Source organism: Nocardioides ganghwensis, assembly GCF_014779655.1.
Taxonomy (GTDB): domain Bacteria; phylum Actinomycetota; class Actinomycetes; order Propionibacteriales; family Nocardioidaceae; genus Nocardioides; species Nocardioides ganghwensis.
Window position 1 is genome coordinate 113,856 of record NZ_JACXYX010000014.1, and the last position, 56,555, is coordinate 170,410.

The window sequence follows — 56,555 nt, forward strand, 5'->3', positions numbered from 1 at the left end:
GATGGAGTGGGGAGACGCCGAGCTGCCCCGCACCGACGAGGGCGCCCTGCTCGAGGTCGAGGACCTCCACTACTCCTACGACGCCGACGCGCCCCTGCTGCGCGGCGTCGACTTCGACGTACGCCCCGGGCGCACCGTCGCGCTCGTCGGTGCGACCGCGTCGGGCAAGAGCACCCTGACCAGCCTGCTGACCCGCCTGGTCGACCCCGACTCCGGCACGGTCCGCGTCGACGGTCGCGACGTGACCCGGCTGCGCAAGGGCGAGCTCTCGAGGAGCGTCTCGCTGGTGCCGCAGACCGCCTTCATGTTCGACGACACCGTGCGCGACAACGTCACGCTGGGGGCCGACGTCTCCGACGAGGAGGTGTGGGCGGCCCTGCGCACCGCCCAGGCCGACGGCTTCGTCGCGGCCCTGCCCGGCGGCCTCGACTCGCTGCTCGGCGAGCGCGGCACGTCCCTCTCCGGCGGTCAGCGACAGCGGCTCTCCCTGGCCCGCGCGCTGGTCCGGCGGCCCCGGCTGCTGATCCTCGACGACGCCACGTCCGCCGTGGACCCGGAGGTCGAGGCGCGCATCCTGGCCTCGCTGCGCGACGACGTCGACGGGTCCGCCGCGTCGCTGGTGGTCGTGGCCTACCGCAAGGCCACGATCTCGCTGGCCGACGAGGTGGTTCACCTCGACGACGGCCGGATCGTGGGCCGTGGCACCCACGCCGAGCTGCTGGCCACCAGTCCCGCCTACGCCCAGCTCGTCAACGCCTACGAGGTCGACGCAGCGACGCCTGTCGCCGACGCAGAGGGGACGAAGCGATGAGCACGACCGCTCCCACCTCCGGCACCAAGATGGACTCCGGCGAGGAGATCGGCGCCTGGGCCACCATCCGCCTCGGCATGAAGTACTCCCCGGAGCTGCGCGACGGCCTCGGCTGGACCCTCGTCCTGGCGGTCGTCGCCTCCTGCGGGCAGATCGTGGTGCCGATCGCGGTCCAGCAGACCCTCGACAAGGGGCTCAACGGTCCGGGCGGACCTCGCTTCGACTACGTCGCCTGGATGGGGGTGCTGGCCGCCCTAGCCATCGTGGTCACCAGCGTCGCGTCCTACGCCATGACGAGCCGGCTCTTCACCACCTCCGAGCACGGTCTCGCCACGCTGCGCACCAAGGCCTTCCGCCACGTGCACGACCTGCCGCTGCTCACGCAGAACACCGAGCGTCGCGGAGCCCTGGTCTCGCGCGTCACCTCCGACGTCGACCAGGTGAGCCAGTTCCTGGTGTTCGGTGGCCTGATCTTCGTGGTGAGCATCGGGCAGATGCTGGTCGCGACCGTGCTGATGCTGGTCTACAGCTGGGAGCTCGCCCTGGTCGTCTGGCTCTGCTTCGCCCCGCTCTTCCTGTCGATCCGCTGGTTCCAGAAGAAGCTCTCGGCCGCCTACACCGTCGTACGCCAGCAGGTGGGCGTGCTGCTGGGCGCCATCTCCGAGCCCGTGGTCGGCGCCGCCGTGGTCCGCACCTACGGCGTCGAGGACCGCACCCAGCACCGCATCGACACCGCGATCTCCGACTGGCAGAACGCCTACACCCACGCCCAGACCTACACCGTCACGTCGTTCTCGCTCGGCGGCCTCTCGGCCGGCCTGGCCAACGCCGGCGTCATCATCGTCGGCATCCTGCTCGGCTTCACCTCCGACATGACCCCGGGACGGGTGCTGGCCTTCGCGTTCCTCGTCACGCTGTTCGTGGGTCCGGTGCAGATGGGCACCCAGATCCTCACCGACGCCCAGAACGCCATCGCGAGCTGGCGGCGCGTCCTCGGCATCCTCGAGACGCCCGCCGACCTGATCGACCCCGGCCCCGAGGGCGAGACGCTGCCCCGCGGCCCCATCGACGTGCGCTTCGACCGGGTGACCTTCGCCTACCCCGCCGGCCCGCCCGTGCTGCGCGACATCGACCTCACCATCGAGGCCGGCACCCGGGTGGCGATCGTCGGGGAGACCGGGTCCGGCAAGTCCACCTTCGCCAAGCTGCTCACCCGCCTCATGGACCCCACCGCGGGATCGGTGCTGCTCGACGGCATCGACGTACGCCGCATCGACGCACGCTCGCTGCGGCGCAGCGTGGTGCTGGTGCCGCAGGAGGGGTTCCTCTTCGACGACACGATCACGGCCAACGTGCGCTACGGCAGGCTCGAGGCGACCGAGGACGAGATCCGCGCCTCGGCGGTCGAGCTCGGCATCGACGACTGGCTGGCCGGCCTCCCACGCGGGCTGCACACCCAGGTCGGCCAGCGCGGTGAGTCGCTCTCGGCCGGTGAGCGCCAGCTCGTCGCGCTGCTGCGCGCCCATCTCGCCGACCCGGACCTGCTGGTGCTCGACGAGGCGACGAGCGCGGTCGACCCGGCGCTGGAGATGCAGATCGGTCGCGCGCTCGAGCGACTCATGCAGTCGCGCACGTCGGTGACCATCGCCCACCGGCTCTCGACGGCGGAGAGTGCCGACGAGGTGATCGTGGTCGACAAGGGCCGGGTCGTGCAGCGTGGCCCGCACCACGAGCTGGTCGGGCAGGCGGGCACCGTCTACGCAGGTCTCCACGCGAGCTGGGTGGCCCAGCACTCACGCGCCTGAGGCGCTGCCGACCCTCCGGTCAGGAGGCGAGGAGCTGGCTGATGAGCAGGTCGGCGTCGAAGGCGTCCGACTCGGCGCCGGGGGCCACCACCGCGGCGGTGCGGGTGATGAAGTCGCTGACGTCGCCGGCGCGGGCCATCAGGACCAGGTGTCCGTCGGGGGAGCTGAGCTCGATGGCGACCATGGCACGACCGCTCAGGCCGATGGCGGGGGAGACGTGCACGTCGCCGTCGCCGGCGGGGGCCTCGGTGCCGCGGATGAGCAGGTCCCGACCGAAGGTCCAGACCAGGTCGCCGTCGGAGGTCACGAACGTCATCGCGACCGCGAAGGGGTCGGAGCCGGCGTAGCTGAGGACGGTGTCGATCTCGTGGCGGATCCCGCGGTCGTCCATGCACTCGACGGTGATGTCCAATGCCACGTCGGACAGGGTGTGCCCGCTTCCGGACAGATTCATCGAGAGCTCCTTCTCCTCGCCCGGGGCACTGGGTCCCCGAGTTGCGTTGCTCATGAGACGGCATCGGGGGTCGAGCGTGATGCGGAACGGCAAAAATTCACCCGAACCGGTCCAGACCGGATCTTGAGGCCGACTCATGTCGAACTTGACGGTATCCCGCGGTTTCGCCTGTCACGAACTCGCCGGTGCGAGCTCGCTGGTGCGGCCCGATAGGTTCTTTCCATGACGGGGGCAGCCAAGCGCATCGGTCTCGAGATCCTGGGGTGGACCCTTCTGCTCCTCGGCGTGGCAGCGATCTTCCTCCCCGGGCCCGGCCTGCTGGGGATCTTCGCGGGTCTCGCGCTGCTCTCCCAGCAGTACGACTGGGCGGAGAAGCGGGTCGAGCCGGTCCGGCTGCGCGCGATGCTCGGTGCCGCCGAAGGAGTCGAGACCTGGCCGCGGATCATCGCCTCCTGCCTGGGGGCCGTGCTCCTGGCCGCGTGCGGTGTGCTCTGGATCATCAAGCCGCCCGCTCCCGGGTGGTGGCCGGTCTCGGAGGCGTGGTGGCTGCCCGGCGGAATCTGGACCGGCATCACCCAGGTCGCGTCGGCCTTCATCGCCGTCGGCCTCATCATCTACAGCTACCGCCGCTTCCACGGCCACCCGGAGAAGGCCGAGGAGCTGCGCCGCGAGATCAAGGGCGACCGCTCGGCCGGCGACCGCCGCGGCGTCGGCGCCGATTCCTGACCCGATTCCGGTTCGGGCCCGACCATGGGATACCGTTCTGCCGAGCTCGGGCGATTGGCGCAGTGGTAGCGCGCTTCGTTCACACCGAAGAGGTCACTGGTTCGAACCCAGTATCGCCCACCGAGATCCTGCAGGTGAGAGGCCGGTTTCCACGCGGGAGCCGGCCTCTTGTGCGATCCGACCGGCCCCGACTGCCGGGCCCGCGTAACGCAGGCCACACCGTCGCGTTGATCCTTCAGCCGCCCGACACCCACGGGCGCCTCGAAAGGAACGACCGTTGCGCAGACTCTCGACCCTCGTGCTCGCCCCACTCCTGGCGAGCGCCTCGCTGGCCGCCCCAGCGACCATCTCGACGGCTCCCGCCCAGGCCAGCCCGGCCGACGACTACGTCGGCCCCTACTTCGGCGACGGCAACCTGCCGCCCGGCTGCATCAAGGACATGAGCCGGGACAACCCGGACAACATCTGCTTCCACGGCAAGCTGGGGCTCAACGCCCTGGACTCCCCCCAGGTGGACGTCGCCATCCTCGTCCCGGCCTCGCCGACCGCCGAGCGGGACATGCGGATCATGCGCCAGGCGGTGAAGTCGTGGGAGGGCGGCATCGACTACCTCTCCGACGAGATGGGCCTGGACTGGCTCGAGGAGGGCGTCGACTTCCACGTCACCGTCGACGAGATCGACCTCACCGGCGACAACGGCGGCGAGCTGACGACGTACCCCCTGGTCGACCCCGAGATCGTGGTGATCGCCACCAACCCCGTCGGCGGCATCGGCATCGGGGTGGACCCGGTGTACCTCGGCGCGGAGCTGGGCATCGTCGACGAGGACGGCGTCCCCTGCACCAACATCGAGAACCCGTTCGACATGGAGGCCTGGGAGATGATCCCGGGCTTCAACTCCCACCACGAGACGCGTGGCGGCACCTACGTCGAGGACTGTGGCGGCCAGGGTGGCAACGTCTGCTTCTCGGTCAACGGCGCCATCGACCCCGTCCCCGGCAGGACCGACGTCTTCTCGCTCTACGACCTGGTGCTGCACGAGACCGGCCACTGCCTGACCCTGGGCCACGTCGGCGACGGCGCCGAGGGCGAGTGGGGCCCCGTCCCCACGACCGACATCATGGCCTACAGCGCCGACCCGGCCGGCCAGAACAAGTGCGTCTCGACGCTCAACGTCGAGGCCTTCGCCACCCGGATGAGCAACTACCTCGACGTCGACGGCGACGGCCAGGTGACCGAGGCGGACCGGCTCGAGCCCAACGACGTGTCAGGTGACGGAGCGAACCCCTTCCAGGTCCAGCACCCCGACGACCACCTCTACGCCTCCTCGACCGGCTCGGTGTGGGACTGCCCGCAACCCGACCTCGGTCTCGTCCCGGGCGACCCGGTGGACTTCTCACCTGAGCCGGCCGAGACGAGCACTCCGTCACTGACCGTCAGCACGCCGGCGCACGGGGCCGAGACGGCGGACGGTCAGGTGCAGGTCGCCGGCACCGTCGAGCGGCTGGCCACGGACGCCGAGCCGACGTCGACGAGCGTCGCGCACGACGACGGGCTCGGCGACTCGTTGAGCCCGGTCACGGACATCTCGCACCTCCAGGTCGAGGTCACCGACCTCGACGTGGTCGCCACGGTGAAGGTGGAGGAGCTGTGGCCCGACGGTGTCCCCGGAGCCGCGAAGTACGGCGTGAGCATCGACGGGCGCGAGATCGAGTCGACGGTGCCCGACCCGAGGACCCCGGGCGACGTGGTGACGTACGACCACTCCATGGAGACCTACCTGCCCAGCGACTGGTCGGAGTGGGACGCAGCGGCCGGCACGGTCACCTTCCGCATCCCCCGCAGCTACCTCGCCTCCGCGAAGGTCACTGCTCCGTACGACGTCTTCGCGCTGACGAGCTACCGCTCGCCGTCCCACATGTGGACCCTCGTGGCCGACGACCGGGCACCGGACAGGGGCGGCATCGGCGTCGCGGCACCTGCCGGAGCGCAGGGCGCGGCCGGCACCGGCTCGTCCACGGAGGGCGGCAGCGGCACCACGAGCGGCAGCAGCCTCCTCAACCCCGTCGTCCTGGAACGCCCCGGTGGCAACACCTTCATGGTCACCGACAGCACGCTCGGCGCCACCGGTGGACCGGGGCACACGTTCAGCCTGCCCGTCCCGGAGACCAGCACGGTCGAGCTGCTGATGTCGTGGCCGGACGCCAGCGACCTCGACATGAGGGTGACCGGTGCCGCGTCGGGATCGGCGGCCACCGCCGGACAGCCCGAGCGGCTCGTCCTCGAGGACGTGCAGGGGACCCTGGAGATCGCGGTCGACCCCTACCTCGTCGTCGGAGTGCCGTCGACGACGTACACGCTCCAGGCCACCATCGTGCCCAGCGGCCCGGTGGACGGTGAGACCCCGGTCGACACCGATGGCGACGGGGTCGCCGACGGCGACGACGCGTGCCCGGACGTGCCGGCGGCCGGGACCAGCGGCTGTCCGGTGCCCTCTGACGAGACGGTGACGGTCTACGTCGACGGCGTCGAGGTGGGCAGCCAGGACGTCGAGTCCAGCAACGGGCCGGACGCGTTCGCGATCGATGTCACGGTGCCCGCCGGGTCGCACGAGGTGAGGACCGTCTGGACCCAGGACGACGAGGTCCTGGCGACGGACGTGCGCACCGTCGTCCACACGGCACCCGGGACCGACCGCGACGGCGACGGTGTCGCCGACGCCGGCGACAACTGCGTCCGGCAGCCCAACCCCGGCCAGGCCGACCTGGACGGGGACGCACAGGGTGATGCGTGCGACAGCGACATCGACGGCGACGGGCACTCCAACGCCAAGGAGAGGCAGCACGGCACGGACCCCTTCGACGCGGCGTCGTACCCCCGCAAGAAGGGCGACACCGGCCTCGTCCGGTGACCAGGCTGGGCGGTGGGCCGATCCGTGGGGCCGGTCCACCGTCCGCACCAGCAGCTGCGACCCTCGTCAGGAGGCAGGTCCCGTGACGTCACAGTCCCTCAGCGGTCGGCGCTGGGCGGTCGCGGCTGCGCTCGCAGTGGCGGTGGCGCTGGTCTCGCTCGCCGCAGCGTCAGCGCGGTCGGACCAGCGCACGACGACTGCCGGCGCGCAGGCGTCCGACACGTCCGTCGACGCCCAGGCCCTGGTGCACGCCGAGGTGGCGTGCGACCTCACGGGCAAGGCCCGGCAGGCGACCGGAGCCACGGAGGTGAGGGAGCGGGTGCGCTACGCGGCAGCGGTGCTGCTGCTCGACCAGGCGATCATCGAGTCGGCGCGTGCCGCACGGGCCGACACCCGCCTGGTCGCCCTCGACGCCGCGCTGCAGGCGGCCCACACAGCCGGCCACGAAGGCGACCACGACACCTGGCAGCGCGCCCTGCGCTCGGCCGACGCCGAGTGCGGGGCCGTGCTCGGCTGAAGCACGACAGCTCACGCCGTCACGTGACCTGGCGGCCGCTGGGCCGTTGAGCGTGCATGCGGCGAGGACCGCCGCCCACACCCCCGGAGGATCCCCATGCGACGTCACCACCTCTCGCAGCGACAGGCGATTGCCGCGGCGCTGTCCGTGTTCGCGCTCGGCGCCACCGCGCTCAGCGTCCCCTCGCCGGCCCAGGGCACCGCACTACCGGTCACGGACGTGTTCGCGCCCAGACTGGTCACCGTCGACACCCCGACGCGGGCGGACAAGGCTCGCCTCCAGGGGCTGGGCCTCGACCTGACCGAGCACGCCGGCCACGACTACGTCGAGGTCGTGCTGCACACGCCCGCCGACGTGGACGCGCTGCGCGCCGCCGGCTTCACCTGGGACGTACGCATCGCCGACCTGCTGCGTCGTGAGGCCGAGATCAACCGGCTCGACGACCTCTTCGCCGCCACCCGGCTGCGCACCGCGCTGCCGTCCGGCCGCGACGCGTACCGGAGCCTGGCCGACTACAACGCCGAGATGAGGTCGCTCGCCGAGGCGAACCCGGGCCTGGTCAAGCTGCTCACCCTCCCCGAGAAGACGCTCGACGGGAGGACCGTCCTCGGCGTGGAGATCGCCAAGGACGTCACGGCACGCGACGGGCGTCCGACGTTCGCCATGTTCGGGCTCCACCACGCCCGCGAGTGGCCCTCGGGCGAGCACGCGATGGAGTTCGCGGTGGACCTCGTCAAGGGCGCGCGCTCGGGTGACCCGAGGATCAGCGGGCTCCTCGAGCGCGGCCGCATGGTGGTCGTGCCCGTGGTCAACCCCGACGGCTTCCACCTGTCCTTCACCGACGGCCAGCTCGTCGACCTGCGGGAGGTGGACGGCGGCGGCACCGCGACGATCCTGGGGACTCCCGGCAACGCCTACAAGCGCAAGAACTGCCGGGTGGTCGACGGGCAGGACACGCCTGACGGCACCTGCGCCGCGTTCAGCCTCACCAGCCCCGGCGGCTACCTCGTCGGCACCGACCTCAACCGCAACTACGGCGGCCTGTGGGGTGGTCCCGGCGCCTCCGACCTGTTCGCCGACCCGACCTACCGCGGCGCCGAGCCGTTCTCGGAGCCGGAGACGCGCAACGTGCGCGAGCTCATCTCCTCCCGGCAGGTCACGATGATGATCTCCAACCACACCTTCTCCAACCTGGTGCTGCGGCCCAACGGCGTGAACCCGACCACCATCGGACCCGACGGCCTGCCGGTCGGCGACGCTCCCGACGAGGAGGCGATGAAGCAGGTGGGCGCGAGGATGACCGCACAGAACGGCTACGCCAACATCCACGGCTGGGAGCTCTACGACACCACCGGCACCACGGAGGACTGGTCCTACAACGCCACCGGCGGCTACGGGTACACCTTCGAGATCGGCCCCGACGAGTTCCACCCGCCGTTCGCCCAGGTCGTCGACGAGTACCTCGGCGCCGGGGCGTACGCCGGCAAGGGCAACCGCGAGGCCTACCTCGTCGCCTTCGAGGAGGCGGTCAGCCGCGCCAGCCACGCCGTGATCTCGGGCAAGGCCCCGGCCGGCGCCACGCTGCGCCTGCGCAAGCAGTTCTCCACCCCGACGTGGAGCCCGGAGAACGACTTCACCGACTCGCTCGAGAGCACGATGGTGACCAGCGGCAAGACCTTCAGCTGGGACGTCAACCAGTCGACCCGTCCGGCGGTGCAGGCGCGGCTCGTCAAGCTCCTCGCCGAGGAGCCGACCCGCAGCGAGACCTGGAGCGGCACCGCCGCCCCGGCCTCGTCCGTGGACCACGAGCTCGTCGTGACCGAGACCGACCAGGAGATCCTGCAGGTCGACCTCGACTGGCCGACGCCGGACGACCTGGACCTCGAGGTCTACCGCGAGAACCCCGACGGCTCGCTCACCCAGGTGGGCAGCTCGGGCAACTTCGTCGGTGAGAAGGAGAAGACGACGATCAGTGCGCCCACCCCCGGCACGTACGTCCTCCGCGTCATCAACTTCGCATCCGTCAGCCCGACCTACACGCTGACCGCGGGCCTCTACGACGCGACCGAGCAGACGACCGCGCCGCTGGTCGAGGCGTGGACGCTCACGTGCGAGAAGGACGGCCGGGTCCTGGAGACCGTGCCGGTCGTCGTCGAGCGCGGCCAGCAGGTCAGCATCGACCTCAAGGAGTGCAGCCGCCTCTGGAACCGCTGAGCGCCTGTCCCTGACGCCTACGTCAGGGGCGAGGCCGGCCGTGCCGCCGGGGGCAGCTCGCCCTCGGCGGCAGCCGGCGCCGCGGCCGGGTCGGCGGGGAGCTGGGCCACCTGCTCGCGGCACCACACCGACACCGGCCGGGTGCCGTCCAGCACGCCGCGGCGGAACTCCTCCCACGGCTCCCACCGGGTCGCGCCGACCTCGTCCGGGTCGGGGCGTACGTCGCCCTCCGCCGTGCCGACGAAGACGGGGCACATCTCGTTCTCCACGACCCCGTCCTGCTCGGCGCGGTAGCGGAACCGCGGCAGCACCAGCCGCAGGTCTGCCACGGTCGTGCCGAGCTCCTGCTCGACCCGGCGGCGCACGGCGTCGGCCAGCGCCTCACCCGGACCGGGGTGGCCGCAGCAGCTGTTGGTCCACACCCCCGGGAAGGTCCGCTTGTGCAGGGCCCTCTGGGTGACGAGCACCCGGCCGGCGCCGTCGAAGAGGTAGCAGGAGAAGGCGAGGTGGAGCGGCGTGTCGCCGTGGTGCACCCCGGCCTTGTCGGCGGTGCCGACGGCGCTGCCGTCCTCGTCGAGCAGCACCACCAGCTCGTCCGGTGGGGGATCGTTCGGGCGGGTGTCGGTCATGCGGGCCTCCCCACGGGTCGGGCGAGCTGGTTGACGGCGGTGTCGAAGACCCACGGCAGCCGGGCCGCCGCGGGGACGAGCCTGCGACGCACGGGCCCGACCGCGGTGGCGCGCAGGAGCGCGTGGGTGAGGAGCTCGTGGCGCAGGCCGAGCCGGCGCGCCAGTCGGTCGTATCGCTCGGGGCGTCCGTCGGCGAGGCAGTCGACGGCGACGCGCGCCTGCGCCAGGCCCAGTGCGAGCCCCTCGCCGGTCAGGGCGTCCACGTAGCCACCGGCGTCCCCGACGAGCAGGACCCGGCCGGCCGACCGCGACCGGGCGCGCTGGCGCAGAGGTCCCGCGCCCATCACCCGGGTGCGGGTGCCGGTCAGGCGCTCCTGCAGCAGCGGGAAGTCGTCGAGGAGGTCGTCGAAGCGCGATCCGGCCTCGGCCAGCACCGCCACGCCGACGAGGTCGTCGTCGACCGGGGTCACGTAGGCCTCGGCACGTGGCGACCAGTGCACCTCGACGTACGACGTCCACGGCGCCTGCTGCACGTGGCAGCGCAGCCCGAAGCGGCGACGTGCGGTGACAGGGGCGTCGAGTCCCACGAGGCGTCGTACGGGGGAGTGCAGCCCGTCGGCGGCGACGAGGTGGCGCGCCGGCTCACCGTCGACGAGCAGGTGGTCCCCGGCGTCGACGACGGCGGCCACGGGCCGGGGGTCGACGGGGATGCCGGCGGTGGCGACCTGCTCCGCGAGTGCCTCGTGGAGCACGGTGCGGCGTACGCCCCGCCCGGGGCCGCGGGCGAAGCCGGCTGTCGCCTCCCGGCCGTCGCCGGAGCCGTCGAGGTAGCGGATCCCGGCCAGCTCTCGTCCTCGCGGGTGCACGCCGAGCGCGGCGAGCTCGGCCACGGCCCCCGGCATGAGTCCCTCGCCGCAGGCCTTGTCGATCGGCCCGGTCCGCGGCTCGCGCACCACGACCGACAGGCCCGCGCGGTGGGCGTGCAGCGCCACGGCGAGGCCGACCGGGCCGCCGCCGGCCACCACCACGTCACGCAGCTCGTCACGCACCCCGTCACGCACCGGCGGGCTCCTCGGTCGGAAGCGTGGCCAGCGCCGCGTCCTCGACCCGGATGCGTACGACGAGCAGCGCGGCGTTGAGGACCGTGAACACCAGCGCCGTGATCCAGGCGGCGTGCACCAGCGGGAGCGCAACGCCCTCGACGACGACCGCGACGTAGTTGGGGTGGCGCAGGAGGCGGTAGGGCCCGGAACGGACGGGCGGCATGCCGGGCACCACGATCACGCGGGTGTTCCAGCGCCTCCCGAGCGTGGCGATGCACCACCAGCGCAGGGCCTGCGAGGCGATGACGAGCGCGAGCATCGACCAGGCGAGCAGGGAGGGCACCTGCGGCTGCCGGATCCACGCCTCGGCGAGCGCGCCGACCAGCAGCGCCGTGTGCAGCACGACCATGAACGGGAAGTGGCCCAGGCCGTGCTCGACCCCGCCGCGCTCCATGCTCCAGCGTGCGTTGCGGGTGGACACCACGAGCTCGGCGACCCGCTCGAGTCCGACGAGCGCGACGAGGACGGTGAACGCCACCAGCCCGGTCACGACGCCGCCCGCAGGAGCACGAGCTCGGAGCAGAAGCCCGGACCCATCGCCATCAGCACGCCGTGGCTGCCCGGCGTCGGAGGCCGCTCGCGCAGCGTGTCCTCCAGGACGTGCAGCACCGACACCGAGGAGAGGTTGCCGACCCGGGCGAGCGACTCCCAGGTCAGCCGGACCGCTTCGCGCGGCACCTCCAGGGCCTCCTCGAGGGCCTCGATGACCTTGGGGCCGCCGGGGTGGCAGACCCACCAGCCGATGTCGGCGCGGGTCAGGTCGTGGTCGGCGAGGAACGCGTCGACGTCGCCGCGCACGAAGCGGCCCACCAGCGTCGGCACCTCGGCGTCGAGCACGATGCGCAGGCCGTTGCCGGTCACGTCGAAGCCCATCGTGCGCTCGCTGTCGGGGTAGAGCCGGCTGCGCGAGTCGAGGACCTCCACCGGTCCGGGACGCCCGGACGAGCCGGTCGCGACGACGGCTGCCGCGCCGTCGCCGAAGAGCCCGCTCGCGACCAGGTTGGGCACGGAGGCGTCGTCGCGCTGCACCGTCAGCGAGCACAGCTCCACCGCGACCAGCACCGCCGTGTGCCCGGGGTGGCCGAGGAGGTAGTCGTGCACCCGGGCGATGCCGGCCGCGCCCGCGACGCAGCCGAGCCCGACGAGCGGCATGCGGCGTACGTCCTCGCGCAGGCCGACCTGGGCGGCGATGCGGGCGTCGAGCGAGGGCACGGCCAGTCCGGTCACCGTGGCGGTGACCACCAGGTCGACGTCGGACGGGGTGAGGTCGGCGGCCTTGAGGGCGTCGACGAGCGCACGCGACCCCAGCTCCACGGCGTGCTCGATGAACAGGTCGTTGGCGTGCCCGAAGTCGCCCAGGCCGGCGTACTCCGCCAGGGGCAGGACGGTGTGGCGTCGCTCGACGCCCGCGTTGGCATGGAAGCGGCGCAGCATCGACCGGTCGAGGCTGCGCTCGGAGATGAACTCCGCGAACGCCTCGGTGATCTCGGCCTGCGGGTAGGAGTGCGACGGCAGTGCGCCTCGAACTGCGAGGATCCTCATGTCAGCCACCTCTGGTCTGGGTGTCGGGTGCGTGCTCGGGGCGGGTGGGGTCGGGCCATGCTGCGGATCAGTCCGCCGGCCAGGCGGGCGTCGATGCGGCCGTCGCCGAGGCCGAGCTCGACGAGGGCGTCGAAGGCGTGGCGGTCGCGTCCCGCCGCGCGGATGCCGGCGTCGACGATGCGGGGGGAGCGGGACAGGCGCGAGGCGGCCCACGTGTGGCGCAGGTGGGTCCCGAGCAGGTCACGGACGACCTTACGGTGCTGGGCCCCGGCGTCGCCCGGGCGGCCGGCGGCCACCGCGCGCGCCGCGGTGCGGCCGGCGGCGATGCCGGTCGCCACGGCGTAGTAGATGCCCTCGCCGGTCATCGGGTTGACCAGCCCTGCTGCGTCGCCGGCCAGCAGGACCGGCCCGTCCGGCTGGTCCCAGCGCCACGTGCTCAGCGGGAGGTGGTGGCCGCGCCAGTCACCGCCCGTACGGGCGGCGCCGGGGACGAGCTCCTCGAGCTGCTCGAGGAGGAGCCGGCGGCTCGGTGTTCCCGCCCCGCCGCGCTCGCCGGGCAGCAGCTCGCCGTAGCCGACGTTGGCCAGTCCGTCGCCGCGGTCGAAGGCCCAGGCGTACGACGGCTGGCGGCGGGTCCCGTAGCGGATGACCTGCCGGCCGGCCATCTCCGGCGTCGTGGGTGCGTAACCGCGGATCGCGATCGCGCGTGGCTCGCGTCGCCGGCCCAGCAGGGCGGTGCGTACGAGCGAGTGTGCCCCGTCGGCGCCCACGAGCACGTCCGCCGAGACCTGGCCGGAGACCACGGGGACGCCGGGAGGGCGCGGCGCGTGGAGGTTGGCCAGCGACGTGACCCGGTGGGTGCGCAGGACCGCGCCGGCCGCGACAGCGCGCTCGACGAGCCGGGCGTCGAGCACGGCGCGTGGCACCACGTGCACCTCGCGGCGCATCGGACCGCTGACGGTGACGTCACCGTGGGACAGCTCGAGGTCGCGCAGCGGGGTCCAGTCCGCGACGACGTCGGCGGCGCCGACCGGCGCGAGCGCGTCGAGCACGTGCGGGGCGATGCCGTCCCCGCACGACTTGTCGCGCGGGAACTCGCTGCGGTCGAGGAGCAGCACCCGCAGCCCCGGGTCCTCCGCGAGCGCCCCGAGCGCGGCCGACGACCCGGCCGGGCCGGCGCCGACGACGACCACGTCCCAGTGCTCGAGCGCGCGGCTCATCGGGCCACCACCAGCAGCAGGGCGTCGACCAGGGCGACGCCGACCGCCGCGACGAACGGTGCGCGTCCCCGGCCGGCGACGACCACGGTGCCGAGCCCGAGCACCACGACGGCGGCGCCGACGGTCACCGCGAGCGGCGGCGCGGCACCGAGCAGGACCACCGCCGACGCCGCGACCAGGACCACGGCCGCGACGGGCGCGATGCGGCGCGGCCCCAGCCGGTGCGGGAGCCCTCGGACTCCCGTGGCGGCGTCGTCGGCGAGGTCGGGCAGCACGTTGAGCAGGTGGGCACCGACGCCCAGGAGGGCGGCGCCGAGCGGCCACCACCACGGCGGGGCCTGGCCGTCGGCGAGGGTGACCACGGCGGTGAGGCCGCCGAAGGAGACGGCGTAGGGCAGCCACGACCAGACGGTCGCCTTGAGCCCGAGGTTGTAGGCCCACGCGGAGGCCACGCAGGCGAGGTGGACCAGCCCGGCGGCCGTGCCGAGCGCCAGCGACAGCCCGACGCAGGCCAGGACGGCCAGCGCGCACGCGGCGCGCACGACGGCGACGGGAGCGCCGTCGACGGCGAGCGGCTTGTCCGTACGCCCGGCCGCGCGGTCGCGGGCGCGGTCCACGAGGTCGTTGCTCCACCCCACGGTGAGCTGCCCCGCCAGCACCGCGGCCACCAGCAGGGCGGACGTCGCCGGAGGCAGGCCCTGGGCGAGCGCGAGCAGGCCGGCGAGGACGGTCACCGCCAGCGCGGGACCGGGGTGCGAGGCCGCCACGAGGGTGCGTACGACGGACGGCGCAGGGCGTGCGGCGAGCGCGGAGCCGGGACTGCTCATGTCGCGCCTCCCGGTCGCTCGGCCGGCTCCCGCACCCGGCGACCGACCGGGCGGGCCGTCGCGACGCCGAGGGTGGCGACGAACCACCCGGCGAGGACGTCGACGACGTAGTGCTCGCCGGTGTGGACGAGGGTGAGCGCCATCGCCAGGGCGTAGGCCACCAGGAGGACCCGCACGAGGTGCGACACCGAGGGCCAGAGGAACGCGGCCGCGAGGAAGGCGGCGCCGGCGTGCAGGGACGGCATCGCCGCGACCGGGTTGCTCCCGGCCTGGCCGAGCTCCACGAGCCGACCGATCGCGTCGAGCCCCATCGCCTCCCAGCCGACGTGCGAGATGCGGTCGACGGCGCCGATGGCGCCTCGCTCGGCGGCCAGCCACGGGGGAGCGGCGGGATAGGCGAGGTAGCCGGCGATCCCGACGAGCGACATGGTCAGGACCGCGGTGAGCCACTTGGCGAACCGCTCGCGCACGCGGAACCACACCACCGCCGTGATGAGCGGGATGGTGACGAAGTGGGTGACGTAGACCAGCGCCGCCAGGGCGTCGTACCACTGGGGCGAGCCGTCGATGAGGCGGGCCTGGAGCCAGACGCTGGGGACGGTCCCGAACAGCGCCTGGTCGCCGCGCGCGGGCCCGAGCACGTGGAGCCCGGCGCCGAGACGGTTGGTGTCGGACCCGTCGCCGAGGCCGAGCGGCGCGGTGATCCACTGCGCCACCCAGTAGGCGACCAGGATCGCGCTGAGCGGGGACCACGCGATGAGGAGCTGGGCGACGGGACCGTGCCGCGACGGCTGGTCGTCGGCGTCGGCGTCGGCCTGCGAGCGCGAGGTCGCCACGCTGGTCATGCGTGGCTCCGTCGGCGTGACAGCCGCTCGAGCAGCGCCTGGGTGCGGAACCGGTTGTAGCGCTGGATGGCGATGAAGGGCAGGTTGACCAGCACGCCGTAGGACACCAGCAGGGCGGCGGCCAGCGGCGGGTTCCAGAGGAGGAAGAGCGGGCTGCACCACAGCGCCCACCAGTGCGCGAGCTCGGCCCGTCGGGTCTCCCTCACGAAGACCCGGAGCCCTTCGGTGTCGGGGGCGGGGAGCTCGCGCTTGCTGACGCCGCCGTCGAAGAGCGCGCCCGCCTCGGGGAGCCGGTCCTTCCAGCGGTGGATGCGCAGCCTGCGGCGGTACCAGTGACCGCCGGCCTCGAAGCGGCGCGTCCGCAGCCCCCAGCCGTCGCGGGCCAGGCGGTCGTCGCCGAGGCGGTGGGCGGCGTAGCCCGTCGCCGCGTGGAAGACGCCCCACGCGAGGACGTCGACCACGATCGTGACGGTCTGCGGCATGACCAGCCGGAGCATCAGCCCACCCCCTCCGGCGACCCGCGGTCGGCGAGCGAGACGTCGCGACCGCGCCAGGGCACGGAGCGGCGTACGGCGGTGAGCGCGAGCGAGCGGGCGAAGACCACGTCGAAGGCCAGCAGGGTGAGCGGGAACAGCGCCCACGCCCACCACCGGAACGACCCCGTGCGGCGCAGCACCCAGTGCAGCTGGAGGGCGATGCCGACGTAGGCGAGCGCCCACAGCACGGGACTGCCGGCGACGAGCGAGCCGCCGCGGCCGGCGAGCGCGGTGCCGAGCGACGCGAGAGCCCCGACTGCGACCGCGTGGTGCGCGCTGATCCACGCGACGGTCGCCGCGCTCGCCGACGGGGCGGCGGCGGACGCCCCGGAGGCGATGTTCTTGGTCCAGCCCGCCGCGAGCTGCCGCAGCCCGCCGGGATAGCTGCGCATCCGTACGGCGTCGCCGCCGACGGCGCACCACACCGGCAGGCCGGCGCGGTGGTAGGCCGCCGCCAGCGCCGCGTCGTCGAGGATGTCCGCGCGGACGGCTGCGTGGCCGCCGGCCGCCGAGTGGTCGGCGCGGGAGGTCAGCAGGCAGGGACCGAACGCCATCGGAGCACTGTCGCCGGGATACGCGGGACGGTCCGTGCCTGCGCTGCGGGTGAACGCGCCGCTGGCGATCACCGCGACGACGTTGAAGTAGGCCGACAGCTGCTCGTAGGGGCGCACGACGACGTGGTGCGGCTGCACCGAGACCAGCCCGCCGTGGCGTGCGTGGGCGTCGAGCAGGCCGACCAGCGCCCCGGGGGCGAGGACGGTGTCGGCGTCGAGGAAGAGGAGCAGGTCACCCGTGGTCGCGTCGGCGCCGGCCTGGCAGGCCCACGCCTTGCCGGTCCAGCCCGGGGGCGGGGTGCCGGCGGTCAGGACCCGGGCACCGCCCGCCCGTGCGACCTCGGCGGTCGCGTCCTGCGAGGCGTCGTCGACGACGAGGACCTCGGTGACGGCCGGGCCCTGGGCGCGCACGGAGTCCAGCAGGAGGGGCAGCGTCCGCTCCTCGTCGCGGGCCGGCACGACCACCGACACCGACGGCTGGCGCCGAGCCGGGTCGGCCGAGGTCGGACGAGGGAGCGTACGGAGGTCGGCCACCAGCCGCTGGGCGCACGCCGCCGCGACGACCAGCAGCACGGCGATCACGAGGTCGACCACGACGTCGGCGGTCATCGCGCACCCAGCCGTCGTACGACGAGGGGCATCCCGCCGCGGGGGTGGACCGCGACCTTGGCCTCGGCGACCGGGCGGTCCCACCCGGTCGGGACGTCGATGCGGTGCTCGCGCAGCAGCTCGGCGAGCACGACGACCATCTCGCCGAGGGCGAACTCGCGTCCGATGCACAGCCGCGGCCCCTGGCCGAAGGGCAGGTAGCCGGTGCGCGCGGTGCCGTCGACGAACCGCTCGGGGCGGAAGGACTCCGGGTCGGGCCACAGGTCCGGACGGCGGTGGACCAGCCATGGGCTGATGATCGCCAGCGTGCCGGCGGGCACCGCCCGGCCGCCCAGGACGTCGTCGCGGTGCGAGCGGCGCGAGATCGCCCAGGCAGGCGGGTAGAGCCGCAGCGCCTCGTCGACGACCGCGCGGGTCCACGGCAGCCGGTCGCGGTTGCCGACGAGCGGGACCGGTCCGGGACGGCTGTCGAGCTCGGCGCGGACCCGGTCCTGGGCGTCGGGGTGCTCGGCGAGCAGCATGAGGGTCCACGCGAGGGCGGCGGCGACGGTCTCGTGGCCGGCGATGACCATCGTGACGAGCTCGTCGCGGACCTCACCGTCGTGCATCCCGCTGTCGAGGAGCAGGCCGAGGAGGTCGTCGCCTCGGCCGGCGTCGCGGGCGCGACGCTCCGCGATGATGGCCGCGGCGCCCGCGTCGAGCCGACGGCGCGCCGAGCGCAGCCGCAGGTTGGTCCGGGTGGGGGTCCACTCGGCTCGCGGCAGGATCGAGCGTCCGAGCCGGACCACGAGGTCGGCAGCGTCGCTCGTCGCCCGGAGCAGGTCCTGTGCCTGGTCGGAGAGGTCGGTGCTGAAGAGCGCGCGCCCCACGGCGTCGAGGCCGATGGCGTGCGTCAGCGCGGCCACGTCGACGACCTCCCCGCCCACGACCCGGCGCGGGGCCGGGCCGCCGAGCCGGGCGTCGATCGCCGTCCGGGCGGCGGCGCGCACCTCGTCGCCGACGGCTTCGAGGCGCTGGTGGTGGAAGGCAGGCGCCGCGAGCCGCCGGTGCTCGATCCAGCCCGGCTCGGCCGACGCCAGGAGGCCGGGACCGGTGACCCGCGCGAGGGCGGCGTACTGGACGGTGTCCTTGCCCCAGCTGCGGGCGGATGTCTGGAGCACGTGCTTGACGTCGACGGGGTCGTTGATCAGGAGCGCGGGCGCGCCCGGGACCGGGAACGACACGGTGTCGCCGTAGCGTTCGGCGACTTCGCCGAGGAAGGTCAGCGGGTCGGCGCGGACCGACCGGAAGGCGCGGGCCATGTCCCAGGACGTGGGGCCGGGCACTCCCACGTCGGTGGGCTGCATCGCCTGCAGGCGGGTCGCGACGCTCACGCCCCCACCTCGTCCCCGGCGCGGTCACGGAAGGCCGGTCGGCGTCCGAGCCAGGTCCACGCCACGCAGCTGCACAGCACGAGCCCGAAGCCGAACATCAGGTCCTCGACCGGGGCGAAGACGAGGCGACCGTCGCCGAGGAAGCGGATCTCGCCGCTGCCGAGGATGGCGTCACCGGAGTAGCGCACGATGCCGCGGCCGGTGAGCCAGCCGTTGGTGAGCAGCTGGAAGAACACGATGATCGCGTAGGCCGACCACCAGTCCCGGGTCGAGGTGACCCGGGTGCGTGCCACCCAGCGGTCCAGCACGAGGGCGAGGACCACGCAGGCGACGCCGATGGCGGTGTAGGTCACCGGGCCTCCTGCCTGCGTCTCGCCACGCCGGGCCGCACGCCGCGGCGGGCCGCGCGTACGCCCTCGAGGGTCAGCACGGACACGAGGGGGATGACGACGAAGAAGCCGATCTCCTCCAGCGGGAGCCCGGCGACGCGCCACGGCAGGGTCTGCCCCTCGTCGAACCACCAGTGGCCGACCTCGGTCGCCCACAGGTCCCAGAGCAGGAAGGGCGTCCCCGCCAGCGCGATCGTCAGCAGCAGCCGTCCGGGCTGGCGCAGCACGCGCAGGCGGAACGCCGGCACCAGCGGCAACGTGCCGGCCAGGCAGAACGCCAGCATGGCGACGTAGGACCAGTGCGGAAGGCTCACGAGGTCCTCACGTGCCCACCGGCAGGCTCGACCGGTCACCGGTGACGCGCTTGAGCACGAGCTCGGCGCTGATGAGGCACATCGGCAGCCCGACGCCGGGCACGGTGCTGGCGCCGGCGTAGAGCAGGCCGTCGACCTTGGACGAGGCGTTGCCGGGACGCAGGAACGCGCTCTGGCGCAGGGTGTGCTCGAGGCCGAGGGCGCCGCCTCGCCACGAGTGGTAGCGCCGCTCGAAGTCCTGGGGACCGACCGTGTGGCGTACGCGGATCCGCTCGCGCAGGTCGGGCACGCCGGCCCACGTGGCGATCTGGTCGATCGCCGCGTCGGCCGTCCGCTCGACCGTCTCGGAGCCGGCGCCGTCGTCGCCGCCGCTGCCGATGGCGGTGTCGGCGGGCACGGGGACGAGCACGAACAGGTTCTCGCAGCCCTCCGGCGCGACGGTGGGGTCGGTCTCCGAGGGCTTGCAGACGTAGATCGAGGCAGGATCGGGCACACGTGCATCCTTGCCGAAGATGTCCCCGAAGTTCTGCCCCCAGTCGCGGGTGAAGAACAGCGTGTGGTGCGGCAGCTGGGGGAGCCGGCCCTCCACGCCGAGCATCGCGAGCACGGCGCCGGGACCCGGCGAGCGGTCCCGCCACGCCTGCTCGGGGTGCGTCTGGAGCCCGCGCGGCAGCAGCTCGGTCTCGAGGTGGTGGAGGTCGGCGGCGCCGACGACCACGTCGGCGGACAGCGTCCGCGTCCCGCCCGGGGCCTCGTGCTCCACGCCCGTGACCACCGCCCGCCGGCCGTCACCCTCGGTGGTGAGGATCCGGGTGACGGCGGCACCGGTGTGCAGGCGGGCCCCGTGGCGCTCGGCGAGGTCGGCGACGACGCGGATCAGCTCGGTGAACCCGCCCTGGGGATAGAGCACGCGGTCGCCGAGGTCGAGGCGGCTCATCAGGTGGTACATGCTCGGCGCCCGGCTGGGGGAGGAGCCGAGGAAGACGGCGGGGTAGCCGAGGACCTGGCGCAGCCGGTGGTCGGTGAACGACGCGGCCACGTGGCTCTCCAGCGACCGCGTGAGCAGGCGCCCGAGCGCCGGGGTGCGGCGTACGACGTCGGGGTGCACGAAGGCCGTGGGCGAGTCGAAGCTCGTGTAGAGGAAGCGCCGCAGCGCCATGTCGTAGGTGCTCTCGGCCGAGCGGAGGTAGGCGTCGAAGGCCTCGCCCGCGCCCGGCTCGAGCGACTCGAAGAGCGCGCGGTTGTGCTCCCGGTCGGGGCGCAGGTCCACCGGGTCGGGGTGTCCCTCGAAGAACACGCGGTAGCTCGGGTCGAGCACGGCCAGGTCGAGCTCGGCCTCGGCGGACGTGCCGAGCAGGGAGAAGAAGTGCTCGAAGACCTCGGGCATGAGGTACCACGACGCGCCGGTGTCGAAGCGGAAGCCGTCGCGCTCCACGCTGCCGACGCGGCCGCCCAGGTCGTCGTTCTTCTCCAGGAGGTCGACGGAGTGGCCGCGCGAGGCCAGGAGGGCGGCGGTGGCCAGGCCGGCGATGCCGCCTCCGACGACGACCACCCGCCGGGGACCGCCGTCACCGGAGTGACGGGGGGAGGGGGTGAGCCGGGTCAGGCGCTCGGGAAGTCGCAGGGTCACGATCGACCCTCCCGCAGCGAGCCCACGGCGAGGCGGAGCTTGACCGGCGCCGGCACCCGGACGCGGGTGCGCCGGATCTCCTCGGCCGGGGCCGCGCGCAGGCGGCTGGCCAGCTCGGCGAACGTGGCGTGGGCGGCTCGTACGGCGCGCCGGCTGCTGGGCGGCAGGTCGGGCACGACGGCGGACGCGGCACGCAGGTCGGCGTCGATGTCGTCGAGGATCCGGTCGCGGTCGGCGTCGCAGAACGTCTCGACGTCCAGGCCCGGGAAGTAGTCGCGGCGCAGCAGGTCGTGGTCGTCGGAGAGGTCGCGCACGAAGTTCAGCTTCTGGAAGGCCGCGCCCAGGCTCCGGGCCCCGGGGGCGAGCCGGTCGTACCGTGCCCGGCCGTCCGGGCCCGCGTCGGGGGCGGCCAGGAAGGCGCGCAGGCACATCAGCCCGACCACCTCGGCCGAGCCGTAGACGTAGCGGTCGAAGCTCTCCTGCGTGTGCGTCCGGGTGTCGAGGTCGGTGCGCATCGAGGCGAAGAAGGGCGACACGATCTCGGTCCCGATCCCCACGGCGATGGCCGTGCGGGCGAAGGCGTGCACCACGAGGTTGCCGCTGTAGCCGGTGCGCAGCGCGTGGTGCACGTCGTCCTCGAGCCAGTCGAGCATGGTGGCCCGCGCCGTGCGGTCGAGCGCCGGGTCGGGGTTGTCGACGATCTCGTCGGCGACCCGCACGAGGGCGTAGATGTTGCGGACCTGCGTGCGCACGGGCTCGGCGAGGAGGCGGGAGGCGAGTCCGAAGGAGCTGGAGTACTCGCGGATCACCACCGCGGAGCTGGCCTCGGACGTCGCGTCGTACAGGCTGCGGGGGGCGCCACCCTGGACCAGCCGGCCCACGAAGAGCGTCATGCCGCCACCTCGCTGCCGTCGGCCAGCGCCAGGGGACGTACGCCCACGCCGTCGAGCAGGTCGTCCGGGATGCCGAGGCCGTCGAGCACCGTCCGGGCCTGCTCGAGGTGTCGCTCGGCGAGCTCCTCGACGAAGCGTCGCGAGCCCGAGGAGGTGAGCAGCTCGCGCACCTCGGCGAGCTCGTCGACGTCGAGCTCCCGGCCCAGGTGGCGGCGGACCTGCTCCCACTCGGGGGTCGTGCGGGCGTGCACGAGGAGCGGCGTCTGCTTGCGGGTGCGGAGGTCGCACGTGGTGCTCTTGCCGGAGCGGGCCGGGTCGCCGAACACGCCGATGAGGTCGTCGGCGAGCTGGAAGGCGATGCCCATCGCCCGCCCGGCGTCGCCGAGCCGGGCGGTCGTCGCCTCGTCCGCGCCGGCCAGCACCGCGCCGGCCTGGAGCGGCAGGGAGAAGGAGTAGGCGCTGGTCTTCTGTGCCTCCATCTCCAGGCTCTGGTCGAGGGAGGCCGCGGCGAGGTCGAGCGAGAGGCGTACGTCGGCGAGCTCGCCGGACGCGGTCCGGTGCAGGGCGAGGTCGAAGAGGTCGAGCAGTCGTGCCACGACCGGTGCCGGCGCACCGCTCAGGGCCACGGCTCGGACGGCTGCGGCCAGGGCGAGGTCGCCGGCCAGGATCGCCGCGGTGAGCCCGTAGCCGGCCGCCGCGTCCGTCCCGGCGCCGTCGATGCCCGCCACGGCCCGGAAGGTGCCGCTGACGTTGGGCCGTCCGCGGCGGACGTGGTCGTCGTCGATGACGTCGTCGTGCACGACGAAGGCGGTGTGCAGCAGCTCGACGGCCGCGCCCACCTCGGCCGCCGGACCGGCGCAGTCCCCGCCGAGGGCGTCGTGCGTGGCGACGACCAGGGCCGGGCGGAACCGCTTGCCCCCCTCGGTCGCGGCGCTCAGCGCCTCCCACAGCAGGGCGTGGTGGACGTCGATGGTGGCCGCCCGCCTGCGTCCCTCCGCCAGCAGGCGCGCCAGCGCCGCGTCCGTGCTCCTGGTCGTGCCGGTGTCCGTGCCGATCATGTGGTGCCTCCCGCAAGCTGGACCGTCGCTACCGAATCTATGCAACACTTCCAACTAAATCTAGGCACGATGCGAAGGGGTGGACCGTGGTCGATGCCAGTTCACGCGTCACGCTGTCGATCGGCGACCTGGCCCACAGGACTGGAGTACCCATTTCCACGCTTCGCAGCTGGGAGAAGCGCTACGGGTTCCTCCAGCCCGACCGGCGTGCCGGGGAGCACCGTCGCTACAGCGAGGCCGACGTCGACGCGGTGCTCGAGGTCCTGGCGCGTCGGCGGGGCGGGCTCTCGCTCGCCGCCGCCGTCCAGCGAGCCGACGCCCCGCCCGTGCGGTCGGGGTCGGTCTTCGCCGAGCTCCGACGCCGCCACCCCGTGCTCCGGCCGCAGGTGCTCTCGCGCCACACCCTGGTGTCGATGAGCCACGCGATCGAGGACGAGTGCTGCGCCCGCGCCGCCGACCCCTTGCTCTTCGGCGCGTTCCAGCGCGAGCGCTTCCTGCGTGCGTCGTACGACCGGTGGCGCGAGCTCGCCCGTACGGCGCAGTGCACCGTCGTCTTCGCCGACTTCGAGCACCCTGCCCCGCCGCGCAGGGGAGCGCCGATCGAGGTCCGCGTGCCGTCCGACTCGCCACTCAACCGGGAGTGGGTCGTGGTGTGCGACGCCGTCGACCTGCCCGCGTGCCTGACCGCCGTCGAGCGCCCCGGGCAGGATCCCGGGGCGGGCGACCGCACGTTCGAGGCGGTGTGGTCGGTCGACCCGCAGGTGGTGCGCGACGCCAGCCGCATCGCCGCCGCCCTCGCCGACGAGCTGCGCCCGGAGTGGCGCGAGGCCGCCGACCTGCCGCCGCAGCCCGACCCGCCGGGTGCGTCCGAGGACCTGCACCGCGCCACGGAGCTGTTCGACCGGATGGTCGCCTACATCGACGCGGCCCGGTGAGGCCCGGCCGGTCAGGCCTCCTAACCTGTGCGGGTGCTCGAGCCCGACACCCCCGATGCCGTCCAGCCGTTGCGTGCCCTGTGGCGCCGCTACGGCGCCTACCGCGGTCGCTTCGTCGGCGCCGTCGTGGCGTCCACGGTCAACAAGGTCGCCGACGTCGTCCCCGAGCTGCTGATCGGCGCTGCGGTCGACGTCGTGGTCCGCGGCGACGCGTCGTTCGTGGGCGAGGTGCTCGGCGTCGAGTCCCGCTTCGCCCAGCTCGGCTGGCTCGCGGTCGTCAACGCCGTGGTGTGGGTGGTCGAGTCGCTCAGCGAGTACGTCGCGAGCGTGCTGTGGCGGGGCCTGGCCCAGGGCGTGGAGCACGACCTGCGGGTGGAGGCGTACGACCACGTCCAGCACCTCGACCTCGGCTGGCACGAGAGCCGCCCCGCCGGCTCCACGCTGGCCACGCTCAACGACGACGTCAACCAGCTCGAGCGCTTCCTCGACGTCGGCGCCCCCGCGATCCTCCAGACGGTGCTCAACGTGTTGCTCGTCGGAGCGGTGTTCGCCGCGGCCTCCGGCCAGCTCCTGGTCCTGGCGTTCCTGCCCATCCCGGTGATCGTCGTGGGCTCGCTCGTCTTCCAGCGGCGCCTCGAGCCGCTCTACGACCGGGTCCGGGCGGCGGTGTCCGACCTGTCCGGCACGCTCTCGTCCAACATCTCCGGCATCGCCACGATCAAGGCCTTCACCGCCGAGGACCGCGAGCGCGACCGGGTGGCCGCGGTCTCGCGGGCCTACCGCGAGGCCAACACCGACGCGATCCGCTCCTCGGCCGCGTTCGTCCCCCTGGTGCGGATGGCGATCCTCGCCGGCTTCACCTGCACCCTGCTGCTGGGCGGCTGGGCGACCCTGCGCGGCGACCTCGAGGTCGGCCTCTACTCGGTGCTGGTGTTCATGACCCAGCGACTGCTCTGGCCGCTCACCGAGGTGGCGGAGGTGCTCGACCTCTACCAGCGCGGACGCGCCTCCGCGGCCCGGATCCTCGGCCTGCTGGCGGTGCCCGTCACCGTCCCGGCCGGCGCGACCGCCCTCGAGCGCCCGGTCGCGGGCCGGGTCGAGCTGCGGGGCGTACGGGCGGGGTACGCCGACGGGCCCGACGTGCTGCACGGCATCGACCTGGTCGTCCCCGCCGGCGAGACCCACGCCATCGTCGGGGCCACCGGGTCGGGCAAGTCGTCGCTGCTGCGGCTGGTGCTGCGCTTCGACGACCCCCGCGACGGACGGGTCCTCCTCGACGGCCAGGACGTCCGCGACCTCGACTGGGACTCGCTGCGCGGGTCGATGGGGTACGTCGCCCAGGACGTCTTCATGTTCGCCGGCACGGTCGCCGACAACATCGCCTACGGCCGCCCCGACGCCACCCGCGAGGAGGTCCGGGCCGCGGCCGAGGCGGCGGCGGCCCTCGACTTCGTCGACGCGATGCCCGACGGCCTCGACACCTGGGTGGGGGAGCGCGGTGTCACGCTCTCGGGCGGCCAGCGCCAGCGCCTCGCCCTGGCCCGGGCGCTGCTCCGCGACCCCGCCGTGCTGGTCCTCGACGAGGCGACCAGCGCCGTCGACAACGAGACCGAGGCGGCCATCCAGCGCTCGCTGCGCAAGGCCACGGCCCAGCGCACCGCGATCGTGGTCGCCCACCGCCTCTCGACCGTCCGGCACGCGCACCGGATCTGGGTGCTCGACGCGGGTCGGGTGGTCGAGTCAGGGACCCACGACGAGCTCATCGCCGGTGACGGGGCGTACGCCGCGCTGTGGCGGGTGCAGACGGGGGAGCAGGACGCGGCCGTCAGGTGACCGCCGCGGCCTCGACCGGCCGGCACGGGACGACGACCTCGGTCCGCGGCTCGGCGACCTCCGGGCCGTCGAGGTAGGACTCCCACGGCGCTCCGCAGGCCTCCATCCCGTGCTCGGCCAGCCAGCTGGTCACGGCCGCGTAGGCGTCGCCCACCCCGTCGTACGCGCCGGTGTGCAGCGTCGTCGCGACCATCCCTCCGGGCAGCTCGGACGGCACGACCCTCCCGCTGGGTGCGACCGCACCGGACGAGGGGAAGCCGCTCTCGACGTCGAAGCCGTCCTCGCCCACCGTGTAACGGCTGAACGGGGGGCCCAGCGGCGCGAGCCGTTGCCCCTCGAGCACCGTCATCACCTCGGCGAAGGCGCCCCCGACGAAGTCGGCGATGTCGTCGGTGCGGACGTGGGCGCGCACGACTGCCGTCGGTCGCGTCCGGACCTCGTCGAGGTGCACGTCGTAGCCCACGGTGCGCGTCCTCAGTCGACGGAGTCGGGGTTGAAGAGCACGACCTTGAGCGCGCCCGTCTCGCCGGCGCGGGCGAAGACGTCGTAGGCGTCCTGCATCTCGTCGAGGCCGAAGCGGTGCGTGCACAGCGACGACACGTCGAGCTTGCCGTCGCCGAGCAGGCGGAGGAGCAGCGGTGTCGTGCGGGTGTCCACCAGGCCCGTGGTGATGGTGACGTCCTTGATCCAGAGGGACTCGAGGTGGAGCGTGGCCGGCGCCCCGTGGACCCCGACGTTGGCCACGTGCCCACCGGGCCGGACCAGCGCCGTGCACAGCTCGAAGCTGGCCGGCACCCCCACGGCCTCGATGGTGACGTCGGCTCCCAGGCCGTCGGTGAGCTCGTGGACCAGCGCCTCCGCCTCAGCGTCCGACCCCACGGCGTGGTCCGCTCCCGAGGCCAGCGCGTGGCTCCTCCTGGACTCCGCCGGGTCGACCATGACGATCCGGGACGGGCTGAGGAGACGAGCGGTGGCGAGCGCCGCGAGCCCGATCGGACCGGCTCCGACCACCACCACGACGTCGCCCGGGGAGACCCGGCCGGCGAGGACGCCGACCTCGTACGACGTGGGCAGGATGTCGGCGAGCATGAGGGCGTCCTCGTTGCTCACGTTGTCCGGCAGCACGTGCAGGGAGTGGTCGGCGAACGGGACGCGCACCCGCTCGGCCTGGGTGCCGTCGATCGTGTGGCCGAGGACCCAGCCCCCTCCGCCGAGGCACTGCCCGTAGCGGCCCTCTTTGCAGAACCGGCACCTTCCGCACCCGGAGATGCAGGAGACCAGCACGCGTTGCCCGACCGTCACGCCGTGCACCTGCTCGCCGGTCTCGACGACGGTGCCGACGGCCTCGTGGCCCAGGATGCGCCCGGACCCGACCTCCGGCACGTCGCCCTTGAGGATGTGCAGGTCCGTGCCGCAGATGGTCACGGCGTCGACCCGGACGATCGCGTCCTCCGGGTCCTTGACGGCAGGGTCCGGTACGTCGACCCAGGACCGGTGGCCGGGGCCACCGTAGACGAGTGCCTTCATGACGAAGCTCCTTGGTGTGGGCGTGCTGGGTGGTGGGCGTGCGGCCCGACCACGACGACGTCGCAGGGCACGGCGTCGACGATGCGGTCGGTGAGTCGGTGGGGGCCGCGCGGTGACCCCGAGCCGAGGACCACGAGGTCGTGTCGCTCCGAGGCACGCACGATCGCGTCGAGGACGTCCGCGTTCTGGAGGGAGACCGACCGGATCGGCGCCGTGGACACGAGGTCGGCGGCCCGGCGGATGGTGTCCTGCTGGGCGACGGCGGCTTCCCACCGCGCAGCGCAGAAGTGGCCGGGCACCTCGCGCACGAAGACGCTGCGGTGGTCCGGCCAGACCGTCAGCACGTCCACGACGGTGTCGTGGTCGGCGGCACGGCGCAGTGCCCAGACGAGCGCGTCGACACCGGCTGCGGCGCCGTCCACGGCGACGAGGCAGGCCCGGATGAGCGTGGACTGCTCCATGCTCCGACCGTAGGCAGCGCCCGCGTCCTGGCGCCGCGGGCGGAGGTCCCGTGTTCGCCGGGACCTTCTGCCCTGCGCCCCTACGACCGGAGCTGGCGGGGCTGGGCAGCGAGGTCGTACGGATGCGGGGCGAGCCTGACCCGCACGTCCACGAGGACGGTGCCGTTCGGCGTGCACATCACCGGGTTCAGGTCGAGCTCGGCGACCTCCGGGACGTCGAGGGCGAGGTCGCCGAGGGCGACCACCGTCCGCTCCAGCTCGCTGGTGTCCACCGGCTGCGCTCCCCGGTAGCCGTCGAGGAGGGGCCACATCCGCAGCGACCGGATCGCGCGAGCGGCGTCCTGCCGGGAGAACGGGGGGAGCAGGAAGGTCCGGTCGTCGAGGATGCCCGTGGCGACCCCACCGGCCGCGACCATGACCAGCGGCCCGAGGCTCGGGTCGCGCACGACGCCGAGGGCGACCTCGACGCCGCGGACGAACGGCTGGACGAGGACGGGGACCGTGCTGCGGCCGAGCTCGGCTGCGAACGCGCGGACGGCCTCCTCGACCCCCTCGTCCGAGTCCAGCCCGAGGCGGACGAGGCCCCGGTCCGACTTGTGCACGACGTCGCGGTCGGCGATCTTGACCACGACCGGGTATCCCACGTCCGAGGCGACGCGGGTGGCCGTGCCGAGGTCGTTCGCGAGGCGACCGACGGGCTCGAGGCCGTAGGGCCCCAGCAGCCCCGGCACGTCCGCGGCGTCGACCCAGCCGCCCCCGTCCCCGAGGTCGTCGAGGAGGCCCAGGGCGACACCCCGCGCAGCCGCGGCTCGTTCCTCGTCGTGCGAGGCGGGGAGGGTGCGCGGTGTCGCCAGCCACGAGGCGTACCTCGCTGCGGCACCCATGGCCTCGACGGCGTCGTCGACGGCACGGAAGACGGTGACGCCCTCTGCCCCCTTCCCGAGGCCGCCCAGCCCGACGAGCGCCACCGGTGTGGCGGGGAACCCGGCGCGGGTCGCGACCAGGGCGTCCACCAGGGGCTGCGCGGGGGTGGCGCTGGTCGGCACCAGCACCACGAGCAGGGCGTCCACCTCACCCGAGGCCAGGAGCGCCGCTGCCACGCTGCGGACGTCGTCCGCGCAGGCACCTGCCCCGAGGTCGACCGGGTTGGCCGTTCCCACGGTCCCGGCCACGTGGTCGCTGATCCTGCTGCGCAGGCCGGACGACAGCTCCGGGACGTCGAGGCCGTGGAGGTCGGCTGCGTCGGCGGCCAGGACGCCGAGCCCGCCGGCGTTGCTGACGACGGCGAGCCTGCGCCCGCGAGGGAGGGGCTGCTCGGCGAGGAGGAGGGCCGTACGCCCCATCTCCTCCGCACTCGCGCAGCCGAGCACGCCGGCGTGGCTGAAGAGCGCGTCGACGCCGACCGCGGGGGTCGCTGCGGCGGCGGTGTGGGACGCCCCGCCGCGGCGGCCGCTCGCCGACCGGCCGCCCACGACGGCCAGCACCGGCTTGCGCTCGGCGAAGCGGCGCGCGATCCGGGCGAACTTCGGCGCGTTGCCGAACGACTCCAGGTAGAGCGCGGCGGCAGTGACCGTCGGGTCGTCCAGCCACGCGGCGAGCAGGTCGTTGCCCGACACGTCGGCCTTGTTCCCGAGCGAGATGAACGTGCCGACGCCGAGGCCGAGCTCTCGCGCCAGGTCGAGGAACGCGATCCCGACGCCGCCGGACTGCGAGGCGATGGCGAGCCCACCGGGAGGCGGCACGCTGCGGGTGAAGGTCGCGTTGAGGCGGACCTCCGGGTCGTTGACCATCACGCCCACGCAGTTGGGGCCGATGAGCCTGATGTTGTGGTCGCGAGCCGTCCGGAGCAGCCGCTGCTGCATCGCGGCTCCGTCGGGGCCGAGCTCGCCGAAGCCGGAGGAGATGACCACGACCGCCGAGACGCCGGCGCGCGCCGCGTCCCGCACGGTGTCCAGCACGTGGTGGGCGGGGACCGCGACGACCGCGACGTCCACGTGGCCGGGCACGTCGCTGAGGCGAGGGAAGGCACCCACCCCGTCGACCGAGTCGACCTCGGGGTGCACGACGTGCACGGCGCCGGTGAAGCCACCCTCGAGGACGGAGGTCAGCACGGCACGGCCCAACCCGGACCCGTCGCGCCGTACGCCGACGATCGCCACCGACCGCGGGTGCAGCAGGGGCGCCAGCGACCTGGCCTCCGACGCGCGCTCGCGACGATCGGCCACCTCGACCGCGGCAGCCGTGGCCTCGGTGCTCATCTCCACGAGGAGTACCCCGTGGTCGTTGCGCTGGGTGAGCGTGAACCCGGCGCCCCGGAAGAGGGTGAGCATGGCGTGGTTGGCCGGGAGCACCTCGGCGACGAGCCGTCGGATCCCGACGTCGCGGCAGGCGGCGGCGAGGTGCTCCAGCAGCAGGCTCCCCAACCCGTGCCGGTGCTCGGCGTCGGCGACGAGGAAGGCCGCCTCGGCGAGGTCCGGCCCGACCCGCTCCGCCACGGCCGTCGCCACGATCGTGCCGCCGACGGTCGCCACCAGCGTCGCGACGGTGTCGCCCGAGCCGGCCATCAGGTGGTCGACGTAGGCGCGGGCGGCCTCTCGGCTGAGGGAGAAGAAGCGCAGTCGCAGGCTCTCGTCCCCCGCGGCGTCGTGCAGCGCCATGAGCCCGGCACGGTCGGTGGGGGCCAGGGGGCGGATGGCCGCGATCCGTCCGTCCGCCAGCAGGACGTCGGCGGGCCTCGGGAGGGGACGAGTCACCTTCTCGGTCATCGTGCTGCCACCCCCCGGCCGGTTGCGGGGCGGCTGGTCCAGGGGCTCGCGGCACGTGGGCCCCGACGACGTCGGGCTTCCTTGACGAGTCCGTCGACGGTGACGAGCGCCACCGGTGCCGCAGCGGCTGCGAGCCACCCGGTGCTGGTCGGCCACGACCCGCCCAGCAGGCCGGCGAGCGGCGCGAACCCCAGGAACACCGCGAGCAGCACCAGCTGGACCAGGACCGCGGCAACCACCAGGCGGTTCGTCGTCACCTTCAACCTCCAGACCGGCGTGATCGTGCTGCGGCAGGCGAACGCGTTGGCCATCTGTCCGAGGGCGATGGCCGCGAAGGTCGTGCCGGACGCCGTGGCGAGCAGCGTCGCGGAGGGTGCCTCGCCCCACGACCACCCGCCGGCGACGAGCACCCACGTGCAGGCCGACATCGCCATCACCGCCTCGGTCGGTCCCAGGACGCCGAAGGAGCGCAGCAGCAGGGGACGGTCGACGATCGTGCGGGAGGTGCGGTTGCCCATCAGGCCGCGGCGGGGAGGTTCCGCGCCCAGCGCGAGGGCCGGGAGCATGTCGGTCCCGATGTCGAGCGCGAGCACCTGCAGGACCGTGAGGGCGAGCGGGTACTGCCCGCCGCTCAGCGCCCACAGCGCGAACGGCGCGAGCTCGGCGACGTTGTCCGTCAGGTGGTAGGTCAGGAACCGCCTCACGTTCGCGAAGGTCGCCCGGCCCAGCTCGATGGCGGTGACGATGGTCCCGAAGTGGTCGTCCAGCAGGATCAGGTCGGCACTCTCCCGCGCGACGTCGCTCCCGCTCGCTCCCATCGCGACGCCGACGTCGGCCTCGCGCAGCGCGGGGGCGTCGTTGACGCCGTCGCCGGTCATCGCCACCACGTGCCCGCGGCTGCGCAGGGCTCCCGCGATGCGCAGCTTGTCCGCAGGCGTGACCCGTGCGACGACCGCGCCGTCCGCGTTGTCCAGCAGGTCGGCCAACGCGGTGTCCCTCTCCGGCAGCTCGCTCCCGTCCAGGACGACGCCGCCCTCCCTCAGCAGTCCGACCTCCCGCGCGATCGCGGCCGCCGTGGCGGGGTGGTCACCGGTCACCATGGCCACCCGGACACCCGCGTCGCGACACGACTGCAGCGCCTCGTCGACGTCCTGGCGCGGCGGGTCCTCGAGGCCGACGAGCCCGAGCAGCTCCAGGTCGCGCTCCATCTCGTCGCCGGGTCCGGCACGCCACTCGCGCCGGGCGACGGCCAGGACACGCCGGCCGCTCGCGGTGAGGCGCGCCAGCTCGGCCGTCATGGTGGCCGGGACCGAGGTGCAGCGCCGGAACACCTGCTCGGGCGCGCCCAGCACGGAGACCTCCTCACCCAGCAGGGCCGAGCTCAGCATCCGGTCCGCGGTGTACGGGCGCCGCCGGGCCGGCGTCCCGGACGCCTCTCGGGCACCGCACCTCATCGAGAGGCAGTGCAGGGCGGCCTCCATGGGGTCGCCGTCCGGGACCCACCGGCCGTCGTGCTGCACGACGCGTCCTGCGACGCAGGCGAGGGCAGCGTGCGCCATGCGCGGCACGAGCGCGAGTGCCTCGTCCTCCCCGAGGAGGTCCGCCGTCGGCTCGTAGCCGACCCCCTCGACCTGCACGCTGCCGGCGACCGTGACGACGTCGACGACGTTCATGCGGTTCTGCGTGAGGGTGCCGGTCTTGTCCGTGCAGATGAACGTGGTGGCTCCCAGGGTCTCCACCGCGTCGAGACGCCGGACGAGGGCGTGGCGCTCGGCCATCGTCTGGGCTCCGCGGGCGAGGGACAGCGTCATCGTCGGCAGGAGTCCCTCCGGCACGAGTGCCACCGCCACCCCGACCCCGAAGAGGAACGCCTCGGTCGGGTGCAGCCCGAGCAGCACGGCTGTGGCACCCAGGCCTGCTCCGGTGAGGGCCGCCACGACCGCCACGACCCGCACCACCCGGTCGAGCTGCACGGCCAGCGGGCTCCGGGGCCTGGTGGCGGTGGCAGCGAGCCGCGAGATGTCCGCGAGGCTGGTCCGGGCGCCGGTGGCCTCGACGACGGCCCGACCCGCACCCTGTACGACGAAGGTTCCGGCGAGCAGCCGGTCGCCGACTCCGTGGGCCACCGCACGGCTCTCGCCGGTGACCATCGACTCGTCCTGCGCCAGGTCGTGCGCCAGGACGAGGCGGAGGTCCGCTCCGACACGATCTCCGGCCTCGAGGACCACGAGGTCGCCCCTGACCAGGTCCGCGACGTCGACCACGCGGGCGCTGCCGTCGCGCAGGACCCGCGCGCCGGACGGCAGGAGGTCCTTGAGCCGCTCGGTCGACCGGTCTGCGCGGTGCTCCTGCCAGAACGCGAACACCCCGTTGAGCAGCACGATGACGACGATGGCGACTGCCAGTGCCGGCATGCCCGCGAGCAGGGCGAGTGCTGCCGCCACCCACAGGAGCAGCGCGAGCAGGTGGGTGAGCTGCTTGGCCAGCTCGAGCCACGCGGCGGTGCGCGGGTGGTCCGGGAGCACGTTCGGCCCGTCCGAGGCGAGACGACGTGCCGCTTCGACTGCCGACAGTCCGCGCGAGTCGGCGGCGACGGAGACCGTCATCCTCACCACCTCGATGCCGGCCGCCACCGGCGGACGACCGGGCGCGGCCGGCGACCACCCGCCCACCGCGTGCTCCCACGGTCCGTCGTGCCGGCCCCGCGCGAGTAGGGCCGAACGTCCCTCCGGGTCCCGGCGAGGGCGGACGCTCGAAAGCCCGGGGCGCACGTGACCTTCGGCCCTGTGGTCGCGTCGTCGCCGGAACGAACGTGGAGGGGAAGAGGCCACGTGCCGTCGGCTCGCACCCGCCCGAGGAGCTTCCATGCAGACCATCCGCTGGTTCGACGAGATCTCGCTCGCCGCCGTCGACGAGGTCGGCGGGAAGGGCGCCAACCTGGGCGAGCTCACCCGCGCCGGGTTCCCGGTCCCACACGGGTTCGTGGTGACGAGCTCCGCCTACCTCGCGGCCGTCGAGGAGTCGGGCGCGCGCCGGCGCCTCGCCGACCTGATGGGCCGCACCGACCCGGGAGACGCCGCCGGTCTCGCCGAGGCGTCGGGCGTCGCCCAGGAGCTGGTCCGCGACAGCGCCGTGCCGGAGGAGATCGCGCAGGCCGTCACGAAGGCCTACCGCGAGCTCGGGGAGGACGTACGCGTCGCGGTGCGCTCCTCGGGCACGTCGGAGGACGCCGGGGACACGTCGTTCGCCGGCATGAACGCCACCTTCACCAACGTGGTGGGACCCGACCAGGTGCTCGACCGCATCCGGGACTGCTGGGCCTCGCTGTACGGCGAACGGGTCGTGGCCTACCGGGCCAACGGTCGGCTCACCGACGAACCGGCGATCGCCGTGATCGTCCAGGTCATGGTGGCCTCCGAGGTCTCCGGGGTCATCTTCACCGTCGACCCGACCCGCGCGACGACCGACCGGTTGATCATCGAGGCCGTGCTCGGTCAGGGCGAGGCGATCGTCAGCGGCATGGTCGAACCGGACACCTACGTCGTCCAGCGGGAGGGGCCGCGCATCGTCAACGTCCGCCTCGGTCGCCAGGACAGCAAGATCGTGCGCGGCCCGGACGGGGCCGACCAGGTCGTGGACCTGTCCCGCGAGGAGGGCGGCGCCCGGATCCTCGACGACCGGCGCGTCCTGGACCTCGCCCGGCTCGCCCTCAGGGTCGAGGAGCACTACGGGTCGCCCCAGGACATCGAGTGGGCGATCGCGGACTCGAGCACCTGGCTGGTCCAGTCCCGGCCCATCACCACGCTGGCGGCGCGGGTGGGGGAGGGCGTCGACGAGGCGACCGCCGGGTCCGGGCAACGGATCCTCGTGCGCGGCCTGGCCGCGTCGAGCGGTCGCGCCACGGGCGCCGTACGCGTGCTGACCGACCCGTCGCAGCGCGACCAGCTGCTGGCCGGCGAGGTGCTGGTCGCTCCGATGACCAGCCCGGACTGGATGTCCGCCATCCGCCGGGCCGCCGGCCTCGTCACCGACGGGGGCGGCATGACCTGCCACGCCGCGATCGTCTCCCGCGAGCTCGGGGTCCCGTGCGTCGTCGGCGCGCGCGACGCGACGACGGTGCTGCGTGACGGCGAGGTGGTGACGCTCGACGGATCGCTCGGCCTGGTGCTCGAGGGTGCCGACGCCGCACCGCCCGTGGCCGCGACACCGCCGGCAGCGGTCGCTGCCGGCGCACCGACGCCGACCTCGACCCGCCTGTACGTCAACCTCGCCCTCGCCGAGCACGCCGCCGAGGTGGCCGCCCTCCCCGTCGACGGCGTCGGGCTGCTCCGCGCCGAGTTCATGGTCGCCGACGCCCTGGGCGGCGTGCACCCGCGACTGCTCATGGAGCGGGGGGAGGAGCAGCGGTTCGTCGACGCGATGGCCGAGTCGCTCCTGACCATCACCCGGGCGTTCGCCCCGCGGCCGGTCGTCTACCGCAGCATCGACTTCCGCTCGAACGAGTTCGGCAACCTCGAGGGGGGCGACCGCTTCGAGCCGCGCGAGGAGAACCCGATGATCGGCTACCGGGGCTGCTACCGCTACGTGCAGGACCCCGAGCTGTTCGACCTCGAGCTCGACGTGCTCGGCCGGGTGCGTGCCGAGACGCCCAACCTGCGCCTGATGCTCCCGTTCGTCCGCACTGCCTGGGAGCTCGAGGCGTGCATGGCGATCGTCGCGGCGCACCCCTCCGCGTCGGGCATCCCGGTGTGGGTGATGGCCGAGGTCCCGTCCGTCGCGTTCTGGATCCCGACGTACGCACGCATGGGCATCGAGGGGGTCTCCATCGGGAGCAACGACCTCACCCAGCTGGTGCTCGGGGTCGACCGGGACTCCGAGATCTGCGCCGAGGTCTTCGACGAGGCGGACCCCGCCGTGCTCGACGCGATCGACCGCATCGTCGCCGCCTGCCAGGAGTCCGGGATCACCTCGTCCCTGTGCGGTCAGGCCCCGTCCAACCGTCCCGCTTTCGCCGAGCACCTCGTCCGCCGCGGGATCACGTCGATCTCGGTGAACCCGGATGCGATCGAGGCCGTGCACCGCACCATCGCCGAGGCCGAGTGGCGGATCGTGATGGAGGCGGCGGATCCGTCGAGGCGGATGACGGAGGCACCGCTGGCGCGGCACCGGCTGCGTCACCACAGCCTCCTCGAGGAGGGATGAGACCGGTGTTCAGCGTGCGGATCCACGGGAGGGGCGGCCAGGGCGCCGTCACCTCCGCCGAGATGCTGTCCGTCGCAGCCTTCGACCAGGGCATGCACGCCCAGGCGTTCCCCAGCTTCGGCTCCGAGCGCACGGGCGCCCCCGTGGTCGCGTTCTGCCGGATCGACCGGTCGCCGATCCGCGCGCACGACCCGGTGTCGGAGCCCGACGCGGTCATCGTCCAGGACCCGACCCTGATGCGCCTCGTCCCGGTGCTGGCCGGGCTCCCCGCCGACGGCTTCGTGCTCGTCAACAGCTCCCGCCCGTTCGACGACCTCGGTGTCGGCGACCTGGTGTCGGGCCTCGATCCCCGCCGCCTCGTGACGGTGCCGGCGACGGAGCTCTCCCGGCAGGTGCTCGGCCGGGCGCTCCCCAACACCGCCCTCCTCGGCGGCTTCGCCGCCCTCACGGGGGTGGTCACGCTGGACGCCGTCCAGGACGCGATCCGACAACGGTTCGACGGTGACGTGGGGCAGGCCAACGCCGAGGTCGCCCGCCTCGCCCACGACCACGTCCGGCTGACGGTCGGGGGTGGCATCCGTGCTTAGGCAGGTGGAGGGCTCGCGTGCGGTGGCCGACGCCGTCGCGCGCTGTCGGCCGCAGGTCATCGCGGCGTACCCGATCTCGCCCCAGACCCACATCGTCGAGGCGCTCTCGGACCTGGTCCGCACGGGCGAGCTCGCGCCGTGCGAGTACCTCATGGTCGAGTCGGAGTTCGGCGCGCTCTCGGCCTGCATCGGGGCATCGGCCGCCGGCGCGCGGGCCTACACCGCCACCGCCAGCCAGGGCCTGCTCTTCATGGCCGAGGCCATCCCCAACGCCTCGGGGCTCGGGCTGCCGGTGGTGATGACGGTGGCCAACCGGGCCATCGGCGCGCCGATCAACATCTGGAACGACCACTCCGACGCGATGTCGCAGCGCGACGCCGGGTGGATACAGCTGTTCGCCGAGTCCAACCAGGAGGCCGTCGACCTCCACGTCCAGGCCTTCGTCCTCGCCGAGCGCCTCTCGCTCCCGGTGATGGTCTGCATGGACGGCTTCGTGCTCACCCACGCAGTCGAGGAGGTCGACGTGCCGGAGCAGGACGTCGTCGACTCGCTGCTCCCACCCTTCGTGCCGCGCCAGGTCCTGGACCCGGCCGCGCCGGTCACGATCGGGGCGATGGTCGGTCCCGAGGCCTTCACCGAGGTGAAGTACCTCGCCGCCGTGCAGCAGCTGCGCGCGCTCGAGGAGATCCCGGTGGTCGCCGAGGAGTTCACCCGCGCCACCGGACGTACGTCGGGCGGGCTCGTCTCGCGCTACCGCACGGACGACGCCGAGACCGTCGTCGTCGCCATGGGGTCGGTGCTCGGCTCGGTCAAGGACGTCGTGGACGAGCTGCGGGAGGACGGCGTCCGCATCGGCGCCGTCACGGTGACGTGCTTCCGGCCCTGGCCCACGGACGAGGTCCGCGAGGCGCTGGCCGGCGTCGAGCGGGTGATCGTGCTCAACCGGGCCTTCTCGGTCGGGTCCGGCACGATGCTCGGGCAGGACGTCCGGCTGACGCTGACCACCCGTGCCCCTTCCCCTGCCACTGTCCCTGCCCCAGCCACGGTCGTCCACGACGTCGTCGCCGGGCTCGGCGGTCGACCCGTGACCCGCGACAGCATCCGCGCCCTGGTCGCGGCCGTGCTGGGCGGGGAGGTCGATCCCGACCGGCTCCACTTCCTCGACCTCGACCGGTCGCTGCTGGAGGGCGAGGACCTCACTCCTGCGGCGAAGGACGCGCGATGACCACGGACCTCAAGCTCTACCAGATCGGCACCTTCGCGGCCGGCAACCGCCTGCTCGACCCGGACGAACGCTCCGTCCAGGCCGACCCCGGGCGGGCCAACGCGATCACCTCGGGCCACCGGGCCTGTCAGGGCTGCGGCGAGGCGCTGGGTGCCCGGTTCGTGCTCGACGCGGCGATCCGGGCCGCGGGGGGCGACATCGTCACCGCCAACGCGACGGGCTGCCTCGAGGTGTTCTCCACCCCCTATCCCGAGTCCGCGTGGCAGCTGGCGTGGGTGCACTCGCTCTTCGGCAACGTCGCCGCGGTGGCGAGCGGCATCGCCGCCGCGCTGAAGGCGCAGGGGCGCGAGCACGTCCGGGTGGTCGCCCAGGCCGGCGACGGCGGGACCGTCGACATCGGCCTCGGCTGCCTGTCGGGCATGTTCGAGCGCAACGACGACGTGCTCTTCGTCTGCTACGACAACCAGGGCTACATGAACACCGGCGTCCAGCGCTCGGGGGCGACGCCGCCGGCCGCCCGTACGGCCACCACCAAGCCCGTCGGGGCCGAGCCGGGCAACGTCTTCGGCCAGGGCAAGGACCTGCCCCGGATCGCCATGGCGCACGAGATCCCCTATGTGGCCACCGCCACCGTGGCCGACCTGCGCGACCTCGAGCGCAAGGTCGAGAAGGCGATGTCGATGCACGGCGCGCGCTACCTGCACGTGCTGGTGCCCTGCCCGCTGGGCTGGGCCTCGGCGTCCCAGGACACGATCCGGCTGGCCCGGCTGGCCACCCAGAGCGGCCTGTTCCCGGTCTTCGAAGCCGAGCACGGGGTCGTCACGGCCACCACGCCGATCCGGCAGCGAGTGCCGGTGGAGGACTACCTCGTCCTCCAGGGCCGCTTCTCGCACCTGTTCGGGGAGCACGGGCGTCCCGACGTCGTCGCGCGCATCCAGGCCGGCGCCGACCACAACATCGCCAGGTACGCCCTGGCGCCCGATCCGGAGGTGGTTCCCCATGACTGAGCCCGAGCTGCCGTTCGCGATCACGCTGGGTCCCGGCACCAGCCGGGCGGACCTCACCGGCTCGTGGCGCACCGAGCGGGCGACGTACGTGACCCGCCAGGCGCCCTGCGGCAACGCCTGCCCGGCGGGGGAGGCGGTGCGCGACTGGCTGTACGACGCGGAGGAGGGCGACGCCGGCTACGAGCGGGCCTGGCGCCGCATCGTCGAGGTCAACCCGTTCCCGGCCGTGATGGGCCGGGTCTGCTACCACCCGTGCGAGACGAGCTGCAACCGCGGCCAGCTCGACGAGTCGGTCGGCATCAACTCGGTCGAGCGCTTCCTCGGCGACCGTGCGCTCGAGCTCGGCTGGCCGCTGCCACCGGTGGCGGCCCCGTCGGGGCGGAGGGTGCTGGTGGTGGGGGCGGGTCCCGCCGGACTCTCGGCGGCGTACCACCTCGCCCGGCTCGGCCACGCGGTCACGGTCAAGGAGGCCGAGGACCGGCCCGGCGGGATGATGCGGTGGGGGATCCCGCGCTACCGCCTGCCGCGCCCGGTGCTCGACGCCGAGGTGCAGCGCATCCTCGACCTCGGCGTACGCCTCGAGCTCGGCGTACGCGTCGACGACCTCGCCGCCACCTTGGCGGCCGAGCACTTCGACGCCGCCCTGGTGGCGATCGGGGCCCAGATCGGCAAGCGTGCCTACATCCCGGCCGGGTCGGCGGCCCACGTGATGGACGCGGTCACGGTGCTGCACGGCCTCGAGGCCGGCGAGCGGCCCCTGCTCGGGCGCCGCGTGGCGGTGTACGGGGGCGGCAACACCGCCATCGACACCGCCCGGACCGCCCGGCGGCTCGGCGCCGCCGACGCCCTCGTCGTCTACCGCAGGACGCGCGACCGGATGCCCGCCCACGAGAGCGAGGTCCGGGAGGCCGAGGAGGAGGGCGTCCGCTTCCGCTGGCTGTCGACCATCGGCGACGTGGAGGAGGGCGCGATCACCGTCGAGCAGATGGAGCTGGACGACACCGGCTTTCCCCGGCCCACCGGTCACACCGAGGTGCTGGCCGCCGACTCCGTCGTGCTGGCGCTGGGCCAGGACTCCGACCTGTCCCTGCTCGCGGGCCTGGACCAGGTCGACCTCCGCAGCGGCGTCGTCCACACCTCACCGGCCCTGATGACCGGGCAGCCCGGCGTCTTCGCAGCCGGGGACGTCACGACGGGGGAGCGCTCCGTGACGGTGGCGATCGGGCACGGCCGGACGGCCGCCCGGCACCTCGACGACTGGCTGTCAGGACTCGCGCCCGCTCCCGAGCCGCCCGCGGAGCTGGCCGCGTTCGACATGCTCAACACCTGGTACTACGAGGACGCGCCACGCTCGCACCGGCCGCGCCTGGAGCTCGTGCGTCGGCAGTCGACGTTCGAGGAGGTGGTCGAGGGCCTCGACGCCGACAACGCGCTCTACGAGGCGCGTCGCTGCATGTCCTGCGGCACCTGCTTCTCGTGCGACAACTGCGTGGCCGTCTGCCCCGACAACGCCGTGGTCAGCCTCGGCATGCCGGGCAGCTACGCGATCGACCTCGACTACTGCAAGGGGTGCGGGATCTGCGTCGCCGAGTGCCCGTGCGGGGCCATCGAGATGGTGCCCGAGCAGATCTGAGACTCGCCGCTCGGACCACCGGATCGGGTCTGGTCGTCGCGCTCACCTCCAGAGCCAGCGCAGGGCGTCGGGCAGCAGCACGCCGGGGTGGTTGGAGTCGTGTGCACCGTCGCCCAGCACGAGGCGGGCGTCGTAGCGGGCTCGGAACAGGGCGGCGGCGACGAGCAGGTTCTCCGCCAGCCAGTTGTCCTCGTGCTCGTCCCAGCCGAGGTCACGGTGCCCGACGTGCAGCAGGACCCGTAGTGGTCTCGCGGGCTCGGACGCGATGAGCCGTGGGTAGGGATTGCCGCCGACGACCTGCGGGAAGCTCGAGGAGAACCCGATGACCCTCCCGAACGCGTCGGGCCGGTGCCACGCGGCAGTGAGAGCCGCGCTGCCCCCGCTGCTGAACCCGCAGAGCCCGCGTCGAGCCGGGGCGTCACTGATCCGGACCTGGTGCCCGACCAGCGGAAGGACCTCGTCGGCGAGGAGGTCGGCATAGCGGCTGTCGAACGCGTCGTACTCGGCGTTGCGGGCGACGGGGGCGACGAAGACGCCGACCATCGGCGGGATGTCGCCTGCCGCGATCAGGTTGTCCAGGACGACCCCCGCCCGCAGGTCGTCCTCGGGGTCGAGGAAGCCCTCGCCGTCCTGGAAGAGCATGCAGGGCAGCGCGCCGTCCGCTGTTGCGGGAGCGTGCACCCAGATGTCGCGGCTGGTGCCGGGGAACGCTCGCGAGTCGGTGAGCCGCAGCCGGGTCGTCCGGCCCGCGGTGACACCGGGTTGCGGTGAGGAGTCCGGTCCGTGGTCGTAGAGCACGTGGGACTGGTCGATCGGCAACGGCTGGAACGGGATCCGAGCATCCATGCCCGTGAACCTAGCCTCCGGGGCGGCCAGCGGCCGTGAAAGGGTGGGCGGGTGAGCGGCGGGGGCGTGTTCGTCTCGGGGTCGTTCCTTCGCTACTGGCGCGCCACGGCCGTCTCGGGGCTGGGCACGTACGTCACCGTGTTCGCGCTCCAGGCACTGGTCGTGCTGACCCTGGACGGGACGGCCGCGGACGTCGGGTGGCTCAACGCCGCTCGCTGGCTGCCGTACCTGACCTTCGGGCTCGTCGTCGGAGCGCTCGTCGACGGCAGGCGCCGCCTCCCGCTGATGGTGCACACCGACCTCGCCCAGGCGGTGCTGCTGCTGGCGATACCGGCGCTGTGGTGGGCCGACGCGCTGTCGCTGCCCGTGCTCCTGGCCGTCGTCTTCGCCTACGGCACCGCAGCCGTGGTCAACATGTCGGCGACCATGTCCCTCCTGCCGCGCCTGGTCGAGCGCGGTCAGCTCCAGCACGCCCACGCGCGGGTGGACGGGGCCGACGCGGTGTCGTCGACCGCCGGTCCCGCGCTCGGTGGCCTGCTGGTCAGCGCCCTCGGCGCACCCGTGGCGGTCGTCGTGGACTCGGCGACGTACCTCTACTCCGCGCTCACCCTGCGCAGGATCGAGGTGGACGAGCCGCCACCGCGCACCGGCGTCACCGTGCGCGGGCTGCTCGGCGAGATCCTCGAGGGTGTGCGCTGGGCCTACGGTGGATCAGGTCTGAGGACCTTGGCGATCGCCACGCACGGATGGTTCGTGGGCAACGCGATCGTCGGCGTGGCGGTGGCGCCGTACGCGTTCCTCGTGCTCGACCTCGGTGCCGCGGAGTTCGGCCTCGTCGGTGCGGCCGGGGGAGTCGGTGCCGTGCTCGGAGCAGCCGTGACGACCTGGGTGGGGCGGCGCCTCGGTACCGGCCGGACGATCATCCTGTGCCACCTGCTCACCACCGCGGGCGTGGTGACGATGATGCTCGCCGGCCCGTCGCCGTACGCCGTCTGGGTCCTGGCGCTCGGCCAGGGCGTCTACGGGCTGGCGATGGGGATGAGCAACTCCCACGAGATGAGCTACCGACAGCTCGTCACCCCCGACGAGCTGCAGGCGCGCACCAACACGACACTTCGGTCGCTCAACCGGGCCGTCGTGGTCCTCGTGGCGCCGATCGCCGGCCTGCTGGCAGACGCGGTCGGCATCAGGACCATGCTGGCCGTCGCCGCGGTCGTGTTCGCCGTCGTGGCCGTCGGTCTCGCCGCCACGCAGTTCAGGAACGTACGAGCGCCTGTCTGAGGGGCTCGGAGGATCGGGTGCGTGCGTTCCGCGCCGGTGGGGTCAGCCACCGGTGGGTGCGAGCGCCTCGAGGTCGCTGGTGTACTGCCCGCGCCGGGCGGCCCCGTTGAGGTGGGCACGGTGCCGGAGGGCTTCGTGGGCGGCCCGTGTGCGGGCCGGTTCCCCGGCCCAGGCACGCAGCACGGGCGCCTGGAGCGCGCGCCCGAAGGAGAAGCTGAGCTCCCAGGGCTGGACCCCTGACCGGTTCAGGGCGTCGAGCCGCGCCGTCGCCTGGACGTCGCTCTGGCCGCCGGAGAGGAACACGATGCCGGGCACGGCGGCCGGCACGGCCTGCCTGAGGACCGACAGCGTGGCCGCGGCGACGGCCCGGTCGTCCACGACCTGGGCGCTGTCCTGGCCCGGGAGGACCATGTTGGGCTTCAGCAGCGTGCCCTCGAGCATGACGCGGTGGCGCGCGAGCTCGGCGTACACCTCTCGCAGGACCGTGACGGTCACCTCGGCGCAGCGCTCGATGTCGTGACCGCCGTCCATCATCACCTCGGGTTCGACGACGGGGACGAGCCCGGCCTCCTGCGCCAGGGCAGCGTACGCGCCGAGCGCCTGGGCGTTGGCCGCCACGCACGTCGTGCTGGGGCGTCCGGCGCCGATCCGGATCACCGCGCGCCACTTGGCGAACCTGGCGCCCAGCGCGGCGTACTCGGCGAGCCTGTCCCGCAACCCGTCCAGCCCCGCGGTGACGACCTCGTCCGGGAAGCCCGCCAGCGGCGTCGTGCCGGCATCGACCTTGATGCCCGGGACGACGCCGGCATGCTCGAGCAGCTCGGCGAACGGCCGACCGTCGCTCGCGCGCTGCCGGATCGTCTCGTCGTAGAGGATCACCCCGCTGATGTGCTCTCCGAGGTCCGGAGTGGTGAAGAGGATCTCGCGGTAGTCGCGGCGCAGCGCCTCGGTCGAGGTCAGGCCCACGGCGGCCAGCCGCTTCGCCATGGTGGGCGTGCTCTCGTCGGCCGCGAGGATGCCCTTCCCCGCGGCGACCAGGGCACGAGCAGTGCTTTCGATCGGCGTCGTCATGGCGATCCGCTCCTTCGGTTGCCGACGCTCCCAGCCTCCGCCGCTCCCGGGCAGGTGTGAACGGGCCTTCGTCCCCACCCCTGCGGGAACAACGGCCCCCGCTCCAGGTAGGGACCAATGGCCCTGACCGTCGCCGGCCAGGCCGCCTAACGTGCGTGGTAGGCGCCGGTCCAGTCAGGGGAGACCGAACAGGCGCACACGGCCCGGGCGCGCTCCGCTCACGCAGCGAGCGCGTCCCGGCCACCGCCGGGGGCCCGCTCTCGGAGGGAGCGAGGCCCCCGGCACCCATCGCATCCGTACGAGGAGTGAGGAACGACCATGAGTGGCGACGTCAGCGCATCGACCTGGCAGGTGGAGATCCAGCTCGGGGAGCACGACGGCCGCACTCGCGCCGTCGCCCGCCTGCGTACGCACGACCGGACCGCCCTGGTCGGCACCGGGCTCGCCCGGCTCAACCCCACGGACCGCGACGTGCCCGAGATCGGCGCCGAGCTGGCCACCGCCCGGGCCCTGCACGACCTCGCCGACCGACTCCTCGGCGCAGCGGTCGGCGACATCGCGGACGTGACGCACGAGGACGTCGAGCTGCGCGACCTCCGCTGACCGCGGGTGGGTGAAGGCTGGACGAACAGGGCCCGGCCGATGGACCACGACACGGCGCCCGGGACCACCGGCGGCCTCACCGTCGAGGAGGCCTCGCGCCGACTGCTCGAGCTCGGCCCCAACCGCCTCCCGGACCCGCCGCGACGAGGAGTCGCGCTCCGCGTGCTGGACCAGCTGCGCGACCCGATGATCCTGCTCCTCCTGGGGGCTGCCGCGCTGACCGCGGCGCTCCACGACCTCGGCAACACGGCCATCATCGCGATGGTCGTCGTCTTCAACACCTCTGTGGGAGTGGCCCAGCAGGTGCGCGCCGAACGGGCGATGAGCGCCCTGCGGGCGCTGACCGCTCCCACCGCCAGGGTCGAGCGGGACGGGGTGGTGGCGGAGGTGGCCTCGGAGCACGTGGTGCCCGGGGACCTCGTGCACCTGACGGCCGGGGACGTCGTCCCGGCGGACGGCGTGCTGCTCGAGGCGGTGACCCTCCAGGTCAACCAGGCACTGGTCACCGGCGAGGCGTTGCCGGTCGACCTCGACGAGGGGGACGAGCTGGTCGGAGGCACCTCGGTCACACGAGGTCGCGCGTCGGCACGCATCCTCAGGACCGGCGCCGACAGCGGTGTCGGGGCGATCGCGCAGATGATGGTCCGCGCCACGACGCGGCCCACACCCCTGCAGCGGCGACTCACCCGCCTCAGCCGCGACCTCGTCGCGGTCATCTCGGTCCTCACCTGTGTGGTCGTGGCGAGCGGGTTGTGGCAGGGGCGGCCGCTCACGGAGATGCTCGTCGTCGGGCTCAGCCTCGCCGTGGCGGCCGTGCCCGAGTCCCTGCCGGCCGTCGTCACCATCGCCCTCGCCCTGGGCGCCCGGCGGATGGCCCGGCACAACGCCGTCATCCGCAGCCTCCCCGCAGTCGAGACCCTGGGATCGGTCACCGTCGTCGCGACCGACAAGACCGGGACCATCACGGAGGGCACGATGCTCGCCCGGCACGTCTGGGTCCCCGACGGCACGTGGGCCGTGTCCGGGAGCGGGTACGACCCCAGGGGCCACCTCACCAACGCGGCGTCCTCGTCTCCCGGGCTGCCTGCACCGGTGCAGCGGCTCCTGCGTGACGCCGCACTCTGCAACGACGCCCGGCTGGTGCACGAGGACCCGGGCTGGAGCGTGGTCGGTGACCCGCTGGAGGGGGCGCTGCTCGTGCTGGCCGCGAAGGGAGGCCTGGACCTCGACGAGACCCGCACCGCCTGGCGCAGGACCGCCGAGGAGCCGTTCGACCACACGACGTTGCGGATGACCACCCGCCACGCAGGACCGGACGGCAGTGCGCTGACCATCTGCAAGGGCGCTCCGGAGGCCGTCCTCGACATCGTCGAGCCCGGTCCGGCGGTCAGCGTTGCCCGAGGCGTCGCCGGGGCCTTCGCGGACGAGGGGCTGCGGGTGATCGCCGTCGCGGACGCAGGGTCCACCGACGTGGGTCGAGCGCTCGAGCTCGTGGGGCTCGTCGCCGTGGGCGACCCACCACGGGCACACGCCGCGCTCGTCGTCGAGCGCCTCGGGGCGGCCGGCATCCGGGTCGTCCTGGTGACGGGCGACCACCCCGGCACCGCGTCCAACATCGCCCGCGCGGTCGGCATCGAGGAGGAGGACGTCGTGGCGAGGGTCCGCCCCGAGCAGAAGGTCGAGGTGGTCGAGCGCCTGCAACGGTCCGGCGAGGTCGTCGCGATGATCGGCGACGGCGTCAACGACGCACCCGCACTGCGTCACGCCGACATCGGGGTCGCGGCGGGTGACGGTGGCAGCGAGGTCGCCAAGCAGGCTGCCGACCTGGTGCTGATGGACAACGACCTCTCGACCGTGGTCGCGGCGGTCCAGGAGGGGCGCCGGATCTTCGCCAACATCCGCACCTTCCTCACGTTCGCGCTGGCCGGAGGCCTGGCCGAGGTCGCCGTGATGCTGCTCGGACCAGTGATCGGGCTCGTGCTGCCGCTGCTGCCGGGCCAGATCCTGTGGATCAACCTCCTCACCCACGGCATCACGGGCGTCGCCTTCGGCAACGAGCCGTCGGCCCCCCAGGACATGTCGACCCCACCGCGGCCGGCGAGCGAGGCCGTCCTCACGGCTCGCTCCTGGCTGCTCATCGCCGTGGCAGTCCTCGCGATGACGGCGGCCGCGATCACCGTCGGCGCACTGGCACCGGGGTCCGTGGAGGAACGTCGCACGTCGATCTTCCTCACGCTGGGGCTCGCCCAGCTGGGGGTGGCTCTCGCCCTGCGGGCGCCGGGTGCCCGGCGTCCGTTCAGGAGCCGACACCTCGAGCTGGCCGTGCTCGTCGCAGCACTGCTGCAGCTCGGCGCGGTCGTCGTCCCTCCGCTCCAGGCGCTCCTCGGCACGACGGTCGTCGAGCCGTCCGGGCTGGTCCCCCTGGCGCTGGCTGCCGCGGTGCCCGGCGTGCTCGTACGCCTGGTCATCGGCGTCCTCGGGTGGCGGCGACGCGCGTGAGGGCGAGGGCAACCTCCCGGCATCCGAACACGGCTACGGGGTACGGGCGGTCCATGCCCTCCCACGAACGCTTTCCGCGCGTCGTCCTCGTCACCGGTGCCTCCAGCGGCATCGGTGAGGCGGCGGCGCACGTCGCCGCGCGACGCGGCGACCACGTCGTCCTGCTCGCCCGCGGTCGCCGTGCCCTCGAGCGCGTCGCCCGCGACTGCGTGCGGCTCGGGGCTGCGTCCGCCGCGGTCGAGCCCACCGACGTCAGCGTCGACGCCGAGGTCTCCGCGGCCGTCTCCGCGACCATGGCCCGTCACGGCCGGATCGACACCGTCGTCGGCAGCGCGGGCGTCGTCGCCTACGGACGCGTCGAGGAGGTCCCCGTCGAGGTGTTCGACCAGGTCGTCGCCACCAACCTGCTCGGCTCGGTCAACCTCGCGCGCCACGTCCTCCCGGTGCTGCGCGCGCAGGGCACCGGCAGCCTGGTGATGGTCGGCTCGCTGATCGGGCACATCGCCGTGCCGGACATGGCGTCCTACGTCCTCAGCAAGTGGGGCGTACGCGCACTGGCCCGCCAGCTCCGGGTGGACAACCGCGACCGGCCGGGCGTCAGGATCGACTACGTCGCCCCCGGCGGCGTCGACACCCCCATCTACCGCCAGGCCGCGACGTACGGGGGAGCGGTCGGTCGTCCACCGTTCCCGGTCACGACCCCCGAGCGAGTCGCCGCACGCGTGATGGCGGTCGCCGACGGCAGGCGCGGGAGCGGCCAGGTCGGCATCGCCAACCAGGTCATCCGCTTCGGCTTCACGGCCGTGCCGTGGGCGTACGACCGGCTGGTCGGCCCGCTCTTCGCCGTGGCCGCCCAGGACCAGACCGCGCCGTCGCGCTCGGGGCCCGGCAACGTCCTCGCCTCCCGCGAGGAGCACAACGGGCTGCGCGGCGGGCACGGCAACGCGCTGCTGGCCGCGGGCGCCAACGTCGTCGAGCTCGTACGCCGCCGCGCACGGCCCCCGCGCGAAACCGGGGTGAGCCTGCCCGCGGGCGGCCGATAGCATCACCGGACACCCACGGGGACGTCCGTCCCCGCCCGCCACACCTCCCGAAGGAGCACTCGTGTCCGACATCCAGGTCGTCCGCATCCACGCCGATCAGCGTGCGGAGACCACGGTCACGACGGGCACCAAGGCCTGGGAGCTGTTCCGCGACGACGCCGACGTGATCGCCGCGCGGGTGGCGGGCCAGCTCAAGGACCTCGCCTACGAGCTCGCCGACGGTGACGAGGTCGAGGCCGTGGCCATCGACAGCGCCGACGGTCGCGACATCCTGCGACACTCGACCGCGCACGTGCTGGCGCAGGCCGTGCAGCAGATCTGGCCCGAGGCCAGGCTCGGCATCGGCCCGCCCGTGGAGAACGGGTTCTACTACGACTTCGACGTCGAGACCCCGTTCGTCCCCGAGGACCTGGTCAAGATCGAGTCCGCGATGCGCAAGATCATCAAGGAGAACCAGCGCTTCGAGCGCCGCGTCACCACCGACGCCGACGCGCTCGACGAGCTCAAGGACGAGCCCTACAAGATCGAGCTCATCGGCCTCAAGGGCGGCGCAGGCGCGTCCGACACCGAGGGGGCCTCCGTCGAGGTGGGCGCCGGCGAGCTCACCATCTACGACAACATCGGCCGCAACGGCGAGGCGAAGTGGTCCGACCTGTGCCGCGGGCCGCACCTGCCGACCACCAAGCGGATCCCCGCCTTCAAGCTGATGCGCAGCGCCGCGGCCTACTGGCGCGGCGACGAGAAGAACAAGCAGCTCCAGCGCATCTACGGCACCGCCTGGGAGTCCAAGGAGGCGCTCGAGGAGCACCTCCACCGCATCGAGGAGGCCGAGCGGCGCGACCACCGCAAGCTCGGTCGTGACCTCGACCTGTTCTCCTTCCCCGACGAGATCGGGTCCGGCCTCGCGGTCTTCCACCCCAAGGGCGGCGTGATCAAGCGCGTCATGGAGGACTACGTCCGCCAGCGGCACATCGAGGAGGGCTTCGACTACGTCGGCACCCCCCACATCAGCAAGGAGGGGCTTTTCCACACCTCCGGGCACCTGCCCTACTACAAGGACACGATGTTCCCGCCGATGGAGTTCGAGGGCTCGGACTACTACCTCAAGGCGATGAACTGCCCGATGCACAACCTGATCTTCCGCTCGCGCGGACGGTCCTACCGCGAGCTGCCCCTGCGGCTGTTCGAGTTCGGCTCGGTCTACCGCTACGAGAAGTCCGGCGTCGTCCACGGCCTGACCCGCGTGCGCGGCCTGACCCAGGACGACTCGCACTCCTACGTGACTCCTGAGCAGGCGCCGGCGGAGGTCAAGCACCTGCTCGACTTCGTGCTCGGCCTGCTGCGCGACTTCGGCATCGACGACTTCTACCTCGAGCTGTCGACCCGTGACGACTCCAAGCCGGAGAAGTTCGTCGGCACCGACGAGGAGTGGCAGGTCGCGACGAAGGTCCTGGAGGACGTCGCGATCGAGTCCGGCCTCGAGCTGGTCCCCGACCCGGGCGGTGCGGCGTTCTACGGCCCGAAGATCTCCGTGCAGGCCAGGGACGCGATCGGTCGCACGTGGCAGATGTCGACCATCCAGTACGACTTCAACCAGCCCAAGGGCTTCGAGCTCGAGTTCGCCGCGGCCGACGGCTCGCGGCAGCAGCCGGTGATGATCCACTCGGCGAAGTTCGGCTCGCTCGAGCGGTTCTTCGGCGTGCTGGTCGAGCACTACGCCGGCGCGTTCCCGCCCTGGCTCGCGCCCGTCCAGGTGCAAGGCATCCCGATCGCCGAGCGCCACAACGACTACCTCTTCGACATCGCGCGGCAGATGAAGGCGCAGGGGCTGCGGGTCGAGGTCGACGACTCCGACGACCGGATGCAGAAGAAGATCCGCAACGCGCAGCTGCAGAAGGTGCCGTTCATGATGATCGCCGGCGACGACGACGTGGAGAAGGGTGCCGTGAGCTTCCGCTACCGCGACGGCCGGCAGGACAACGGGGTGCCGCTCGCCGAGGCGATCGAGCGGGTGGCCGCCGCGGTCGCGAGTCGCGAGCAGGTCTGAGCGTTCGTCGATGGGTGAGGTGCGAGCGGAACGAGCCGCGAGACCGGGCCGTCCGGTCGTCGACCTCACCGAGGAGCAGGCGCGCCGCGCGCTGCCCCTGAAGTGGGGCACCGTCCCGGCCGGGGTGATCCCCGCGTGGGTCGCGGAGATGGACTACGCCGTCGACCCGGTCGTGCTCGGCGCCGTGCAGCAGGCGGTCGCCGACGGCATCACCGGCTATCCGCTCTTCGGGTTCGACCCCGCCCTCGCCGAGGCGTACGCCGGCTGGTCGGCGCGGCACTTCGGCTGGGCGCCCGAGTCCGAGGCCGTCCTGCCCGTCGTCGACGTGACCGCCGGCGTCCGGGTGGCGCTCGACGTGTTCTCCGGGCCGGGCGGCGTGGTCTTCCCGACGCCCGGCTACAACGCGCAGCTCGGCCTGGCCGGGCTCACGGGCCGCGAGGAGGTGCGGCTGGAGGTGCCGACCACGGCCGACCGCGCCGAGATCGACCTCGACCGCCTCGACCGGCTCTTCGCCGACGGCGCGCAGACGCTGATCCTGACCCAGCCGCACAACCCGTGGGGCCGCGTCTTCACCCGCGCCGAGCTCGAGGGCATCCGCGACGTGGTGCTGCGCCACGGCGCACGGGTGGTCAGCGACGAGATCCACGCCCCGCTGGTCCTGCCCGGCGCCGAGCACGTCTCCTACCTCGCCGTCGAGGGCACCCACGACCACGCGGTGGCGGTGGTCGCCGCGTCCAAGGCCTTCAACACCGCGGGCCTGCGCTGCGCGCAGCTGGTCGTCCCCGACGCCGCGTCCCGCCGGCTGCTCGCTGACCAGCCCATGGCGCGCAACGACTCGCACTCGCCGCTGGGCGCGATCGCCGCCCGCACGGCGTACGCCGAGGGCGACCCGTGGCTCGCCTCCCTCGTCGAGCGCCTCGACCAGCAGCGCGCGCTGCTCGCCGAGCTGCTCGCCGCCCACCTGCCGCGCGTACGGATGCGTCCGCTCGAGGCGACCTACCTCGCCTGGCTGGACGCGTCCGCCTACGGCCACGACGACGCCGCTGCGGTGGCGCTCGACCGCGGCCGGGTCAAGGTGAGCCCGGGACACTCGTACGCCCCCGGAACCACCGGCCAGGTCAGGCTCAACATCGCCACCTCGCCCGAGCGGCTGACCGAGATCGTCGAACGGCTCGCGAGGGCGTGGGCGTAGGTCCACTCCCAAGATCACTGGCCGGCAACCGTCACAGCCGAGGCTGACTGTCGGTGGGCTTCCGTATCATCGAACACATGATCGAAGCGCTGGCGGGGCCCGGAGCACGTGAGGTCGACGACCTCACCGCCTCCGACGTGCTGCACGCGATCCGCGACCGCAAGGCGGCCGAGGACCAAGCCGCGGCCGACCAGCTTGTCCTCGCTGCCCGGTGGGCCGATCTGCACCCGCCGGAGTCGATCCACGACGCGGCCTCGTTCACGGTGCCGGGGTGTGAGCACGAGGAGCCCATCGCCGGAGAGGGTGCACCGCTGGTGGCGGAGTTCTGTGTCGCCGAGCTCGGCACCGTGCTCGGCATCTCCCCGACGGCGGCGAAGAAGCTCATCGGTCACGCGTTGGAGCTGCGCCACCGCCTGCCGCGGTTGTGGGAGCAGGTCCACTCCGGTCGGGTCCCTGCCTGGCGTGCGAGGGCGGTGGCGGAGACGACGATCCACTCGACTCCTTCGCTGACGGCTGAGGCGGCGGGGTTCGTCGACTCCCAGGTCGCCGCCGTGGCCGGGCGGATCGGGCAGGCGCAGCTCGACCGGCTCCTCGCGGAGACGATCAAGCGCTACGACCTCGCCACCGCCGACCCCACGAAGGACCCCGTGGACGGGTGGCAGCACGTCGACCCCCGACACGTCACCGTCGACAAGGACGACGTGCACTACGCCGGCACCCTGCACCTGGAGGCCGACCTCTACCTCGCCGACGCCCTCGACCTCGACCGCGCCGTGGCCCACCACGCCGCGGTCCAGAAGGCTCTCGGATCCACCGAATCGCTGGACGTGCGACGTGCGAAGGCGCTCGGGGACCTCGCCCGCACGCAGACCGCGCTGGACCTCGCCCAGGACGACTCCGTCCAAGACGATTCAGCCCAGGACAGCTGCCGTGGTTTCGAGGCTCGCTCCTCAACCACCGACAAAGCCAGGACCTCGACCACCGATGAGAGCGGGCCGGACCTGCCGGCTGCGCGGGAGGTGGTCATCCACGCCCACTTCGACGCCTCCGTGGTCGGCGAGCAGACCGTGTTCGGGCCGACCGGGCGGATGGAGCACGGGCAGCGACTCGTGCTGCTGGACCAGATCCGGTCGTGGTGCGCCGACTCCCGTACGAAGGTGACGATCAAGCCCGTCATCGACCTCAACGCCCAGCTGACCGCGCAGAGCTACGACCTCCCGGACCGGATCCGCGAGCAGATCATTCTCCGCGACCGCACCTGCGTGTTCCCGTCCTGCACGAGACCGGCCCGCGGCTGCGACATCGACCACATCACCGCCTACGACCACGACGCGGACGCCGAAGGCAGACCCCAGCCCGGCCCGACTCGCAGTGACAACCTCGCGTGCCTGTGCCGGTTCCACCACCGTCTCAAGACCCACTCACCCTGGAACTACCGGATGGTCGAGCCCGGAGTGTTCGAGTGGACCAGCCCCCACGGCCACCGCTACCGCCGCGACCGGACCGGCACCACCGCGCTCGAGCCGTCCGGGCCACCCGAACCGCCGGGCATCCCACGACCCCGCCGACGATGACCCTGCCCCACACCCCGCCAGTCAAGGACCGGCGGGGCATGTGGCCTGTCCGGACGTGACTGCACCAGCAAGAGATCGCGCCCGACCCACCCCGTCGCGTGCGGGGCACGTCCCCAGCCCAGCAGGGCGGATACCCGAAGCGGGCGATGCGCCGGACGGCGTCGTCTCCTAGCGTCGGACACGGCTCGGCACCGGGCCGGGTCGCACCGCGATCGGGAGGTCTTCATGATCAGCAGATCCGCACATGGGGCAGTGCTGGTGATGGCCATCGTGGCGTCTGCCGGCGCCGCCGTACCCGCCGTGGCCGCCACACCTGTCCACATCGACGCCGACGAGAAGCTCGAGGGCGGCGGCTCCACCTTCACCAGCACGATCGAGGGCTGCTCCTCGGGCACGGTCTCCAACGGCCCCTTCCGCATCGGTGGCGGGCCGGGGACGGACTTCGGCAAGTTCAACGGCTTCAAGGTCTTCGAGTGCGCGGACGGCGGCGGCTTCGTGGTTCGTCTCCTGGCGAAGTTCGGCGAAGGCGGATCGACGGGCACGTGGGCGATCGTCGACGGCTGGGACGGCTACGAGGACCTTCACGGCGCGGGAACCCTCGTCGGCACCCCGACGAGCACCGGGATCAATGACGTGTACGACGGGACGCTGCGTCCCTGACACCCGCTGAGCCGGTGGCGTGGACCCGCTTCTCGTACCTCCGGCACGGCGACACGTACGTCTCCCCACCCGCGGCGACCTCGTAGGGCAGGTCGCCCTCGTCCACCCAGCCCTGCTTCTCGTAGAACCGCCGCGCCCGGGCGTTGCCCACCACGACCGCCAGCCACGCGGCGGAGTGCCCGGCGGCCGCGACCCGGCGCTCGGCCTCGGCGAGGAGGGCGGCCGCGAGGCCGGTCCCGCGCGCGGCACGCGCCACGAAGACCTGCTCCACCTCGTCGCCCACCACCATCACGAAGCCGACGACCGATCCGTCCTCCGCGACCGCGACGGCCGTGTCCGCGACGCGCGGGGGAGTGCGCTCGTGGAAGGCCGACAGCGTGCGGGCCGCGGTCAGCCCGTCGGGCACGTGCCCGGCGTGCCCGTCGTGCCAGCCCTCGTGCCACAGGTCCGCCACCGCGGCCATGTCGGCGGGCACGGCCGGTCGGATGGACGTCATGCGCCCACCCTAGGATCGCTGCCATGGCTGACGACGGGCTCGAGCGGATCTGGACTCCTCACCGCATGGCCTACGTCAGGACCGCCGTGGACGACGAGGGCTGCCCGTTCTGCGCCATCCCCGGCCACCCGGACGAGGAGTCGCTCGTCGTCGCGCGCGGGGACGCGGCGTACGCCGTGCTCAACCTGCACCCCTACAACCCCGGCCACCTGATGGTGCTGCCCTACCGCCACGTCGCCGACCTCACCGACCTCACGCCCGAGGAGGCGGCCGACGTGATGGCGATGACCCAGCAGGCGCTGCGCGCGATCCGGTCGGTGAGCCGGCCCCACTCGTTCAACGTGGGGCTCAACCTCGGCCGTTCGGCCGGCGGGTCGCTGTCGGAGCACCTCCACCAGCACGTGGTGCCACGCTGGACCGGCGACGCCAACTTCATCACCGTGGTCGGCGGCACCAAGCTGCTGCCCCAGCTCCTCCAGGACACCCGCAAGCTGCTGGCCGACGCTTGGGCGGGGGCCTGAGGCCCCGGGGACTCACTTCTTGCGGGGCACCACCGGGTCGGGGGCGTCGCTCTTCGCCGCCGTCTTGGCGTGCTTCTCCGCGCGCTTCTCCTTGATCGACTTCCCGGACTTCTTGGACATGCCCTGTCGCGGCGACTTGTCGCTCATCGAGGCTCCTCAGTTGGAAGCCTGGGTGGCTCCGTCCTGCCACAGTACGCCTCCGGCTAGCGTGGGACCCGTGGACGACGAGACCCGGCTGCAGCGCGACGCGGCCCTCGCCGCCGACCTGGTCCGCGAGGCCGCCCTGCTGGCCGCGCGGATCCGTGCCGAAGGACTCGACGTCGAGCGCAAGACCAGCGGGTCCGACATCGTGACCCAGGCCGACACCGCCGCCGAGCGCCTCATCGTCCAGCAGCTCACGGCCGAGCGCCCCGACGACGCCATCGTGGGGGAGGAGGGCACCTCGCGGCCCGGCACCTCGGGCCGTACGTGGGTCATCGACCCTGTGGACGGCACCTTCAACTTCTCCCGGGGCAGCGACTGGTGGTGCAGCGCGATCGCGCTGCACGACGAGGACGACGTCCTGCTGGGCGCGGTCCACCACGCCGCCTCGCTCCGCACGTGGGTCGGCGGCCCCGAGCTGCCGAGCACCTGCGACGGGATCCCGCTCGGACCCCTGCCGGAGACCCCGCGCGAGGCACGCTGCGCCGCGACCTACCTCCACCCGCCGTTCTACGGCAGCGAGGTGGGGGAGGCGTTCGCCCGCGCCCTCGGCCAGGTCGGCACGCTCCGGATGCTCGGCTCGGGGACCATGGACGTCATGGCGATCGCCTCGGGCCAGTGGGACGTGCTGTTCCAGCACTCCGTGGCCGACTGGGACCGGCTCCCGGGTGCGGCCATCATCCGCGGCGCGGGCGGCGCGTCGGCCCTGGTGCCGGCCTCCGGGGTGACCTGGACGGTCACCGGCGCCCCGGCCGCCGTGGCTGACGTCCGCGCCGCCCTGCTGGACGGGTAGCCTGCGGCCGTGCTCGATCGGTTCAAGGCCTTCTGGCAGGGCAAGATGCTCGCGCCCTTCGTCAACCTGTTCATCCGCCTGGGCATCAGCCCCGACGTGGTGACGCTGGTCGGCACGTTCGGGGTGAGCTTCGGTGCGCTGTTCTTCTTCTCCCAGGGCTGGGTCTGGCAGGGCGTCCTGTTCATCACCGCGTTCGTCTTCAGCGACCTGATCGACGGTGCCATGGCCCGCAAGGTCGGGCGCACGGACGACTTCGGCGCGTTCCTCGACTCCACCCTCGACCGCATCGCCGACGGTGCCCTGTTCGGTGGCCTGGCGCTCTTCTTCGCCTGGCACGCCGAGAGCCGCCTCTACCTCGCGCTGTGCCTCGTCATCCTCGTCATGGGCGCCGTCACCTCGTACGCCCGGGCCAAGGCCGACCACCTCGGCTACGACGCCAAGGTCGGCATCGCCGAGCGCCCCGACCGGCTCGTCGGCATGCTCGTCCCCGCCTTCTTCGCCGACGTCCTCGACCTGTGGATCCTGCTGGAGGTCGCCCTCTGGGCACTCGCGATCGCGGCGACCGTGACGGTCGTCCAGCGCATCTGGGTCGTACGCCGCCAGGCCCTCGCCCGGGCCGCGTCACGCGGCTGACCGGCCCCGACTTCGGTCGTGGCCCGATGCATCCTTCCGGATGAGGCCGCACTACGATCGAGGCATGGCTGAGCACACCCCCCAGACGTCTGCCCGGACGTCCTCCGAGACCCCCATCGAGCACGGCACGAGCCGCGTCAAGCGCGGCATGGCCGAGATGCTCAAGGGCGGCGTCATCATGGACGTCGTCACCGCCGAGCAGGCCAAGATCGCCGAGGACGCCGGCGCCGTGGCCGTGATGGCCCTCGAGCGCGTCCCGGCCGACATCCGCGCCCAGGGCGGCGTGTCGCGGATGAGCGACCCCGACATGATCGACTCGATCATCGAGGCCGTGTCGATCCCGGTGATGGCCAAGGCCCGCATCGGCCACTTCGCCGAGGCCCAGGTCCTGCAGTCCCTCGGCGTGGACTACATCGACGAGTCCGAGGTGCTGACCCCGGCCGACTACGCCAACCACATCGACAAGTGGAACTTCACCGTCCCGTTCGTGTGCGGTGCGACCAACCTCGGCGAGGCCCTGCGCCGCATCACCGAGGGCGCGGCGATGATCCGCTCCAAGGGCGAGGCCGGCACCGGCGACGTCTCCAACGCCGTCATGCACATGCGCACCATCGGCGGCGAGCTGCGACGGCTGCACAGCATGTCCGAGGACGAGCTCTACGTCGCGGCCAAGGAGCTGCAGGCCCCCTACGAGCTGGTCAAGGAGGTCGCGGCCGCGGGCAAGCTGCCGGTCGTCCTCTTCACCGCCGGCGGCATCGCCACCCCCGCCGACGCCGCCATGATGATGCAGCTCGGCGCCGAGGGCGTCTTCGTCGGCTCGGGCATCTTCAAGTCCGGCAACCCGGCCCAGCGCGCCGAGGCGATCGTGAAGGCCACCACCTTCCACGACGACCCCGACGTGGTCGCCAAGGTCTCCCGCGGCCTGGGCGAGGCCATGGTCGGCATCAACGTCGACGAGAT

The 56,555-nt window shown here is 73.2% G+C and carries 50 protein-coding genes and 1 tRNA gene (2 of these 51 cut by a window edge); 26 read left to right on the top strand and 25 right to left on the bottom strand.

The window, feature by feature from the left end; all coding sequences use genetic code 11:
- Together IEZ24_RS15790 and IEZ24_RS15795 are read left to right on the top strand one after the other, a co-directional pair.
- On the top strand, positions 1-811 hold the end of the coding sequence (locus IEZ24_RS15790) for an ABC transporter ATP-binding protein (protein WP_129455121.1). 1,004 nt of this gene lie to the left of the window's left edge; only the last 811 of its 1,815 coding nucleotides appear in the window; the start codon falls outside the window, past its left edge; the stop codon is at positions 809-811.
- A complete protein-coding gene (locus IEZ24_RS15795; protein WP_129455122.1) occupies positions 808-2,616 on the top strand; it encodes an ABC transporter ATP-binding protein in 1,809 nt (602 codons plus the stop codon). The genes IEZ24_RS15790 and IEZ24_RS15795 overlap by 4 nt, the downstream gene beginning before the upstream one ends.
- A 19-nt stretch (positions 2,617-2,635) precedes the next feature.
- Here IEZ24_RS15795 and IEZ24_RS15800 read toward each other — a convergent pair whose 3' ends face one another.
- Positions 2,636-3,070 (bottom strand): SsgA family sporulation/cell division regulator, encoded by a 435-nt coding sequence (locus tag IEZ24_RS15800; RefSeq protein WP_165356077.1) that lies wholly within the window; start codon positions 3,068-3,070, stop codon positions 2,636-2,638.
- Between the two features lie 222 nt (positions 3,071-3,292).
- Between IEZ24_RS15800 and IEZ24_RS15805 the strand changes: the two genes are divergently transcribed.
- From IEZ24_RS15805 to IEZ24_RS15825, 5 genes are all read left to right on the top strand, one after another.
- Positions 3,293-3,796: a PGPGW domain-containing protein gene (locus IEZ24_RS15805; RefSeq protein WP_129455124.1), complete on the top strand. Its 504-nt coding sequence runs from the start codon at positions 3,293-3,295 to the stop codon at positions 3,794-3,796.
- Positions 3,797-3,844: 48 nt separating this feature from the next.
- Positions 3,845-3,916 (top strand) — tRNA-Val (locus tag IEZ24_RS15810).
- A gap of 157 nt (positions 3,917-4,073) precedes the next feature.
- Complete coding sequence (locus tag IEZ24_RS15815) at positions 4,074-6,707, top strand: thrombospondin type 3 repeat-containing protein (protein WP_129455125.1); 2,634 nt, start codon at positions 4,074-4,076, stop codon at positions 6,705-6,707.
- Positions 6,708-6,789: 82 nt separating this feature from the next.
- Positions 6,790-7,224: a hypothetical protein gene (locus tag IEZ24_RS15820; protein ID WP_129455126.1), complete on the top strand. Its 435-nt coding sequence runs from the start codon at positions 6,790-6,792 to the stop codon at positions 7,222-7,224.
- Positions 7,225-7,320: 96 nt separating this feature from the next.
- The gene (locus IEZ24_RS15825) at positions 7,321-9,438 is read left to right on the top strand and encodes a M14 family metallopeptidase (protein WP_129455127.1); all 2,118 of its coding nucleotides are present in this window, start codon (positions 7,321-7,323) and stop codon (positions 9,436-9,438) included.
- Positions 9,439-9,455: 17 nt separating this feature from the next.
- On the opposite strand, the gene idi is transcribed toward IEZ24_RS15825, so the two are convergent.
- Genes idi through IEZ24_RS15900 form a run of 15 tightly spaced genes read right to left on the bottom strand, consistent with a single transcriptional unit; the run spans position 9,456 to position 22,960 of the window.
- Positions 9,456-10,067: an isopentenyl-diphosphate Delta-isomerase gene (gene idi, locus IEZ24_RS15830; RefSeq protein ID WP_129455128.1), complete on the bottom strand. Its 612-nt coding sequence runs from the start codon at positions 10,065-10,067 to the stop codon at positions 9,456-9,458.
- Positions 10,064-11,128, bottom strand: a complete 1,065-nt coding sequence (locus tag IEZ24_RS15835) for an NAD(P)/FAD-dependent oxidoreductase (protein ID WP_242498479.1) — start codon at positions 11,126-11,128, stop codon at positions 10,064-10,066. The genes idi and IEZ24_RS15835 overlap by 4 nt, the downstream gene beginning before the upstream one ends.
- Entirely contained in the window at positions 11,121-11,660 is a 540-nt protein-coding gene (locus IEZ24_RS15840; protein WP_191192871.1) for an isoprenylcysteine carboxyl methyltransferase family protein, read from the bottom strand. Before IEZ24_RS15840 ends, IEZ24_RS15835 begins: the two co-directional genes overlap by 8 nt.
- Positions 11,657-12,712, bottom strand: coding sequence for a type III polyketide synthase (locus tag IEZ24_RS15845; RefSeq protein WP_129455129.1), 1,056 nt, complete (start codon positions 12,710-12,712; stop codon positions 11,657-11,659). Before IEZ24_RS15845 ends, IEZ24_RS15840 begins: the two co-directional genes overlap by 4 nt.
- Positions 12,709-13,932, bottom strand: coding sequence for a geranylgeranyl reductase family protein (locus IEZ24_RS15850; protein WP_129455130.1), 1,224 nt, complete (start codon positions 13,930-13,932; stop codon positions 12,709-12,711). The genes IEZ24_RS15845 and IEZ24_RS15850 overlap by 4 nt, the downstream gene beginning before the upstream one ends.
- Positions 13,929-14,759, bottom strand: a complete 831-nt coding sequence (locus IEZ24_RS15855) for a UbiA family prenyltransferase (protein ID WP_129455131.1) — start codon at positions 14,757-14,759, stop codon at positions 13,929-13,931. Before IEZ24_RS15855 ends, IEZ24_RS15850 begins: the two co-directional genes overlap by 4 nt.
- Complete coding sequence (locus IEZ24_RS15860; protein ID WP_129455132.1) at positions 14,756-15,604, bottom strand: phosphatase PAP2 family protein; 849 nt, start codon at positions 15,602-15,604, stop codon at positions 14,756-14,758. The genes IEZ24_RS15855 and IEZ24_RS15860 overlap by 4 nt, the downstream gene beginning before the upstream one ends.
- Positions 15,601-16,101, bottom strand: coding sequence for a glycosyl-4,4'-diaponeurosporenoate acyltransferase CrtO family protein (locus tag IEZ24_RS15865; RefSeq protein ID WP_129455133.1), 501 nt, complete (start codon positions 16,099-16,101; stop codon positions 15,601-15,603). Before IEZ24_RS15865 ends, IEZ24_RS15860 begins: the two co-directional genes overlap by 4 nt.
- Positions 16,101-17,303: a glycosyltransferase family 2 protein gene (locus tag IEZ24_RS15870; RefSeq protein WP_129455134.1), complete on the bottom strand. Its 1,203-nt coding sequence runs from the start codon at positions 17,301-17,303 to the stop codon at positions 16,101-16,103. The genes IEZ24_RS15865 and IEZ24_RS15870 overlap by 1 nt, the downstream gene beginning before the upstream one ends.
- Positions 17,300-18,676 (bottom strand): cytochrome P450, encoded by a 1,377-nt coding sequence (locus tag IEZ24_RS15875; RefSeq protein ID WP_129455135.1) that lies wholly within the window; start codon positions 18,674-18,676, stop codon positions 17,300-17,302. Before IEZ24_RS15875 ends, IEZ24_RS15870 begins: the two co-directional genes overlap by 4 nt.
- Positions 18,673-19,029 (bottom strand): lycopene cyclase domain-containing protein, encoded by a 357-nt coding sequence (locus IEZ24_RS15880; protein WP_129455136.1) that lies wholly within the window; start codon positions 19,027-19,029, stop codon positions 18,673-18,675. Before IEZ24_RS15880 ends, IEZ24_RS15875 begins: the two co-directional genes overlap by 4 nt.
- Positions 19,026-19,379 carry a lycopene cyclase domain-containing protein gene (locus tag IEZ24_RS15885; RefSeq protein ID WP_207206808.1) on the bottom strand — a complete coding sequence of 118 codons (354 nt, stop codon included), beginning with the start codon at positions 19,377-19,379 and terminating at the stop codon, positions 19,026-19,028. Before IEZ24_RS15885 ends, IEZ24_RS15880 begins: the two co-directional genes overlap by 4 nt.
- Positions 19,380-19,386: 7 nt before the next feature.
- Positions 19,387-21,009 (bottom strand): phytoene desaturase family protein, encoded by a 1,623-nt coding sequence (gene crtI / locus IEZ24_RS15890; RefSeq protein ID WP_207206809.1) that lies wholly within the window; start codon positions 21,007-21,009, stop codon positions 19,387-19,389.
- On the bottom strand, positions 21,006-21,902 hold the full coding sequence (locus tag IEZ24_RS15895; protein ID WP_129455137.1) for a phytoene/squalene synthase family protein: 897 nt from the start codon (positions 21,900-21,902) through the stop codon (positions 21,006-21,008). Before IEZ24_RS15895 ends, crtI begins: the two co-directional genes overlap by 4 nt.
- Complete coding sequence (locus tag IEZ24_RS15900) at positions 21,899-22,960, bottom strand: polyprenyl synthetase family protein (RefSeq protein WP_129455138.1); 1,062 nt, start codon at positions 22,958-22,960, stop codon at positions 21,899-21,901. Before IEZ24_RS15900 ends, IEZ24_RS15895 begins: the two co-directional genes overlap by 4 nt.
- Positions 22,961-23,046: 86 nt before the next feature.
- Here IEZ24_RS15900 and IEZ24_RS15905 point away from each other — a divergent pair, with 86 nt between their 5' ends.
- Entirely contained in the window at positions 23,047-23,895 is an 849-nt protein-coding gene (locus IEZ24_RS15905; protein WP_129455139.1) for a DICT sensory domain-containing protein, read from the top strand.
- Positions 23,896-23,928: 33 nt separating this feature from the next.
- Positions 23,929-25,728 carry an ABC transporter ATP-binding protein gene (locus tag IEZ24_RS15910; protein WP_165356078.1) on the top strand — a complete coding sequence of 600 codons (1,800 nt, stop codon included), beginning with the start codon at positions 23,929-23,931 and terminating at the stop codon, positions 25,726-25,728.
- On the opposite strand, the gene IEZ24_RS15915 is transcribed toward IEZ24_RS15910, so the two are convergent.
- From IEZ24_RS15915 to IEZ24_RS15935, 5 genes are all read right to left on the bottom strand, one after another.
- The gene (locus IEZ24_RS15915; RefSeq protein ID WP_129455141.1) at positions 25,721-26,191 is read right to left on the bottom strand and encodes a GyrI-like domain-containing protein; all 471 of its coding nucleotides are present in this window, start codon (positions 26,189-26,191) and stop codon (positions 25,721-25,723) included. The two genes, IEZ24_RS15910 and IEZ24_RS15915, sit on opposite strands and share 8 nt — an antisense overlap.
- A gap of 11 nt (positions 26,192-26,202) precedes the next feature.
- Complete coding sequence (locus IEZ24_RS15920; RefSeq protein WP_129455142.1) at positions 26,203-27,255, bottom strand: alcohol dehydrogenase catalytic domain-containing protein; 1,053 nt, start codon at positions 27,253-27,255, stop codon at positions 26,203-26,205.
- A complete protein-coding gene (locus IEZ24_RS15925) occupies positions 27,252-27,716 on the bottom strand; it encodes a universal stress protein (protein ID WP_129455143.1) in 465 nt (154 codons plus the stop codon). The genes IEZ24_RS15920 and IEZ24_RS15925 overlap by 4 nt, the downstream gene beginning before the upstream one ends.
- Positions 27,717-27,796: 80 nt before the next feature.
- Entirely contained in the window at positions 27,797-30,469 is a 2,673-nt protein-coding gene (locus IEZ24_RS15930; RefSeq protein ID WP_165356079.1) for a bifunctional acetate--CoA ligase family protein/GNAT family N-acetyltransferase, read from the bottom strand.
- 8 nt (positions 30,470-30,477) lie between these two features.
- On the bottom strand, positions 30,478-33,087 hold the full coding sequence (locus IEZ24_RS15935; protein WP_129455145.1) for a cation-translocating P-type ATPase: 2,610 nt from the start codon (positions 33,085-33,087) through the stop codon (positions 30,478-30,480).
- Between the two features lie 259 nt (positions 33,088-33,346).
- Between IEZ24_RS15935 and ppsA the strand changes: the two genes are divergently transcribed.
- From ppsA to IEZ24_RS15960, 5 genes are read left to right on the top strand one after another with little or no spacing between them, the layout of a single operon-like run.
- A complete protein-coding gene (gene ppsA / locus IEZ24_RS15940) occupies positions 33,347-35,683 on the top strand; it encodes a phosphoenolpyruvate synthase (RefSeq protein WP_129455146.1) in 2,337 nt (778 codons plus the stop codon).
- A gap of 5 nt (positions 35,684-35,688) precedes the next feature.
- Positions 35,689-36,270, top strand: a complete 582-nt coding sequence (locus IEZ24_RS15945) for a 2-oxoacid:acceptor oxidoreductase family protein (protein WP_129455147.1) — start codon at positions 35,689-35,691, stop codon at positions 36,268-36,270.
- A complete protein-coding gene (gene porA / locus IEZ24_RS22415) occupies positions 36,254-37,495 on the top strand; it encodes a pyruvate ferredoxin oxidoreductase (protein WP_242498480.1) in 1,242 nt (413 codons plus the stop codon). Before IEZ24_RS15945 ends, porA begins: the two co-directional genes overlap by 17 nt.
- Complete coding sequence (locus IEZ24_RS15955; protein ID WP_129455148.1) at positions 37,492-38,502, top strand: thiamine pyrophosphate-dependent enzyme; 1,011 nt, start codon at positions 37,492-37,494, stop codon at positions 38,500-38,502. Before porA ends, IEZ24_RS15955 begins: the two co-directional genes overlap by 4 nt.
- On the top strand, positions 38,495-40,135 hold the full coding sequence (locus tag IEZ24_RS15960; RefSeq protein ID WP_129455149.1) for an NAD(P)-binding protein: 1,641 nt from the start codon (positions 38,495-38,497) through the stop codon (positions 40,133-40,135). The genes IEZ24_RS15955 and IEZ24_RS15960 overlap by 8 nt, the downstream gene beginning before the upstream one ends.
- 42 nt (positions 40,136-40,177) lie before the next feature.
- On the opposite strand, the gene IEZ24_RS15965 is transcribed toward IEZ24_RS15960, so the two are convergent.
- Positions 40,178-40,981, bottom strand: a complete 804-nt coding sequence (locus tag IEZ24_RS15965; protein WP_129455150.1) for an alpha/beta hydrolase — start codon at positions 40,979-40,981, stop codon at positions 40,178-40,180.
- Between the two features lie 51 nt (positions 40,982-41,032).
- Here IEZ24_RS15965 and IEZ24_RS15970 point away from each other — a divergent pair, with 51 nt between their 5' ends.
- On the top strand, positions 41,033-42,262 hold the full coding sequence (locus IEZ24_RS15970; RefSeq protein ID WP_129455151.1) for an MFS transporter: 1,230 nt from the start codon (positions 41,033-41,035) through the stop codon (positions 42,260-42,262).
- A 42-nt stretch (positions 42,263-42,304) separates the two neighbouring features.
- On the opposite strand, the gene IEZ24_RS15975 is transcribed toward IEZ24_RS15970, so the two are convergent.
- Complete coding sequence (locus IEZ24_RS15975) at positions 42,305-43,333, bottom strand: class I fructose-bisphosphate aldolase (protein WP_129455152.1); 1,029 nt, start codon at positions 43,331-43,333, stop codon at positions 42,305-42,307.
- A 318-nt stretch (positions 43,334-43,651) separates the two neighbouring features.
- On the opposite strand from IEZ24_RS15975, the gene IEZ24_RS15980 reads away from it, so the two are divergent.
- From IEZ24_RS15980 to IEZ24_RS16010, 7 genes are all read left to right on the top strand, one after another.
- Positions 43,652-43,936, top strand: a complete 285-nt coding sequence (locus tag IEZ24_RS15980) for a DUF1876 domain-containing protein (protein WP_129455153.1) — start codon at positions 43,652-43,654, stop codon at positions 43,934-43,936.
- A gap of 39 nt (positions 43,937-43,975) precedes the next feature.
- The gene (locus IEZ24_RS15985) at positions 43,976-46,435 is read left to right on the top strand and encodes a cation-translocating P-type ATPase (protein WP_129455154.1); all 2,460 of its coding nucleotides are present in this window, start codon (positions 43,976-43,978) and stop codon (positions 46,433-46,435) included.
- A gap of 53 nt (positions 46,436-46,488) precedes the next feature.
- Positions 46,489-47,478: an SDR family NAD(P)-dependent oxidoreductase gene (locus IEZ24_RS15990; RefSeq protein ID WP_129455155.1), complete on the top strand. Its 990-nt coding sequence runs from the start codon at positions 46,489-46,491 to the stop codon at positions 47,476-47,478.
- Positions 47,479-47,539: 61 nt separating this feature from the next.
- Positions 47,540-49,525 (top strand): threonine--tRNA ligase, encoded by a 1,986-nt coding sequence (thrS, locus tag IEZ24_RS15995; protein WP_129455156.1) that lies wholly within the window; start codon positions 47,540-47,542, stop codon positions 49,523-49,525.
- 10 nt (positions 49,526-49,535) lie between these two features.
- Positions 49,536-50,717 (top strand): MalY/PatB family protein, encoded by a 1,182-nt coding sequence (locus IEZ24_RS16000; protein ID WP_129455157.1) that lies wholly within the window; start codon positions 49,536-49,538, stop codon positions 50,715-50,717.
- A 77-nt stretch (positions 50,718-50,794) separates the two neighbouring features.
- Positions 50,795-52,291, top strand: a complete 1,497-nt coding sequence (locus IEZ24_RS16005; protein WP_191192872.1) for an HNH endonuclease signature motif containing protein — start codon at positions 50,795-50,797, stop codon at positions 52,289-52,291.
- Between the two features lie 225 nt (positions 52,292-52,516).
- Complete coding sequence (locus IEZ24_RS16010) at positions 52,517-52,951, top strand: hypothetical protein (protein ID WP_129455159.1); 435 nt, start codon at positions 52,517-52,519, stop codon at positions 52,949-52,951.
- Here the strand turns inward: IEZ24_RS16010 and IEZ24_RS16015 are convergent.
- Positions 52,917-53,447, bottom strand: a complete 531-nt coding sequence (locus tag IEZ24_RS16015) for a GNAT family N-acetyltransferase (RefSeq protein ID WP_129455160.1) — start codon at positions 53,445-53,447, stop codon at positions 52,917-52,919. The two genes, IEZ24_RS16010 and IEZ24_RS16015, sit on opposite strands and share 35 nt — an antisense overlap.
- Positions 53,448-53,470: 23 nt before the next feature.
- Between IEZ24_RS16015 and IEZ24_RS16020 the strand changes: the two genes are divergently transcribed.
- A complete protein-coding gene (locus IEZ24_RS16020; protein ID WP_129455161.1) occupies positions 53,471-53,968 on the top strand; it encodes an HIT family protein in 498 nt (165 codons plus the stop codon).
- A gap of 12 nt (positions 53,969-53,980) precedes the next feature.
- Here IEZ24_RS16020 and IEZ24_RS22120 read toward each other — a convergent pair whose 3' ends face one another.
- Complete coding sequence (locus IEZ24_RS22120; RefSeq protein WP_263575456.1) at positions 53,981-54,115, bottom strand: hypothetical protein; 135 nt, start codon at positions 54,113-54,115, stop codon at positions 53,981-53,983.
- Positions 54,116-54,185: 70 nt separating this feature from the next.
- Here IEZ24_RS22120 and IEZ24_RS16025 point away from each other — a divergent pair, with 70 nt between their 5' ends.
- The 3 genes from IEZ24_RS16025 to pdxS all read left to right on the top strand — a co-directional run.
- Positions 54,186-54,962: an inositol monophosphatase family protein gene (locus IEZ24_RS16025; RefSeq protein ID WP_242498481.1), complete on the top strand. Its 777-nt coding sequence runs from the start codon at positions 54,186-54,188 to the stop codon at positions 54,960-54,962.
- Positions 54,963-54,971: 9 nt separating this feature from the next.
- Positions 54,972-55,595, top strand: a complete 624-nt coding sequence (pgsA, locus tag IEZ24_RS16030) for a phosphatidylinositol phosphate synthase (protein ID WP_129455163.1) — start codon at positions 54,972-54,974, stop codon at positions 55,593-55,595.
- Between the two features lie 64 nt (positions 55,596-55,659).
- Positions 55,660-56,555: the 5' portion of a pyridoxal 5'-phosphate synthase lyase subunit PdxS gene (gene pdxS / locus IEZ24_RS16035; protein ID WP_129455164.1), read on the top strand. Its footprint extends 37 nt past the window's final position; only the first 896 of its 933 coding nucleotides appear in the window; the start codon lies at positions 55,660-55,662; its stop codon lies beyond the right edge, outside the window.

Excerpts from the sequence above, each read along its gene's own strand:
- IEZ24_RS15985 (WP_129455154.1), top strand. The coding sequence starts at position 43,976 with ATGGACCACGACACGGCGCCCGGGACCACCGGCGGCCTCACCGTCGAG.
- IEZ24_RS15870 (WP_129455134.1), bottom strand. The coding sequence starts at position 17,303 with ATGACCGCCGACGTCGTGGTCGACCTCGTGATCGCCGTGCTGCTGGTC.
- IEZ24_RS16015 (WP_129455160.1), bottom strand. The coding sequence starts at position 53,447 with ATGACGTCCATCCGACCGGCCGTGCCCGCCGACATGGCCGCGGTGGCG.
- IEZ24_RS15935 (WP_129455145.1), bottom strand. The coding sequence starts at position 33,087 with ATGACGGTCTCCGTCGCCGCCGACTCGCGCGGACTGTCGGCAGTCGAA.
- IEZ24_RS15795 (WP_129455122.1), top strand. The coding sequence starts at position 808 with ATGAGCACGACCGCTCCCACCTCCGGCACCAAGATGGACTCCGGCGAG.
- IEZ24_RS22120 (WP_263575456.1), bottom strand. The coding sequence starts at position 54,115 with ATGAGCGACAAGTCGCCGCGACAGGGCATGTCCAAGAAGTCCGGGAAG.
- IEZ24_RS15825 (WP_129455127.1), top strand. The coding sequence starts at position 7,321 with ATGCGACGTCACCACCTCTCGCAGCGACAGGCGATTGCCGCGGCGCTG.
- IEZ24_RS15990 (WP_129455155.1), top strand. The coding sequence starts at position 46,489 with ATGCCCTCCCACGAACGCTTTCCGCGCGTCGTCCTCGTCACCGGTGCC.
- IEZ24_RS15960 (WP_129455149.1), top strand. The coding sequence starts at position 38,495 with ATGACTGAGCCCGAGCTGCCGTTCGCGATCACGCTGGGTCCCGGCACC.
- IEZ24_RS16000 (WP_129455157.1), top strand. The coding sequence starts at position 49,536 with ATGGGTGAGGTGCGAGCGGAACGAGCCGCGAGACCGGGCCGTCCGGTC.
- IEZ24_RS15895 (WP_129455137.1), bottom strand. The coding sequence starts at position 21,902 with ATGACGCTCTTCGTGGGCCGGCTGGTCCAGGGTGGCGCCCCCCGCAGC.
- IEZ24_RS16010 (WP_129455159.1), top strand. The coding sequence starts at position 52,517 with ATGATCAGCAGATCCGCACATGGGGCAGTGCTGGTGATGGCCATCGTG.
- IEZ24_RS16005 (WP_191192872.1), top strand. The coding sequence starts at position 50,795 with ATGATCGAAGCGCTGGCGGGGCCCGGAGCACGTGAGGTCGACGACCTC.
- IEZ24_RS15855 (WP_129455131.1), bottom strand. The coding sequence starts at position 14,759 with ATGAGCAGTCCCGGCTCCGCGCTCGCCGCACGCCCTGCGCCGTCCGTC.
- IEZ24_RS15920 (WP_129455142.1), bottom strand. The coding sequence starts at position 27,255 with ATGAAGGCACTCGTCTACGGTGGCCCCGGCCACCGGTCCTGGGTCGAC.
- IEZ24_RS15955 (WP_129455148.1), top strand. The coding sequence starts at position 37,492 with ATGACCACGGACCTCAAGCTCTACCAGATCGGCACCTTCGCGGCCGGC.
- IEZ24_RS15865 (WP_129455133.1), bottom strand. The coding sequence starts at position 16,101 with ATGCTCCGGCTGGTCATGCCGCAGACCGTCACGATCGTGGTCGACGTC.
- ppsA (WP_129455146.1), top strand. The coding sequence starts at position 33,347 with ATGCAGACCATCCGCTGGTTCGACGAGATCTCGCTCGCCGCCGTCGAC.
- IEZ24_RS15800 (WP_165356077.1), bottom strand. The coding sequence starts at position 3,070 with ATGAATCTGTCCGGAAGCGGGCACACCCTGTCCGACGTGGCATTGGAC.
- IEZ24_RS15845 (WP_129455129.1), bottom strand. The coding sequence starts at position 12,712 with ATGAGGATCCTCGCAGTTCGAGGCGCACTGCCGTCGCACTCCTACCCG.
- IEZ24_RS16020 (WP_129455161.1), top strand. The coding sequence starts at position 53,471 with ATGGCTGACGACGGGCTCGAGCGGATCTGGACTCCTCACCGCATGGCC.
- IEZ24_RS15860 (WP_129455132.1), bottom strand. The coding sequence starts at position 15,604 with ATGACCAGCGTGGCGACCTCGCGCTCGCAGGCCGACGCCGACGCCGAC.
- IEZ24_RS15925 (WP_129455143.1), bottom strand. The coding sequence starts at position 27,716 with ATGGAGCAGTCCACGCTCATCCGGGCCTGCCTCGTCGCCGTGGACGGC.
- IEZ24_RS15965 (WP_129455150.1), bottom strand. The coding sequence starts at position 40,981 with ATGGATGCTCGGATCCCGTTCCAGCCGTTGCCGATCGACCAGTCCCAC.
- IEZ24_RS15975 (WP_129455152.1), bottom strand. The coding sequence starts at position 43,333 with ATGACGACGCCGATCGAAAGCACTGCTCGTGCCCTGGTCGCCGCGGGG.
- IEZ24_RS15850 (WP_129455130.1), bottom strand. The coding sequence starts at position 13,932 with ATGAGCCGCGCGCTCGAGCACTGGGACGTGGTCGTCGTCGGCGCCGGC.
- idi (WP_129455128.1), bottom strand. The coding sequence starts at position 10,067 with ATGACCGACACCCGCCCGAACGATCCCCCACCGGACGAGCTGGTGGTG.
- IEZ24_RS15805 (WP_129455124.1), top strand. The coding sequence starts at position 3,293 with ATGACGGGGGCAGCCAAGCGCATCGGTCTCGAGATCCTGGGGTGGACC.
- IEZ24_RS15900 (WP_129455138.1), bottom strand. The coding sequence starts at position 22,960 with ATGATCGGCACGGACACCGGCACGACCAGGAGCACGGACGCGGCGCTG.
- IEZ24_RS15980 (WP_129455153.1), top strand. The coding sequence starts at position 43,652 with ATGAGTGGCGACGTCAGCGCATCGACCTGGCAGGTGGAGATCCAGCTC.